A 56,753-nucleotide genomic window follows, 5' to 3' on the forward strand; every position below is an offset into this window, starting at 1 on the left:
TCCGGCGACCTGGAGATCAGCCGCTGGGCGGGCGCACCCGCGGACGCCGTACTGCGGGGCTGACCGCCCCCACCAGGCAGCGGATCCGACCATTCCGCCGTCAGCAGGCCCGACCATTCCGTCATCAGGAGGAGCGCATGCCGCCCACCGTCACCGCCACGCAGCCGCCCCGGTTCGCCACCGCCCACGCCGTCGCCCGGATCGCGGCCGCCTCACGCCGGACGCAGCAGCCGCAGTCCCGGGGCGACCTCGTCTCCCTCGCCATGGGCGAACCCGACTTCGACACCCCGGCCCCGGTGACCGAGGCGGCCCACGCCGCACTGCGCGCCGGCCGCACCCACTACTCGCCCCTGCTCGGCGAGGCGGCCCTGCGCGAGGCACTCGCCGAGAAGCTGACCGGCATCGCCGGAACACCGGCCGACGCCGCGGACATCCTGATCACCCAGGGCGGTACCGCGGGCCTGGCCGCCTCGATCCTCGCCGTCGTCAACCCCGGTGACAGGGTGGTCGTCCCCGACCCCACCTACTCCCTCTACGCCGACCTGGTCAGCATGGCCGGCGGTGTCGTCGTGCCTGTACCGCTCGCGCCCGACCTGCACTGGGACCTCGACCGGCTCGCCGACGCGCTCACCGGCGCCCGGCTGTTCGTCTTCTGCAACCCCGTGAACCCGACCGGCATCGTGCACAGCCGCGAGGAACTCACCACGCTCGCCGCCCTGTTGGACGGCACCGACACGATCGTCATCTCCGACGAGGCGTACTCCGACCTCGACTACACCGGCCGTCCGTTCACCTCGGCGATCTCCCTCGACGGCCTGCGCGAGCGTACGGTCTACTGCCAGACCTTCTCGAAGAGTTACGCGATGACCGGCTGGCGCGTCGGCTACCTCTGGGGGCCCCCGGCCCTCATCCAGGCGTCCGCGCGCATCCACAACACCTTCAACGGTTCCCTGAACACCGCCGTCCAGGACGCCGCGCTCGCCGCTGTGCGGCACTGCGCCGAGGACGTCGCACGCATGCGCGCCGCATACCAGGAGCGCGGCGAGCTCATGCGGAAGGAACTGGCCGCGATCCCGGGTCTCACGCTCAGCGAGCCGGAGGGCGCGTTCTACCAATTCCCGCGCTACGACATCGGCCTGTCCTCCGTGGAGGTCGTCGCGGCACTGCGCACGCACGGCGTCGCGGTCCGCCCCGGAAGCGAGTTCGGAGCCAGGGGCGAAGGACACCTCCGGCTGTCGTACGCTGCCAGCCCGCAGTCCATCACCGAGGGTGTCCGCCGACTGGCCGACGGCCTGGCGGCGCTGCGGTGAAGGCCGTCTCGCAGGCAACGGGGAGCCGACCCATGCGCAGTGACACCGAACGCAACCGCAGGCAGCTCATCAAGGCCGCCGCGCTGCTGTTCGAGAACTCGCCGACACCGGTGAGCCTGGCCGAGATCGCCAAGCACGCCGAGGTGTCCACCGCGACGGCCTACCGCCACTTCTCCTCCGTCGAGGAGATCCTGCACGCCTTCCGGGCCCAGGTCGGCTCCGAACTGCGGGACTTCAGCGCCCGCCAGACCACCCGGGGCATGGCACGGCTGGAGGCCGTCTCGCGGTACTGGGTGTCCCTCGTCCTGGAACACGGCGGCGCGATGGCCCAGATGCGCTCGCACCGCGGCTACCTCGAACGCCTACGCGAGGGCACCGGCTACCTCGCGCCCCAGGCCGAGGCGCTGGCCGAGCCGCTCCGCCAGAGCACCGAGGACCTCGGTCTCGGCGACCTGGGAGACGAGGCACTGTACCTGTGGAACGCCCTGTTCGACCCGCGCGACATCCTCGACCTCATCAAGAGCGGACGCACCGAGGACGAGGCCGCCGCCGGCCTGGTGGCCGCCCTGCGCGGGGCCCTGATCGGCTGGTCCACGGCACGGCGGCGGCAGGAGGGCTGACCGGGGCCGCGTCCCGTTCGGCCCTCGAAGGTCAGGAAGCCGGGGAGCCGGACACACCTCCGCACCCGCCCACCGCTGGCCGATCCCCGTGCGTCGGCGCCGACTTGGTCAAGGGCGGCTGCACCACTAGGGGGTGCTGTGCGGGACTTTCGCACAGCACCCCCTAGCTGGCCCTCCGGCTGTGGATCGCTGATGCGACCTCGGACCGACGGGGCACACGGGTGCGTGCCCATGATCGCGACGACTTCGTCGAGGGGGTCATAGCGGCCCGGTCGTCGGCCCTGGCCTGGATGCGGTCGGCCTCGGAGCACACCAGGCCGCTCCTCCCGACGCTCAGCGCAGGAAGCGCCGGACAGCCGCAGCAATGCTCTTCCCGTCGAGACCGTGAGCCCTGTCGTGGTCCTCCGGCGTCCCGTAGGCGTGGAGTTCGGCATCCCGGCCGACACCGAGTTCGAGCAGTCGGTGCGGAACATGCACCAGCGTCCGGTTGACGTGGTGCGTGGAAGTACCCACGAGGTAGGGCTCGACGAGGACGACGTCGGGGTGGTCGGCGGCCAGGACCGCGGTGCGCAGGGAGACCTCGTCGAAGGGACGTACGGTCGAGGCGTAGAGCACCGTGACGTCGAGTTCGGCCGTGGCGCGCAGTACGGCGTCGAGTGTCGGGCCCACGGTCAGGACGGTGCCCTTCCTGCCCTGTCGGAGGACCTGAAACCCTCCGGTCGGGTGGGCGTCCGCGTTCGCTCGGGCGGAGAGGCGGACGTAGACCCGCTCATCGGTACGCAGGGCGTCCAGCAGGAGTCGCTGTGCCTCGTCCGGATGACCGGGGACATGGATCGTCCAGCCCGGAAGGGTCCCGAAGAGGGCGACGTCCTCGGGGGCGAAGTGGGTGCGGCCTTGCTCGGTGATGTCGTAGGACGCTCCGTACCCGACCAGGACCACCGCCGCGCCCTGGTGGCCGAGGAGCTTGATCTGCTCGTACGGGCGTTGGGTGAGAAAGGAGGCGATGGTGTGCACGACGGGCCGCAGACCGGTCAGTGCTATCCCGCAGGCCGTACCGATCATGAGCTGTTCCCGGATGCCGACGTTCACGACGCGGTCGGGGTGCCGGGCGGCGGCGGCACCGAACTCGGGAGTGGATATGTCGGCCAGGACGACCGCCACACGGGGATCGGCGTCCATGGCCTGGGACACGGTGTCGGTGAAGGCGAACAGCATGTCCGGATAGAAGCGCCGGCCCGCTGCGTCGAGTTCGTCGAGCGAAGTGATCATGCCTGCTTCCCTTCAGCGGTGTTGGACGCGATCCTGGCGACGACGGCCAGCGGCCGGTTCGGGTGCGCGGCTGTCAGCGCGCCGCGCAGCGCCGTGTGATCGCAGCCGTCGACGGTCAGCGCCTCCCACCCCTCGACGGCGAAACGCCGGTCGATACCGCCGGGCCAGCCGTGTGTGGCGGTCGAGTTGTCGATGACCACCGCGGTGAGCTGCTCCAGTCCAAGCCGTCCTGCGAGGGCTATGGCCTCGTGGTTGCTGCCTTCGTCGAGTTCACCGTCGCCGACCAGGACGACCACACGCGGTTGCCGACGCTCTTGCGCGCGCAGCCCCAGCACGGTCCCCACGCCGAGCGGCAGGCCGTGTCCGAGGGAGCCGGCCGACATCTCCACGCCGGGCACGAGCACACGGTCGGGTTCATGACCGAGGGGAGAGTCGAAGCGGGCCCATCCGTCCAGCAGTTCGGGTTCGATGAAGCCCTTGGCGGCGAGGACCGAGTAGTACGCCATCGGACCGTGCCCTTTGGAGAGCAGGAACCTGTCCCGGTCGGGACTATCCGCCGTGTCTGGAGACACGTTCAGCACTTGGTCGTACAAGACCCACAGGACGTCGAGGGTGGAGGAGGACGACGACTCGTGCCGCTCGTCCCCGGTCAGCCGCCCGACCAGAGCGGGCAGGTCGTCATATCCCAGTGCTTCGGAAGCTTTCATGAGCCGGATCCTGCACCGAAGCAGCGCACGACAAAACATCTCCTAGCGAGGTCATGACGCATCTGATCAAACCTTGAATAATTTTAGGGAGCCCTGACCATCATCCTTCTTCCTGCTGGAAGAAAGCCCTTGCGGCGAGCGTATCTTGCTGACAGAGGAGCGAATCGATGGAGGGCCAAGTGCAAGACTCAGACGTTATTCCGGTACACCTCATCGCGGGTCCCACCGGTACCGGGAAAAGCCAGGCAGCCACGAACCTGGCCTTACGTACGGGCTCGACCATCGTCGTGGCGGACCGCCTCCAGTGCTACGCCGAGATAGCCACCACGAGCACCCGCACCGGAGCGGACACCCCGGGAACACACCGCGTCTGGCTCTGTGAACGCACGGTCGCCGACGGCGACTACTCAGCGGAAGAGGCCGTGGACAATCTGGTCGAACAGCTCACCCTCGCGGCTTCGCCGGGCGCCCCGGTCATCGTGGAAGGCGGCTCGATCTCACTCCTGATCCTTCTCGCGGCACACCTCGACCGCCTTCCCTGGGCAGTCACGCCCACGCTGCTGACCCGCCCTTCCGCGCCCGGCCAGTACGTGAAGAACCTGGCGGCGAGAGCTGCCGCAATGCTGCGCCCCACCCCACCGCAGCCGGGCCTGTTGCAGGAACTGGCCCACCTTTGGCGCGATCCCGTAAACCGCTGGTTCGCGGCCTCGGTCAATGGTTTCGAGGCGGCGCTCGAATGGTGTGCCAAATACTCACTCGATCCGCAGGACCCTGCAGCCGAGGCCATACCGAATAGCCTCCTGGATGAACTTTCCACCATGATCGCCGAACGGCACATGGAACACGGAACCTGCCAAGAGAAAATATTTCGCGATTTGTTCTCGGAGTGGAAATCCGATGCTTTCACGGTGCGTTCAGCATGACAGTGACTGATTCCCTCATCACCCGATTCGACGGCATCCTCGACTCGGACCCGGCCGTCCTCGCCGAAGTCGCGGCCGACTTCGGCCACCTCGTCTCGCATGCTCCTCTCGGAGTTCTGCGGCCACGCTCGGCGGCAGACATCGAAGACCTGCTGGCCTTCGCCGGCCCGTCGCGGATGCCGGTGTCCGTGCGCGGGGGCGGGCATTCTCTCTACGGTCAGGGGCAGGCATCCGCAGGGGTCGTCATCGACATGAGATCCCTGAGCTCCGTCGTGTCTGTGGGACACGACCGCGTTGTGGTCGAGGCCGGAGCGCTGTGGCAGGACGTGCTGGCAGCCACCCTGGCTCACGGTCTGACGCCACCCGTCCTCACCGACTACCTCGGAGCCAGCGTGGGTGGAGTGCTCTGCGCGGGCGGCATCGGCGGGGCCAGTCGCCGCCACGGCCTCGTGGCCGATTCCGTCTTGGAACTCGATGTCGTCACCGCCACGGGGGAACACGTCACGTGCTCCCCGGGGCAGACGATCGCCTCTTCCGGTCCGTCCTGGCCGGACTGGGGCAGTACGGCGTCATCACGCGGGCCACTCTGCGACTGGTTCCGGCCCCCGACCAGGTGCGGCGCTACCGCCTCTACTAGGCCGACCTCACCGGCTACCTTGCGGACCACCGCCGCCTCGCCATGGCAGGCCACCTCCTGTACCTCGAAGGACAGGCGCGTCCCCTCGGCGGTCCGGGCTGGCAGTACATGATCGAAGCCGTGGCACCGCACAGTGAAACGGGACCACCTGACGACAGGACGCAGATCGGCGGCCTCTCGCACGACCGGGACACCCAGGAGACAGCCGACCTGGCCTACTTGGAGTTCGCCCGTCGCGTCGCACGGGAAGAGGAAATCCTCCGCCTCACCGGCGAATGGTCGCGTCCCCATCCCTGGCTCAATCTGCTGTTACCCGAATCCTCCGCCGCTGCCATCGTGAGCGACACCCTCGCCGACGAAGATCTCCGGGATCTGCGCACCAGAGGTCTGGTCCTGTTGTACCCCATCCCGTCCCGCCGTTTGCGCGCCCCTCTGCTGCGTCGGCCACCAGGTCAACTTTCCTATCTGTTCTCCCTCTTGCGCACCGCGCCGGCCGACAGTCCGGAGGTGGCGGAGCGCATGGTGGCTGCCAACCGCTCTGTCTATGAACGCGCCTGCGCCCAGGGTGCGGTGGCCTATCCGATCAACGCGTTGCCCATGAGCCGCGAGGACTGGCGAGCTCACTACGGGTCGGCCTGGCGATCGATGGAAGAGGCGAAGCGCCTCTACGATCCCCACGCCATCCTGGCCCAGGGGCACGGACTGTGGCCGTGAACAGCGTTACCGTCTTCCGCGGCGCCTCGGCCGGACGCGACATCACACACCTGCGCATCGCGGCCGAGTTGGGACGGGCCATTGCGGGCGCCGGGCTCCGTCTCGTCTACGGCGGGGCCGCCATCGGCCTGATGGGCGCGGTCGCGGATGCCGCGCTGCACGCCGGGGGCATCGTCATCGGTGTCCTGCCCGCCGGACTGGTGCCGCGCGAGATCGCCCATCGAGGACTCACCGAACTCCGCATCGTTGCGGACATGCACCAGCGCAAAGCCCTCATGTCCGAACTGGGCGACGCCTTCGTCGCTCTTCCCGGAGGGCTCGGAACGGCGGAGGAGCTGTTCGAGGCTCTGACCTGGTCGCAGCTCGGGATCCACCACAAACCATGTGTCCTGCTCGACCACAACGGCTAGTACCAACCGCTCCTGGCCTTCCTCCGGCATGCCGTGGCCGAGGACTTCATCAGCCCCACGGACATCGAGCGCATCGTCGTCTGCCGTCGCCCTGCCGATGTGGTCGACCAACTCACGGCCGGCCTCGGAAGCGGCGGGCTCGCATGGTGAGGTGTGGCGGCTTCAGGCCGGCGTTCACAAGCGGTGCCGCTGTGACTCCAACCCCCGCCGACAGCTTCTGCCAGGCGTGCTTCGGGCCGTGTGCCCGGGCCTGGTGCAGCCGATCATGACCTGTCCCCTCCGGTCCTGGGGCGGACTGGCGGGTCCGGTCAAGGGGCGCCCGGCCGTTTCCGCCGGTTGCGGCGGCGCGAGCCGCAACACGCGGTTCGGCGTCGGCGATCAGGGCCGCGATCTGGATGTTCCGCAGGTCCTGTCCCCGGCCGTGGTGTAGCCGATCATGCCCCGTCGCCTCTGCCCCTGGGTTCGGCAGGCGCCTCCCGTCATGGGGTGCCCGGCAGTTGTCGCCGGTCGCGGCGGCGTGGGCTCCAACGGGCCGTGAGGCAACGGCGATCAGGGTCGTGACCTGGGTGTTCTGCATGCTTGATCGGCCACACCACGTGGCGGGCACGTGGCAGGACACCACCGTGCTTCGGTACCTTCGCGGCCAGGATATCCGCGTGGAAACTTCCTGCGCCTGTAGTGGCCCCCACCACCGCACCGGCTCCAGAACACCCTTCAGTACGCGGCGCCCCTGCAAGGGGACGACCCGGCGGTCCCGCCGTCGAGGAAGTAGGGCGTCAGGTAGTGGCGTTCCCTCGGCGCCCCGCGCACACAATCGCGCCCGATCTCTTGACCACCTGACATGTGAGCGTTAACACTCTCTCTCGCGCCACCGACGCATTGCTGTAACCGCCCCGCAATCGCCGCGCCGCTTGGTGTTGCGTGACAGCCTTACCCGTTCCCCGGATCCTCCCGCCCCCGATTCAGTCGCCCCGACGGAGCGTAGATGTGATCGTTAACATTCCCGCCGCGACCCGCCCCCCGGCGGCCGATCGAGGTCACCCCTCGGCCGAGCCCCCCACGCCCACGGACGGCGAGCGCCACCGCCGTCGGAGCCGGATCCGTACCGCGGTCGAGGCGTACGTGCTGCTGGCTCCGAGCCTGATCGGGTTCGTTCTCTTCCTGCTCGTCCCCATCGTCGGCGTCGTCGTGATCAGTCTCTTCGACTGGAACCTGATGGGCTCCCCGCATTTCGTCGGGCTGGCCAACTACCGCGAGATGGCGGGCGACAGCGAGGTGTGGCGGGCGGTGCGCAACACCGTCTACTACGTCGTGCTGAACATCCCGGCACAGACCGTGCTGGCGCTGCTGCTGACCCTCGCGATGAACCGGAGGATGCGCGGCGGCAAGGTGCTGCGGGTGCTGTTCGTCCTGCCGTGGATGGCCATGCCGGTGGCCCTGGGCATCGTCTGGAACTGGGCGTTCGACCCGCAGAACGGCGTGGTCAACCAGTTCCTGTCGCTGTTCGGCGTCGACGGCCCGGCCTGGCTGTCGTCGACCGCCTGGGCGATGCCGGTGCTGGCCTCGGTGAACATCTGGCAGTACACCGGCTACACCATGCTCTTCCTGCTGGCCGGCCTGCAGGCGATCCCGGAGTCGCTGTACGAGGCGGCCGACCTGGACGGAGCGGGTCCCGTGACGCGGTTCTTCCGGATCACGCTGCCGCTGCTACGCCCGTCGATGTTCTTCGTGCTGGTCACCAACACCATCGGGTCGTTCCAGATGTTCGACACCGTCTACGTGATGACCCAGGGCGGCCCCGGCGGCTCGACGGACACCATGAACTTCCACATCTACCAGCAGGCGTTCCAGCTCTTCCGCACCGGCTACGCCTCGGCGCTCGCGATGCTCCTGTTCGCCCTGATCCTGCTGGTGACGGCGGTCCAGGTCGTGTACTTCCGCAAGCGCACCGTCTACGACTTCAGCTGAGGGCGGCCATCACCATGTCTTCGTCTCCCATACCCGCCGCCGTCCGCAGGGCACCGCTGTACGCTGTCCTGCTCGTCGGAGCGCTGCTGTCCGTCGGCCCGTACCTGCTGACGCTGAACGCCGCGTTCAAACGGCCCTCGGACCTGCTGTCGACCGACGCCTGGGCCCCGGCGCACCCCGCCACGTTCGCGAACTTCGCGGACGTGTGGAACCAGTACGGGATGTCGTCCTTCCTGCTGCACACGCTCGGCGTGGCGGTCATCGTCACCGCCGGACAGGTCGTATTCAGCGCGATGGCGGCGTACGCGCTGGCCCGCCTGGAGTTCCCGGGCCGGGACTGGCTGTTCTGGGGTTACATCGCCACGATGATGGTGCCGCAGATGATCACCCTGGTGCCGCTGTTCCTGATGATGCGCGACCTGGGCCTGGTCGACACCTACGCGGGTCTCGTCCTGCCCACCCTCCTCGGCACCCCGTACGGCGTCTTCCTGGTGCGCCAGCACTTCATGACCATCCCCAGGGACCTGGAGGCCGCCGCCCGCATCGACGGGGCGACCACCTGGGGCATCCTCGTGCGCATCATGCTGCCGCTGAGCCGCCCGATCCTGGCCACGCTCGCCACCATCACCTTCATCAACACCTGGAACAACCTGATCTGGCCGCTGATCATCACCAACAGCGACCGCACCCGGGTGATCACCGTGGGCATCGCCGCCCTCCAGGGTCAGCACGCCTCCGACCTGCCGCACATCGTGCTCGCCGGAGCCGCGATCGCGCTGCTGCCGCTGATCGTCATCTTCCTGCTCTTCCAGCGGCACATCGTCCGCTCCATCGCCCTCACCGGCCTGAAGTGAGCCCCGGGCAACCGTCCGACGGTGCTCACACCGCCGAGATGTTAACGCTCACATAATCAGTCCGCCGGAGCGGTGCTCCCCGCTCCCCCAGACACCCCCGCTCCCCCACACACGCCCGCACCACCGCACCCGAAGGGACACCCCGAACCATGTCCGCATCCACCAGAAGAATCCTGGCCGGCGCCGCCACCGGCGCCCTCCTGCTCGGCCTCACCACCGCCTGCGGCTCCTCCGACTCATCCTCCTCCAACGGCACCGTCACCCTCCGGTACGCCATCTGGGACGCGGTCCAGAAGCCCGCCCTGCAGAAGTCGATCGCCGCGTTCGAGAAGCAGCACCCGAACATCAAGGTCAAGATCGAACTGAACGCCTGGGCCCAGTACTGGAGCAAGCTGCAGACCCAGATCGCCGGCCGCACCGCCCCGGACGTCTTCTGGGACCACGTGGCGTACTTCCCCCAGTTCGCCCAGCAGGGCGTCCTCACCGACCTCACCCCGTACATCAAGGCCGACAAGCTGGACACCTCGGTCTACGACTCCAAGCTGCTGTCCGGCTGGCAGCAGAACGGCAAACAGTACGGCCTGCCGAAGGACTGGGACACCATCGCGCAGGTCTACAACAAGACGATGCTCAAGACGGCCGGGCTGACCCAGGAGCAGCTGAGCGGCCTGTCGTGGAACACCACCGACGGCGGCACCTTCGTCAAGGCGCTCCAGAAGCTGACCATCGACAAGAACGGCAAGCACCCGAACGAGACCGGCTTCGACAGCGAGCACGTCAAGCAGTACGGCCTCGCGCTGTCCTCGCCCAACGGCCAGACCGACTGGTGGAACGCGGCGACGCAGAACGGCTGCAAGCTCCAAGACAAGGCGTGGGGCAAGTGGACGATCAACCAGCCGTCCTGTGTGCAGGCGATCCAGTTCGTACGGGACCTGCGGCTGAAATACCACGTGGCCGTCCCCGCCTCCGTCACCAACACCCCCAACGGTGCCGCGCTTCCGGCGGTCATGGCCCGCAAGCAGGCGGCCGTGGTGTGGGACGGCAGCTGGGACCTCAACGCCTACCAGTCCTCGATGAAGGGCAACTTCGGCGTCGCCGAACTGCCCGCCGGACCGGTCGGCAAGGGCACGGTGTACAACGGCCTCAGCAACGCCCTGTACGCCGGCAGCAGCCACCCCAAGGAGGCGTGGCAGCTGGTGAAGTGGCTCGGGTCCGAGGAGTCCCAGAAGATCATCGTCGCCACGGGATCGGTGTGGCCGGGCATCCCCACCCTCAACAAGGACTTCGTGACCGTCTGGCAGAAGCAGGGCGTGGACGTCAGCGCCTTCTCCAAGGAGGCCGGGGACACCACCATCGGCTACCCGCTGACCACGTCCTCGGCGACGTACAACGTCAAGGTGCAGGACGCCTTCAACCAGGTCTGGCTGGGTCAGCAGTCCGCGCAGAAGGCGGCGGACTCCGTGAACGAGGAGTCGAACGCGGCGGTCAAGTAGCGGCCGCCGACGGGTAGCCTTCGTCACGACCAGCCACGAGGAGTCCACCGACATGCAGGAAGCAACCCCGGCCCGCCGCGACGAGGAGCGGCACCGGGACGGCGCGGACCGGCACCGGTCGGTCAGCATCCTCGACGTCGCCAAGGCGGCCGGGGTCTCCCACCAGACCGTCTCCCGTGTCGTCAACGACAGTCCGAGGGTGCGGAAGGACACCCGGGAGCGCGTGCTGCAGGCCATCGAGGAACTGGGCTACAAGCCCAACCGGCTGGCCCGGGCGCTGGGCGGCGGCACGGTGCGCTCGGTGACCGTGCTCACCTCGGACACCACCCTGCACGGGGCCTCCCTGGCGCTGCGAGGCATCGAGGAGGCGGCGCGCGCGGCGGAGTTCGCCGTGGCGGTCAGCGTCCTGGACGAGAACTCCCCCCTGACCCCGGGCGACGTGGCCGGCCGGCTCGCCCGCCCGGGGGAGCCGGTGCTGGTCATCGCCTTCAACGCACCGGGCGAACGGGCATGGCGGGCGCTGCCCGCCGACTTTCCCGCGGCCGCGGTGGTGGAACGGCCGCAGGAGGGGCACACCGGTGGGCGGCGGCCCGAGGCGTGGCTCGACGACCGGGCCGCGGCGGCACAGGCCACCAGGTATCTGCTCAGCCTCGGTCACCGCACCGTCCACTACATGTCCATCCCGTCCTCCACGGCCCGCGTCGGCCAGCGCGCGGAGGGCTGGCGCGAAGCGCTCGGGCACGCCGGCCGCCCGGCCCCCGACCCCGTCGAAGGCGGCTGGAGCCCGCGATCCGGGTATCTGGCCGCTCGCGCCCTGGTCGCCGATCCGCAGGTCACCGCCGTGCTGTGCGGCAACGACGACCTCGCGCTCGGGGTGCTCCGGGCGGCCCGGGAGGCGGGCCGGCACGTGCCGGGCGACCTGAGCGTCGTCGGCTTCGACGACGCGCCGTACGCGGCGTTCACCCATCCCGCCCTGACCACCGTGCGGCTGGACTTCGAAGGTCTGGGCCGCGGCGCCTTCGGCTTACTGCACCGGCTGCTCGACCCGGAGAACGCCCCGGCTCCGCCGCTGTGGGCGGAACCCGAGCTGATCGTCCGCGAGAGCACCGGCCCGGCGCCCGACCGAGCCGTCTGACCCACCGTCCAGCAGACCCTGTCGTACCGCTCCGTCCGCGGGGGATGTGAGCGCTCACATTCTGGCCTTACGATCCGTCTCCACGAGCCGTCCTCCCGCAACGCGGCGGGAGGGGAAAGCCAGGTTTCCCATGTCTCCAGACACTCGCGCCCCGGGCGCCGCACCACCCGGACGTACCAGAGCGACGCTCACCAGGGCGCTGCTGGCCGCCACCGCTCTGCTCGGCGCGACCCTCGCCGTACCGCAGACCGCCGCGGCGGCCACCCAGACCTACACCGTCGACCTCGGCACGACCACCGGTGCCGTCCTGCGCGGTTCGAACGGGGCGCTCTACGGGCAGAGCGACGACGGCGTCCCCGGTGACAACCTGCTCGCGCCGCTGAAGCTCACCACCGGCTCCCAGAAGCCCCCGGGCGGCGCCCAGCACCCCAACGGCGACATCCTGGACGTGGCCCCCTCGTTCTTCCGCAACGGCGGCGGGACGATGTACACGAACATCCAGGACGAGTACTCGGACTGGCCATACCAGAACAACGGCATCGACGACTACCTCACCAAGGTCGACACCGCCGTGAACGCGGTGAAGGCGACCTCGTACGCGGCCGACGTGGTCTTCGTCCCGTTCAACGAGCCCGACGGCAACTGGTACACCGGCCTTGGCAGTTCGAACTCCACCACCTACGCGTCGGCGCTCAGCAGCTTCGAGTCCGACTGGAGCACGGTCTACGAGCGCATCAAGAGCGACTACCCCGACGCCAGGATAGGCGGGCCCAACACCGCCAACTGGAACAGCAAGTTCTTCGGCGACTTCCTGACCTACGCCAAGGCCAACGACCAACTCCCGGACGTCTTCACCTGGCACGAGCTGAACCCCGGCTCGCTCGCCAACTACCGCGGCCACTACACCGCTTACCGCGCCCTGGAGACCGCCCGCTCCATCAGCCCCATCACGGTCAACATCGACGAGTACGGCAACCGGCGTGACATGTCGGTCCCCGGCCAGCTGGTGCAGTGGGCCGCGATGTTCGAGGACACCAAGGTCTACGCGCAGCAGCCGTACTGGGACATCGCCGGCAACATGGACGGCAACACCGTCCAGACCAACATCCCCAACGGCTCGTGGTGGTTCTGGCACTGGTACGCCGGAATGACCGGGCAGACCGTGCAGACGACCCCGCCGCAGGCCAACGTCCAGGACACGCTGCAGGGCATGGCGTCGCTGGACACCTCCCGCAAGCAGGCCCAGGTGATCGTCGGCGGTTCGGCCACCGACAGCAACGTGGTGATCAACAACATCCCGAGCGCCACCTTCGGCAGCAAGGTCGAGGTCACCGTGCAGGCCCTGGACTGGAGCGGCTACGAGGGCGCCTCCGCGCCCCCGCGGACCATCTCCCGCACCGCGTACACGCCCTCCAGCGGCTCCATCACCGTGCCGCTGACCGGACTGAACGCCATGTCCGCGTACCGCATCACGGTCACCCCGAACGGCGGCGGCACCGCCACCGCGCCCAGCGTCCCGTCGTACTCCTCCTACGAGGCCGAGAACGCCGCCATCACCGACGGCACCGTCGTCACCCAGGCCACCGGCGCCAGCTACTCCACCGCCCAGAAGTACGCCACCTCCGGCACCAAGGACGTCGGCTACCTGACCGCGAGCGACAGCAAGGTCGTATTCACCGTCAACGCCCCGACCACGGGCACGTACAACCTGCGCATCTTCTACGGCAACCAGAACGGCTCGCCGTCCCAGCAGGCCCTGCGGATCGACGACGCCAACCCCCAGTTCGTCACCTACCCCTCGACGCTGAACTGGCAGTACCGCTCCACCGTCACCGTCCCGGTCACCCTGAGCGTCGGCAGCCACACCGTCTCGCTCGCGGTCACGGACCCGACGCTGGGCACCTCCCAGGGCCAGGTCACCCTCGACAAGATCGACCTCACCGCCGTACCGAGCACCCCGGAGACGGCGTACGAGGCGACGTTCGCCGACATCAGCGGCAGCCCGTCGTACTCGTACAGCGATGTCGGCGAGACCGGCACCGGACGGCTCGTCATGACCTCCGGGGACAAGGCCACCTTCGACGCCTACGCCCCCGCCGACGGCTACTACACGGTCAAGACCGACTACGCCTCGGCGGGCGGCAGCACGGCCCTCGCGTTGAACGGCGCGACGGTGGCGACCTACGGCTCCTCCGGCGGCTCGGCCACCACCTCCAGCACGAAGCTGTACCTGTCGGCCGGCATCAACCGGATCGCCGTCAGCCCGAACAGCGGCACCACTCTGACCTTGAGCGACCTCAAGGTGGCCGGGGCAGGCGACACCACCGGCGTGACCAAGTACGAGGCCGAGAGCGCCACCCTGGCGGGCGCGGCCAAGGTCCAGTCCGACACCTGGGCCTCCGGCGGCAAGAACGCCGGCTACATCGGCAACAGCAGCTCCAACACGCTCACCTTCGGCAGCGTGAGCGCGTCCACGGCCGGCCTGTACACGGTCGTCATCCACTACGCCAACAACGACAGGGCCGGCTCGGGCAACTACAACACCAACGTCGAGTCCCGCACCGCGCAGCTGTCGGTGAACGGCGGTACCTCCAGCACGCTGACGTTCCGCAACACCTACAGCTGGCACGACTACTGGTCCCTGCCGACGACCGTCAGCCTCAGCGCCGGCACGAACACCCTGAAGTTCTCCAACGCGTCCTCCTGGGCACCGAACATCGACTACATCGAGGTCGCCCCCGTCAACGGCTGACACAGCCGACGCGGCGGGGACGGCTCCCCGTCCCCGCCGCCCCCCCTCAGCACCGAAAGGCCGCCATGCCGAGCATCGCCCATGACCCCGAGCACCGGCTGTGGGTCCTGTCCGGACCCGGCTCCAGCTACGTGATCCACCTCGACGACGACCACCGGCTGCGCGGCCTGCACTGGGGACCCGCCCTCACCCTCGAACAAGCCGTCTCCCTGCTCAACCGTCCGGCGCCCGGCCGCCGGTCCTTCGAGGACCCGGCGGACGCCACCCTCGATCTCGACCCCGCCGGCGCCATGCGCTACGCCCACGCGGGCGTCCAGGTCCGCTTCCCCGACGGTGTACGCGACCTCGAACTCCGCTTCGCCGGCTCCGCCGAAGAGGACGGGGAACTGGTACTGCGGTTCGCCGACCACCACTACCCGCTCGCCGTGGACGCCCACTACCGTCTGCGGCCCTTCACCGACGTGATCGAGCGGCACCTCGTGCTCCGCCACACCGGCACCGCTGCCGACGGCCCGGTCACCGTCATACGCGCCGACTCCGCCACCTGGGTCCTGCCCCGGCTCGGCGAGTACCGGCTCAGCCAGGTGCGCGGCCAGTGGTCGGCCGAGACCCAGCTGAACCGGACGCCGCTGCCGTACGGGGAGCTGCAGCTCACCAGCCGCCGCGGCACCACCGGCCACCAGGCCAACCCGTGGGCCATGATCGACGACGGACGTACGGACGAGGACCACGGTGCCGTGTGGTCGTGCGCGCTGGCCTGGAGCGGCAGTTGGCGGCTGACCGCCCAGCGGCAGCCCACCGACCGGGTCACGCTGTCGGCGGGCTTCGGCCACGACCCGGTCACCTGGGAACTGACGCCCGGTGAGGGGCTGACGACCCCGGTCTGCGCGGGCGCCTACACGGAGGGCGGTTTCGGCGCCGCGTCCCGCCTGTGGCACCGGCACGTCCTCGACCACGTCCTGCCCTACCCGGACGACCTGCGACCGGTGCTCTACAACTCCTGGGAGGCGACGGAGTTCGCCATCGACGTCACCGGGCAGATCGCGCTGGCGGAGAAGGCCGCGGCGCTCGGCGTCGAACTGTTCGTCATGGACGACGGCTGGTTCGGCTCCCGTACGCACGACGCCGCCGGACTCGGCGACTGGACCCCCAACCCCGCCCGCTTCCCCGACGGCCTCGCACCGCTGGTCGACCGGGTGCACGAGCTGGGCATGGGGTTCGGCCTGTGGGTCGAGCCCGAGATGGTCAACCCGGACAGCGACCTCTACCGCGCCCACCCCGACTGGGTACTCCACCACCCGCACCGCCGCCGCACCGAGCACCGCAATCAGCTGGTGCTCAACCTCGCCCGACCCGACGTCGCCGACTGGCTGCACGAAACGCTCGACGAGCTGGTGACGAAGAACGCGATCGACTGCCTCAAGTGGGACATGAACCGGCCCTTCACCGAGGCCGGCTGGCCGGACGCGGAAGCCGACCCGGACCGGCTGTGGATCGACCACGTACGCAACCTGTACGCCGTCCTCGACCGGTTGCGCGCCGACCACCCCGGTCTGCGCATCGAGGCGTGCAGCAGCGGCGGCGGCCGCCTCGACCTGGGCATCCTCGCCCGCACCGACCAGGTGTGGACCTCGGACAACACCGACGCCCTGGACCGCGTCGAGATCCAGCACGGCTTCTCCCAGCTGTACCCGGCCCGCGTCATGGGCGCCTGGGTCACCGACAGCCCCAACCCCTACACGGGCCGCAGCGCGCCGCTGGACTTCCGCTTCCACACCGCCATGACCGGCGTCCTCGGCATCGGCGGCGACCTGAACCGCTGGAGCGAAGGGGAACTCGCCCGGGCCGCCGAGCTGGTGGCCGCCTACAAGCGCGTACGGCACCTGGTGCAGCTCGGCGCGCAGTACCGGCTGCGCCCCCACGGCGACGGCGAGCTGACCGCCGTGCAGTTCCTGGCGCCCGACGGCAAGGAGTGCGCCGTGATCGCTCTGCGCCGCTCACGGCACTTCGGCCACCGCGACCGCGACCTCCCGCTGCGCGCACTCGATCCCGCGGCCCGCTACCGCGACACCGCCACCGGAGCCGTGCACCACGGAGCCGTCCTGCTCAGCCACGGCCTGCCCCTGGACCTGGCGGCCGACGACTGCGCGTCGGCGCTCGTCCATCTGATCCGGGAGGAGAGCTGATGGCCGACGCCCCCGCCCAGCGACCCCTTTACATTTCTCTTAATGTCCACACATGACCCGTTCATCCGCGGGGGCCAGTGTGCTTGTCTCACGAGACCTGAGGGAGGAGACGGGCCATGCGGCTCCACCGATCCGGATGGTGTGCCGTGCTCGCCCTCTGCCTGACGGGCTGCGGTACGGCGGCCGGCGGTACTCGGGTCGAGGGGCGGGCACCGACGGGGATTCCCTGGTCGGGGCCGGTGTACGTGGAGGACTGGCGGTCCCAGCCCCGCAGCAGGCCGGACATGATGGACCTCACGGAGGTGACCACCCTGGACCGGCTGAAGTGGCGGGACTGGGGCAGGCCCCGGGCGACCGCCACCGGCGTGGTGATCGACCTGGCCTGTCTCTCCGGCTGCGAGAAGGGCGAACCCGGCACCTACCGGGTCCGGGTCGTGCTGGACGGCCTGTCCAAGCGCCAGTACGCGGCCTACTACGGCCACGCCTCCGTCACCGCCCTGGCATCATCGGCGCCCTGGTGGGCGGAAGACGTCGGCAGCGTCCGACTGCACGTGCCCAAGGCGTGACGATCCGGCCCGAGGGCCGCCCCGAGGGGAGCGCATGTACGAAGTTCTGCTGGTCGAGGACGACGAGATGATCCGGGAGGCGACCCGGCTCACCCTGGAGGAGCGCGGTTACCTGGTCCGTACCGCCGCCGACGGTGTGGACGGACTCGCCCTGTTCCGTGAGCGCGCCCCGGACGTGGCCGTGCTGGACATCATGCTGCCCGGACTGAACGGGGTGAGCCTGGCCGGGCGCATCCGCGAGGAGTCGCGGGTGCCGGTGCTGCTGATCTCGGCCCGCAACGACCCGGTGGACGTGGTGATGGGACTGGAGGCGGGCGCGGACGACTACGTCACCAAACCCTTCGACGGCCCGGTGCTGGTGGCCCGCGTCCGTTCCCTGCTGCGACGCGCCGCCCCCGCCGAGAGCAGGCCGGAGAACGCCCCGCTGCGGTTCGGGGACCTGGTCTTCGATCCGGTGTCGCTGGAGGTGTGCCGGGACGGGAAGCCCCTCTGCCTGACCACGACCGAGCTGAAACTGCTGCGGGAGTTCGCCGCCTGCCCCGGCACGGTGCTCACCCGGGACCTGCTGCTGGAGCGGGTCTGGGACTATTCGTGGTCCGGTGACACCCGGGTGGTGGACGCGCACGTGCAGCGGCTGCGCGTCAAGATCGGGCGGGAGCGGATCGAGACGGTGCGCGGCTTCGGCTACAAGCTGCGCTGCGAGGGCTGAGGCCGTGCCGCCCTGGATGTACGGGCTCCGCGGCCGGGTGCCCTCGTGAAGATCCCCCGACCGGGCGCCGTCGCGAGCGTCGTACACCTGCTCGTCGCCCGGCCCGTGCGCCTCGTCCGTACCCTCCGTCGCGGTCATTCGAAGGGCCGGCGCGGCCCGGCCGTGAACGTCGGCACCAAGATCGCCCTGGCCGTCGCCGCCGCGGCCGTCTGCGTCGCGAGCGCGATCGGCGTCCTGGTGCACTCGGTCACCGCCGCCGACCAGCTGGCCACAGCCCGCTCCGACCTGGACCGGCGGCTGATGAGCGCCGCCTACGACTACTCCGTCGGCCGCACGTCCGCGGCCCGCGTCGACCCGCCGGACCTGCCCGCGGCGATGGAACGCGATGTGCGCCGGGGGCTCCGTGTGACCTACCTCCAGGACGACGGGGCGCGTCCGAGGCTGTGGGCGGCGACCCGCGTCTCGGACCGGAACGTGCTCGCCCTGTCGCGCTCGTACGCCCCCGAGGTCCGCTCCCTGGCCGCGCTGGACCGGGCCCTGGCCGCCGTCGGCGGCGCCGCGACCGTGGTGGTGTCCCTGGCCGGACTGCTGCTCGGGGTCCGGATGGGCCGCCGGGCCACGGCCGCGGCCCGCACCGCGGAACGCATCGCCGACGGTGATCTCGATGCCCGGGTCGCCCCCGACGGCCGGGACGAGATCGCCCGGCTCGCGGCCGCCGTCAACGCCATGGCGGACGCGCTGGGCGCGCGGCTGGAGGCCGAGCGCCGGGTGACCGCGGACATCGCCCACGAGCTGCGCACCCCGGTGGCGGGCATGGCGACGGCGGTGGGCCTGCTGCCGCCGAGCCGCGCGACGGACCTGGTGAAGGGGTCCGTGAGCAAGCTGCGCGCTCTGGTCGAGGACGTGCTGGAGGTGGCCCGCATGGACGCGCGGGCGGTGACCCCGGAGACCGAGCGGCGCCAGGTGAGCGCGATGGCCCGGCGGGCGGTGGCCGCGCTGGAGGGCGTGGAGGTCCGGGTCGGCGAGGACACGGTCGTCACGACCGACCCGCGCCGCGTCGAGCGCGTCCTCGCGAACCTGGCCGCCAACGCCCTGCGGCACGGCGCCCCACCGGTGCTGCTGAAGGTCGAGGGCCCCGTCGTCCGCGTCCGCGACCACGGCCCGGGCTTCCCTCCCGACCTGCTGGCGGTCCTGCGCACCTCCGGCCCGCAGCGCTTCCGTACGACCGCCCCCGGCACCGGCACCGGCACCGGCCTGGGCCTGACGATCGCGGTGGGCCAGGCCCGTCTCCTGAGCGCCGACCTCGTCTTCCACAACCGCCCGGAGGGCGGAGCGGAGGCGGTACTGCGGCTCCCCGACGAGTCGGGGACGAACCGTCCCGCCGACCACTGACCGACCTGTTGCGGCGGCGTCCGCCTGAGATGCCGGACGGGCCGGGACGGCCGGGCACCCGGCCGCGCCAGGTGCGGGGTTCCCTGCGGAGTCCGACACTTCTCCCGCGGGCCCCGCACACGACGCCCCCGTCGAGGGCTCATGCGGCCGCGGGCGTCTTCCGGCGCGCGCCGGCGGGGGCGGGACTCGTGGTGGTCGCCGTGGTGGGGCGCAGGCTCTTCAGGGCAACCGTGGCCGCGGCGGTGACGAGGACGCCGGCGGTGACGGCGAGGGCGAAGAGCAGCGGCTTGCCGACCTGGCCGATGGCGAGGAGGCCGCCGTAGGGGACGGTGATCGTCGTGCCGAAGACCATGACCAGGGCGCCGGAGACCGCTCCGCCGGCCAGGCCCGCCGGGATCACGCGCAGGGGGGTCGGCCACGGCGAAGGGGATGGCGCCCTCGGGTATGAAGGCCGCGCCGAACAGCCAGGCCGCCTTGCCGTAGTCCCGTTCGGCCTCGGTGAAGAGCCGGCGGCGTACCAGGGTGGCGAGGGTCATGGCGAGCGGAGGGACCGTGCCGGCCGCCACCACGGCGGCCATCATGGTCATGTTGGCCGGGCTGAACTTGGCCGGGTCGTCACCGCTGACGCCCACCGTTCCGAAGGCGACGGCCGTCTTGCTAATCGCGCCCCCGAGGTCGGAGCAGACCATCAGGCCGAGGATCACACCGACCAGGACGGTGTTGTGGAACTCCAGCCAGACCAGTTCCTGGTGCAGCCACGCGGTCAGGTCGCCCAGCTGCGCCCCGACGAACGCGATGATCACGGCCGCGGTGACCAGGGCCGCCAGCAGGGGGACCAGCACGGTCGAGGCGAGGCCGCGCAGTGCCGGCGGGACCGGAATCCGCTGGAGCGCCAGGGTCGCCGCACCGGCGATCAGACCGGCGGACAGACCGGCGAGAACGCCGCCCTGGACGCCCATGGCGGCCATGCCGCCCAGGAGGCCGGGGATCAGCGCCGGCCTGCCGGCCATGCCGTAAGCCAGGTAGCCGGCCACGGCCACGGGAAGGAAGCCCAGTCCGCTGGCGCCGATCTTGAGCAGCAGCGCGGCCCAGGTGAGCGGCTGGTTCCAGTCGGCGACGCCCAGGACCTCGTTCGCCGTGTCGGTGATGCCCGGGCCGCCGATGGCGAGGGCGAGCAGGCTCATCGCGCCCGCGATCGCGACGAAGGGGCCGAACCAGGGAACGCTCGCCGCCGTCCAGCGGCCGATCCCGGCTCCGGCGTGGTGCGGTTCGTGTGGGTCGTCCTGCTTGATGCGGGCGGGCGGGTTGGGGACGCGGTTGCGGGAGGTGCGGGGGTGCTTCATGTGGACTCCGGGTGTGCGGCGCCGCCCGCTGGGCGGCTGGGGCGGCACGTCGTGCCTTCGGTCGTCGGGGGGGCTCCGGGCGGGTGCCGGCTGCCCGGGGAGGCAGCCGGCACCGCTGTGCTCCGGAGGTGTGCGCCGGGCTGGTGCCAGGCGGTCACCTGGTGAGGACGCTGACTCCCAGGTTGTTGACGATGGCGTATTCGCTCACGCCGACCATGTGCGGCACCGAACAACTGCAGGCGCCGCTGCTCGTGTAGATGAGGCCCGAATGCCCGCCGACGATCCAGGCCGCCGAGTCCGTGTCGTCGGTGGTGTAGATGGGGGCGCCGGAGTCACCGCCCTGGGTGAGCTTCCCGTTGTTGTAGGTCGGGTAGGTCCCGCCCCGGTCGTAGAGGAATCCCTGGCCGTTCTTGATGCAGTCGATACCGCCCGAGTAGCAGATGGAGTAGCTGGTGTTGGAGATCGGGTGTCCGCAGTGGTTGAACGACACGGAGCCGCTCACGCACACCTTCCTGCTGACAGAGGGACTCTCTGTTCCGTGGACGAAGTGCGTGGCCCCGCTCGAAGCGAGACCGCCGGTGAAGATGAAGCTGTCGTAGCCCGCCGACGTCAGGGTGTTCTGGATCAGCTCGGTGTCGATGTCCCGGTTGCGCCGGGTGACCTGTCCGACCCAGTTGCCCCAGCCGTTGTTCTGCCCGCGGCTGTACACGTGCGTGTTGAGGCCGTAGCAGTGGCCCGCGGTCGTCATGTAGAGGTGGCCGGTGGCCTTCTGCTTGACGGCGAACCCGGCCGTGCAGCTGGCGGCGCCGGAGCCCTCGGACCCGATCAGCGCGTCTCCGCCCCAGAACGGCTGGGCGTCTCCGAACCGCGTCCGCTGGGATTCGAGGCGCGCCTGCCGCACTTCGAGGGCGCCCGGGTACTTCTCGGCCAGCGCCCGTGTGACGGACGCCGGAGCGTCCGTGTTGATGATCACCTTGTCGGTCGTGGCGTCGTAGGTGGTGGCCAGGCCGTACTTGTCCGCGTCGCTGTTCCAGTCGCGCGCCGTCGCCGTCTTCTGGATCCGGTCCAGCTGGCTCTGGCTGAACCTGCTGGTCCGGACGACGGTGTGCGCGTCCGCCGGAAGCTGCGCCTCGACCTTGGCCTTCTCGCCGGCCGAGGCGCCGGCGGGCAGGCGCAGGACCGCGCCGGTGTCCGCGATGCCGAGCACGGAGTGCTGTGCCTGGATCTTGCCGAGCTGGGTCCAGTCGTGCTGGCTGAGCTCCGTCGACGCCGACGCCTGGGTCGCGGAAGAGCCCGCCCACGCCGGAGTGGACACCGTCAGGGTCGCCCTAGCCACGGCGAGGGTTCCGACGAGCGCCAACGCGAGGCGTTTGGACCGCCTTGCTGATCTCATTGCCCATCCTTCTGCTTGAGGGGAGGTAGCAGGGCTTGGTGGCAGGCCCGGCGGACCGGGTGTCCGCCCGACCAGCGCCCCGCGGTGCCTCATCGAACGGCGTGAATGTCCGATCGGTGTTACAGCCGCCCGGCGACCGGCACACAGCGCACCGGAGGCCGATCCGCCGGTCGCCGCCTCGCACCCCGTCCGGAGAGTTGCTCGGCCCGGTTTGTGCGACGGCCCGGTTACGGGCGGGCGAACGAAATCCGCAGATGCTGGTCAGGCAATTGATCGGCCCGGGGCACGGGTAGCCGCTCAACTTCCCGGCGGTAAGTCTCGGTGTCTGACGTCGACCGCACTCTGCCGGCGTCCGACCAGGAGAACGTCCACGAATTGGCTCAAGCGCTTGTGGGTTGAGACTTCGAACACCTCCCCCAACGGCACGGGAGCCTCGCGCGTTGCGCGCATCGATCCCGTCACTCGATGATGGCGTCCCATCGAGGACACCGTTGGCGAATTCGGTGATCGTCTATTGAGGCCGGAGGCGGCGGAAGCGTGATGTCCTGGTCTTGGCGAGGGGGGTTTCGGTGAGCCAGGCGTCGGTGCGGAGGAGGTTCAGGGCGGCGGCGGTCAGCACGTGCTGGAAGCGCGTCTTGTCCACGCCGCGATAGCGGCTCCTTCGTAGCCCACAGAGTCGAAGCCCTTGCCCGAAGGCTGCTTCGACTCCGGCTCGTGCCGCGTATCGCTGCTTCCAGGTGTCTGTCTGCTGGTCCCGGCGGGCGCGTCGGATGGCCTCGTGTTCCTCGCGTGGGCCGAGGGTGACCTTGCGTTCTCCGGTCTTGGAGCCGGTGCACTGGCTGCGGACCGGGCAGGGAAGGCAGTACTTCGGCGAGAAGAACACGTCCGACTCAGGGTGCCCGTATCGGCCGAGATGCGGTTTCCAGCGGACGCTGCGGTGTCCTTGGGGGCAGGTCGCCTGCTGGTTGTCCCAGTCGATGGCGAAGCTGTCGACGTCGAAGCCCTGGCCGGCGCGGCCCTGCCAGGTGACGTCCTCGCGGATCGGGCCGATCAGTTCGACGCCGTGAGCGGCTTGGCTGTTGGCCAGCAGCGCGGCACTGACATAGCCACGGTCAACCAGGTGCTCGCCGGCCAGCAGGCCGTGGGTGTCGAGATCGGAGTGGATCTCCTCGGTGACCTCCACGTCGGTGACGGTGGCCACCGTCGTAGTCACGTGGGTGATCAGGTGCGGGACATCGCTGTCGCAGACCTCGGTTAAGTGGATCTTGTAGCCGCTCCATTCGCAGCCGCGCTTGATGCTGTAGCGGGCGTCGGGATCGTAGGGAGATTCGAGCCGTTCGTGCGAGGGCGGCATCTCCTTCGGCGTGCGCGCCCGCAGCCTCCCGCCGTCCATGACGTATTGCTGGTCCCAACAGCTCTGCAGACCCCTCACCTGCGGCAGCTCTCGGAGCCAGGGCGCAGAGCCAGGACCGTGAACAGCATCGAGCAGGAGCACGCCGTCCTGACCGGTCTGCTCGAAGTAGGCGGTGCGCTCCTGCTCTGCGCGCGGCAGGCGGTAGTTCTCGATCCGGCGCCCGTAGCGGTCGAACCAGTCCACGGGCACCGTAGCGGCCAGCCACTCGGGTGCCACGGTGGCCAAGGCGTTCAGCGCGGCCCGCAGATGCTCCGCCGTCAGCTCGAGACGGTTCAGCCGGCGCACGGCCGCCAGGACGTGGGTGGAGTCGGTGCGCTGTTGGCCGGGGCGTTTGAGCAAGCCCGCCTTGCGCATCCGGTCAAGGAGCAGGTCCAGCAGGCGTTCCGGATCCCGGCCCTTGATATTGCGGTCGCGGAATTCGCTGAGCAGCGAGTGATCAAACCCGGCGTCCGTCAACTCGAGGCCCAGGAGAAACTTCCAGTCGATGCGGGCGCGGACGGCGGCTGCGGCCTGGCGGTCGGACAGCCCCTCGGTGAACTGCAGGATGGACACCAGGGCCAACTGGGCAGGCGACCAGCCGGGCTTCCCACGCACCGGATACAGACCCGCGAAGTCCTCGTCCCTGAACACCGGCCCCAGCACCTCACGGAGCCGCATGCACAAACAGCCCTTGGGAAAGGCCAGATACGCCACTTCAGCAGTCTGCGCAGGCACCTCACCCGGATCACGAGGAGGCAGCGACATCTCCGTCACCTCACGGTTGCGCCCCCACGCCAGCCGATCCCATCATCTCGCGACCGCGAGATCTCCTGGGTCGGGCTACCGAATTCGCCAACAGTGTCCTTCAAGGGACACCATCGGGGTGCGGCGCGGCGAAGCCGGCATGGGCGGGCGGGGGGTGATCAGGATCCTCTTCTGCGCCCTCGACGGAACCCGCATACGTGCGGGCAACCGGGTCCTCGACGAGGACATCGCCATGCTGCGCGAGGCGACCGCATGCGGAGTGCGTCTGGTCTTCGTCACGGGGCGCCCCTCGCGCTGTCTCGCCGACCTGCCGTCGGCCGTCACCGAACTGTCCGGTGAAGTCGTCACGTCCAACGGAGCCTGTGAAATCGTCGGGGGCGGAACACGCCTCCTCGCTCCCTTGGCCGGGCGATGGGTCAGGGAATTCGCCGAGGCACTCCGCGCGGCCGATCCGAAGGTCGGCTTCGCGACGGAGTTCGAATGGGCCTTCGGCTTCGAGCCCGGGTACGCCTGGTGGCCGGCAACGGACACGGGAGCGGACTCGGTGTGCGCGGACATGCCACACCTGACCGGTGGCAGCCTCTCCATCACGAAACTGCTCTGCCGTAGCACTGACCTCGACGCCGGACGACTGGCCCGGACCGCCGAAGCGCTGGGCTTCGACGCGACCGTCACCTGCTCCTGCCGACCAGAGGAGGGCGGACCGGTCGAAGTACTGTCGCCCCGCGCCTCCAAGGGGAACGCGCTGCGCTGGAACCTCGACGAGGCGGGCATCGCGCCGGCCGCCGCGGTGGCCTTCGGGGACCGGTTCAACGACATTCCGATGCTCGCGTCCGTCGGCGCTAGCGTCGTCATAGGGACTGCCTCCGAACCTCGCCTCGCGGTATTCGAGTCGGCGGCATCGGTGGGGACATGGCTCGCGGCACATCAGGATCGCTGGCGAGGACGCCTTGGCACATAGAGGAGTGATGTGAAGCTCGCCCGTTTCGCCCGACCCGAACGTGCGGACGGTCCGCCCAGGTCGCGCCCGTTCAGCCGGACGGCGACGTCACTGGGCGTCGCCGCGGGGTGCTACGCCGTGGCGATGTCGGTGTTCGGCACCACCACCAGCCTGTTCCTCGCGGACGCGGTCCATGCGGGGCCGGGACTGATCGGCCTGTACTTCACCGGCTGCGCCGTGGCCGCCGTCGGCATCAGCCTGGTCACGGGATGGCTGTCCGACCGGGTGACCGACAGAAGGGCTGCCCTGGCCGCGACCGCGCTGGCCGGGGTCGCCGGTGCGCTGGCGTTCACCGCCGTACGCGACTACGCGCTGGTGTTCGCCACCGGGGCGGTGCTGCTCAGCCTCAATGACGCGTACATCTCCCAGCTGTTCGCGTATGTCAAAGAGTTCGCCGAGTCCACCCGCAGGGAGGTGACCCCGTTCAGCTCCGCGGTCCGGTCCGTCTTCTCCGCCGGGTGGGTGGTCGGCCCGCCGGCCGGTCTCTTCCTGCTGGCCCACACGGGTTTCGGGCTCCTGTACACGAGCGTCGCGTGTCTGCTCCTGCTGGCCGCGCTGCTCGGCCGCTGGCTCTTGCCGGCTGTGCCCGCGCCGCCCGGACCGGTGGTCGACGACGCCGGTGAGCGGGGCGAACGCCGGCTGTCGGGGATGCGTCGAGCCCTCGCCGTCGTACCGCGCCGCACCCGGCTGCTGCTCGGCGCCGTCACGGCGGTCAATGTGGCGGATCAGATGTACCTCATCGCCATCGCCCTGTACGTCACCGAGGACCTGCACTTGTCGGCGGCTCTGGTCGGCGTGATGGCCGGGGTCTGCGCGGCACTGGAGATCCCCCTGATGATCGCGGTGGGCCGGGTGGCCGACCGCATCGGAAAGCTGCGCCTCGTGGCCGCTGCCGTGGTCCTCGCCGTGGTCTTCTTCTGCCTGCTGCCGGTGGCCGGCTCGGCGCCGGTCCTGATCGCCCTCCAGCTGCCGAACGCCATGTGGACCGCGGTGGTGACCAGCATCCCGATGGTGGTGGTGCAGCAGGAGGTGCCCGGTGGCACCGGCTCCGTGTCAGCGCTCTACTCGTCCACCTTCCCCCTCGCCCAACTGCTGGCGGGAGCTCTCACCGGGGTCGTCGCCGCGCAGGCCGGATACCGCGACGTGTTCTGGATCTGCGCCGGACTCTGCGGGCTCGCCGCCGTGCTCCTGCTGTGCCGCCGGGCTGCGCGCGGCGCGGACGACGGACCGACACGCGCCCCGGGAGCTTCGCTTCGGTACGCCCCATCGACAGACGGTATCGAGAGCCGTACAGAGGAAGACGGGAGAGACCTGACGTGACGATTCGCTTCGTGTCGGTCGTCGGCGTCGACACCGGTCTGCTGGCTGCCGCCATCACTCACTATCGCGACCTCGGGGGCGAGTCCTTCCACATCGCCCGGCACATCAAGTCGTTCGACGACCCGGACTTCCAGCGGTCGCAAGAGGTCGTGGCTCAGCACGGGTTCTCCTTCGCCGCCGTGCACCAGGGCCCCTGGGACGAGGATTTGAACGCGTATCTGATCCGGGCCCGGATGCGGCGGCACCCGGCCGACGTCATCGCCGCCTGCGAGGCGGGCGGGTACGACCATGTCAAGGGTGCCCTGCTGGACCGGGTGGCCGCCGATGGGAATCTGCCGGCGCTGCAGCCGGACGTGTCGATCTGGGAGCAGTACCCGCTGGCCGGACTGCTGACCCTGCGCGTGCCAGGAGCGGGATCGTCGAAAGGACGCCCGCCCGCGGCAGCGTGCCCCTGCACCTGGGCCGGCACGGGACGGACGCAGGGCGGCCCTTGCCCGCGGAGGAGGCATTCCCGCAGGTGCACCACTTCGAGTGGAACGACTCGGTCCTGCCACGGCTCATCCAGCGAGAGAAGGCGTACTCGTCCGGCGACTGGCACCTCACCTATCCGGACACCGTCGACGAGTCACGCCGGATGCTCCGCCACCTCGAGGCCAACGGCGGTCGCATCGACGTCACCGCCGAGGAACTCGCGCTGCATCCCTGCGGCAGTGACTACGCGGACTACAAGCCGTGGCCGGACCTCATTCCCCTGCTGAAGAACCGCAGATGACGAACACCCCGGCGGTGGCTCGCCGGCCGATCTCCCGGTCCGGCCGAACCGCCGCCCGCGCGCTTTGACAACGCCGCGGGCAGTCGGCACGACACGGGAGGCACCTGCTGTTCGGTCCGGTGATTCGTGTTTGGTCCCGCGTCAGGTTCCGCGCCAGTCCGGGGTGGCTTCGCCGGTGGGTCTGCGGGCCATGAGGTCGATCACCGCGGGGCGGATCATGGCTTCGGAGCGGTGCGGGTGGCGTTCGCGGTGGGGTCGTGGAAGGCGGCTTCACCTGGCCAACCCCACGGCACCGGCCTGGACATCTTCCGTCACGTGGTCGAGCGCACGATCGCCTGGCTGCACGGCTTCCGCCGCCTGCGCATCCGCTGGGAACGAGGCTCCCCGCGCTCGGACCTGCCGCAGAGGTCCGAGCAAGGGATTCGTAGGGTCATCGGGTGAACTGGCCGATCGGGCCCGCCGGGGCCGCGGACGTCCAGACCCAGTCCCCGGAAAACAGGCGTGCGCTCTACGGCGAGTTCCTCACCGCTCTCAACCTCGCCCAGGAATCGCTGTACGCGGTCGCCTACGGCCGCCACCCGGCCGAGCTGACACGGGATCTCGCCGCACGCGTCGCCTTCGGCAACCACCAGGTCTATGTGGTCAGGGAACGAACTCGGCGAACCCCGCCTGGAGACCGAGGTCTGCAAGTGACACCTGCACCCGTCCAAGCGGCCTCGGCCGGGGCCGCCGCAGACCGGAAGCCGGAGCCACTTCACACCGGAACTCTCAACCAGTCGGACCAGTTCGAACCGTTATGGCCAGGTCGCGCAAGGCGCGTGCAACACGGTCGTCGGGGCTGGGCACTCATCGCCGACCCCCTTCATCGAGCCCGGGCTGGTCTGCTCGTCGATCAGCTGGGCGGCCATGCGCGGGGCCTTGGGCCTGATCACCCAACGAGCTTGCTACGGCCGGATTTGCGGAGGGTCACTGAGGCAGGACCAGCTTGGGGAGTGGTTCCGCTGATGCCAGCTGTGCAGGCATCAATTCCCGATAGCCGCCCCAAGCTCATTGCGTAAGTGACCGTAGCTGTTTACGAGTTGCCGGAGCATGGCTGCCGCCGCTTGCCTCTCACCCGCAACAAGGTTGTATTGCACGCTTCCCAGCAGCCGGGCCTGGAAACCGGCTGTCTCAGCGGCATTACGCGCACCCGCCTGGCCCAGCCACAGTGACGCATCGGAAAGACGACGGGTGCCGACCCGGACAGCGAAGCCAGCCAGATGATCATGAGTACGGTCATCCAACCCAGCCAGTATCTGGGAAGCGAGACGTTCCACCGCGGCACCTTGGCCCAGGACATCCGGCTGGGTCTGGCATTCGTCTTGTCGGCCACCAGCAAGCCATCGTTGCGCTGCCGGGAGCGAATTCCGCAGCGCGGCAAGGACATCAACCTGACGCACGCGCCGGAAATCGCTGCGCATAGTGAAGGGGCCCGCACACTCCATCAGCCGGCTGTTCCACGCAGCAGCAAAGGCGCCAATGGGCAACGTGGCGAAAGGAAAGCCGTCGGGATCGTGGAAGAGCACCTGCTCATCGTCCACGGCGAGCACCACGACCCAGTGGTCACTGCCATTGGCCTCCCCCGCGGACCATGGCTGATGCAGGAGCAACCCGCTATCGACAGGGCCAGCCAGCACTGGCCCCGACCTGCTGGCTTGCCGCAGACGGTCGATGGCCTCCGTCGCCTCGCCGCCGCTCGTGCGCCGACATGTCCAGCCGAGCAGATCGAGGGCTTGGTCCAGCCCGAGGTCAGGATCCCACCCGAACGGATCGAAGTGGGGCAGTCCGCCCTCGGTGAACTGAGCACCGAACGGAGATCCGGTCAATACCTCAATTGCCGAAGGCGCAGGCGCGTCGGTCCCCAGGACCATCGCCAGCGAGTTGGAATAGCAGTAAGGGGACGAACCGCTGAATGCAAGTGTCATGCACGGACCCTTGCATTTTCAATTTTCCATGGCAAGACAGTGCCCTGCAGAAGCAGTCGTCCCGGAGTGACATCAGAAACTCGATTTGACACTTGGAGGAGCGGTCACGCATAGCTACTGAAGCAGGATCAACTTGTGGAGTAGCTCGAATCCGGCTCGTCCGTAGAGTTGCCTTTTGATCTTCTTGATGCGGTTCACGGCGCCTTCCGTGCCGCCGGAGCTCCAGTGCAGAGTGAGGCCGGCGGTCACCGCGTCGAGGTCTCGGAGCAGGTGGAGAGCAAAGCCTGTGAGGCCGGGCAGCTGGCTGGCGTCGACGGCGTCGATCCAGGCGGGGAGCGTGGAGCCGAGCCGGTGGGTGAGGATCTCGCCGAAGTCACGGACGTGTGCGGCAGCGGCTTCCAGTTCGGGGCAGCGGGCCAGTACGTCCTTCAGCGCGGCGTGCTCGTCTTCGCTCAGGGTCGCGGGGTGGCGGGTGAGCCAGCCGGTAACCCGCCGCACGGTCGGTGGAGGAGGCGGCGCCTGCGGCGGTGCGGCGCGCAGGGTGGCGATGTAGGCGCGGACCATCTGGTAGGTGACGGGGGCGTTCTCGGCGGTGAGTTCGCGGTGCAGGCGGGTGACGTTCGTGCAGCCTGCGGCGAACCGCCGCTCCAGGTACGGCTTGTAGGGGTCCAGCCGGCTGGGTCGGGGGCGGTTCTCTCGAAGGGGGTCCTGCCAGTTGGCGGCGCGTGCGTAGCGCAGCACGGTGTTGAGGCTCCAGCCCAGATGCCGGGTGGTCGCCCTGCGCGAGTAGCCCTGGGCGAGCAGTTCGTGGACCATGGCGTGCGCGGCCTTCTTGCGCTGGGCCCGTCGGCCGTCAGGGGCCGGTTCGATGCGCTCCGAATTGCCGTTCGACGTTTCAACGCCCTCTTGTGGAGGCGGCGGTGGTGCACTCAGGTCCTCGCGGTGGGCGGCGACGCAGGTCTCCACGGCCCGGCCGATGCCCTGCCACAAATGAAACCGGTCGGCGACCTGGATCGCGGTGGGAGCGCCGAGCCGTGCGCCTTCGGCATAGGCGCCCGCCCGGTCCCGGCAGATGATCTCTACGCCCGGGTGAGTGGCCAGCCATGCGGCCAGCGGACCGGAGTCGCGCGTCGGGAGCACGTCGACCACACGGTGGGTCTCTCCGCAGGTCAAGACGGTGGAGTAGGTCTGCCCGCGGCGGGTCGCGAAGTCGTCCACGCCCAGCACGCGCGGTGTGCTGGGCCGCGGGTCAGGCAACCCCATGACCCTGCGCAGCAAGGTCATCCGTCCGACTGGGAAAGCCAGTTGGGCGGACAGCCTGGCGCCGGCTCGTCCAGCGAGTGCGAGCCCGACGTGCTCCAGAACGTGACCGAGCCGCGTGGTGAAGCGTGCATACGGGGCGGTCAGCCGTGCGAACGGTTCGGCGAACGTCCGGCGCGGGCAGTCGGCTGTGCCGCAGATGAAACGACGGACCGTCAGACGGATCACAACGCTCTGCCCGGCGAGCGGCAGATCCTTGAGTCCGCGTGGTAGGAGTCGTGCACCCGATCCGAGAACCGGCCGCAGTCCGGACACACCGCGCGGGCCGCCCGGCCTCTGGCCGCGATGTCGACCGTGCCGAAGGCCGCGGTCACCTTTTCGACGTCCACGTCGTCGATACCGTCGAACACCAGCGAGTCCCAGAACGATGTGTCGGCCTGCATGACCAGCACCGTCCCCGACCACGGTCAGTTCCGGCGGGGACAGCAGCAAACCTGATGGAGCGTCACACCCGTCCGCCGGGCGGCGGGGCGTACGCGGTCTCACCCGAACCCGCACCCCGCGCGGCTACTCTCCGCAACCGCTCCCCAAGATCTGTGCCAGAGCCCGGTTCTCGTGGACATAGCCAGGCACCGGACGCGGAATCATCCGCCCACTGCGCGCGGGCCGCCCCCGACCTCCCCCACCGCGCTCATCCTGCACGCCACCATCGTGCCCGCCCCGCCCCCGCAACGCTCTCGAACTCACCGGTCAACGCGCACAGTTCGCCCTCTCCCGCCGCCCGCAACAGCCACGATCCTCGCCCTGCGCCGGACGACCCCCGGCCGGCGAGCCGGCAGACCTCCCCGGCGAACAGCCAGTCGACCACAGTGCGCATCAGCCCGCTCACCCCGCCGCTGACCACCGACGGCCACCACTCGCTCGCCCCGAACCGGCAACACCGCCGCGTCTTCACACTTCTGCTGCGCATAGTTGACGTCCTGACCTCGTATCGGATGGGACAGCCGGCCGGCCTGTCACCCACGCTCGCCCCCGCCGGCGCCGCCCCGCAGAAAAGCGACAGCCGCCTGGGCGCACGCGCACAACGGCCAGCTCACCAGGCCTGTGCCGCCATCAACCAACACACCCACGCGACGAGTTGCGACCCCACACCACCCCGCACCAGGCGCCGCAGGCAAAAGGTGGTGCAGGGAGAACGCCGGAGGCAGACGCCGCCTGTGCACACATCACGGTGCTCACAGTGGCAGCCACGGTCTGAACCCCTGGCCACCGCGACAGGACCACCGGCCGCATGAGCGTCAGGCCGTGACGGTCACCGCATAGTTACCGGTTGCGGGCAGTGGCAGCCCCTGTCGCTGGGCCTGATCGCGGACCTCGCGCAGGGACAGGCACCGGCCGTCGCCGGTGACGACATGCCCGAAGGCCATGCCGGTGCAGCGGCGGGTGCCGCACACGGTCTTTCCGGCTTCGTCGGCACTGTCGAAGGGGTCTCCACCGGGCAGGGTGATCACTTCGTCGGCGTCCACCGTGGCGGTATGGCGGCGGCCACCTTGGCCGGCCTCGAGCGGAGGGCCCGGGGCCAGGCCCCGGCCACGTCGAGGACCAGAAACCATCCACCGAGCGACTCGCCTCACGTGATCACGTCCGTGGTCGGACCGACCTTGTGACGGGGCCTCACTTACGGGACACATCAGAGCAGTTGAGACGTCCCGGAAAGCGCCCGGATGATACGTGTATGCCGCATCTCGTGAGCCGCGCTCTAGGGTGAAGTACGGGCTCGCGCGCCCAGGGAGGGTCCGGGCACCGTACGGGGGAAGTGCCATGGACCCGATCGTGCTCTCGGCAGGAACGGCTCTCGTGGGAGCCATCGCCACCGACACCTGGGACCACGCCCGCGCCGCCGTCGTGGCCCTGTGGCGCCGGGCCCGCCCGGACCAGGCCGACGTCATCGACGAGGAACTCGCCGCATCCCGGCGCCGGCTGCTCGCCGCGCGCGATGAGGGCACCACGGAGGCCGCGGCGGAGGCCGAGGAGTAGTTGGTGTCGGACTGGCGGATCAGGCTGCAGTCGCTGCTGCGCCACGACCCGTCAGCCGCGGGAGAGTTGCGCGCACTGCTCGCCGCCGCACTCGCCCGGCCCGACGAAGGCTCCGACAACGTCGGCACGCAGACGCTGCGGGCCGAAGCGTCCGGAAGCGCCCGTATCTACCAGGCAGGCCGCGACCAGCACATCACCGGCGGCTGACCATGGCCGAGGCCCACCGGACGGCAAGACCCTGGCCGCCGCAAGCCGGGGCGAGGAACTGCACCTCTGGGACATGACCAACCCCGCGCACCCCGATCCGCTCGGCAAACCGACCGTGTGGGGCGAATCCGTAGCCACGCTCGCATTCAGCCCCGACAGCAAAACCCTCGCCACTGCCGGGACGACCGGCACCGTGACGTTGCTCGACCTGGACAACCGCTCCCACCCCAAGGCGCTCGGCGATCCACTGACCGGGCACACCGGCGCAATCACAAGCCTGGCGTTCAGCCGTGACGGCGAAACCCTGGCGGCCGGGTCGGCCGACTGCGCCGTACGACGCTGGCGTGTGGGCATCCCGGACACGGCGACCCCGCTCGGACTACCCCTGGCCGGGCGCGCCTCGCCCGTCGAGGCAGTGGCGTTCAGCCCCGACGGGCGAACGATCGCCAGCGGACACGACGACAGCACGATCCTCCTGTGGAGCTTCCCCGACACCGTGATCGACGACGACGAAGGGGCGTTCTCGCTCACGTTCACCCCCCGCGGTGACCGGCTCCTGGCCGCAACAATCGGCCAGTACCTGACCGCGTGGCGGTCACGAACCCCGCACACCCCGAGCCGATCACCCCACGCGACGGCGACCAGGCCCGTACGGGTGCGGTCATCGCGCTCTCGCCGGACGGCCGGACCCTGGCAGCCGGGGGCCTGGACCGCGTTGGGCAGCTGTGGGACGTCACCGACCTCGCACGCCCCGTTCCGCTCGGCCGACCGCTCACCGGCCACACCGAGGCCATCCAAGCCGTCCGGTTCAGCCCCGACCGCCGCACACTCGCAAGCCTTGACGACGCCGGCACCGTGCGGCTGTGGGACGTCCACGACCGCCGACGGGCGAAGCCCATGGGCACACCGCTCACCGACAACGTTCAAGGCAGTGCAGCGTTGGCGTTCAGCCCAAGCGGCCGCACGCTCGCCACGGCCGGCCGACCACGCAGCGTCCTTCTATGGCACGTGGCCGACCCCGCCCACCCACCTCTCCTTGTCGAGCTGAACGGCCACAACGGTTCCGTGCAATCAGTTGCGTTCACCCCTGACGGCCGGACACTGGCCAGCGCAGCGTCCGACGGAGCCGTACGCCTGTGGGAACTGGCCCCCGGCCAGTGGTCCAAACCCTTGGGGCAACCCCTGACGGGCCATGCCGGCACCGTAAAGGCCCTGGCGATCAGCCACGACGGCCGTCTCCTCGCCACCGGCGGCTACGACCAGCAAATCCATCTGTGGGACATCACTCACCCCACACGCCCCACAGTGACCGAACGCCCCCTCGCCACCCTCCCCGAGCGCGTCTGGACCCTGGCCTTCAGCCCCGACGACAGCGTGCAGACCATCTGCGCCGCCATCGCCCGGGCCCTCACACCAGACACCTGGAACCGTCACCTCAGCGGTCTGGAATTCGACCCACCATGCCACTGACGACTGCCACGTACGCCGGGTCTACCCAGGAGTAGGAACCCAGCGAGTTCGTCCGCGCGGGGTGCCGCTTGGAGTCGTCGAGGACGTCCCGTAGGGCCGCCACGCGGGCGCTCCTCTGGGCCCATTTCACGAGCGCTCAGTGTCGCGTGGAACCCATCGCGCGAAACCGCCGGACAGCGTCCCTGGATCGTACGACCCACAGGGCGAACGGTGACTCCGAACCGGAGACCGGCATCACCGTTGCGGGATTGCGGGACAGTCCGGGAACTCCAGGAAACGGCGTGCAGCTCACCCCGTTCCGTTGAAGGGGGATATGACAGTTGCCGTAGAACGCCTCACCGGCACGCCGCGGACGGTCGCATCCTGCCTCTGCGGCCGGGCGTGAGTCCGGCCGTGGCCGGGGCCGCCGGGCCCCACGACATTAATGGGATACGACGGTTTGCTACGCCGGTGTGTGTGCACCAGTATGTGGCGGCGAGCGTCGGGGAATGGGTTTGTTGGCGCGGATGAAAACCCAGGTGACCCCCTCGGTGAGGGGACGCCCACGACGGGGCCGCCAGTGGGGGAACGATGACACCATCTGGGACAGGCTCGGCGTGTGGTCGGGGCTCATTTCGAGCTCGAAGGTGACCAGGTAGGGCAGTTCCTCGAGGATCTCCAGAAAGGTCGCCACATGGTTAAAGCGGGCGTCCCAAGCCCGCTTGATACGCAGCCAAGACAATGCCGGAAGCCGATCCGCGATGGCCGACGGCGCAGTGTCGATCACGTCGCGCTCCGCGGTCAGTGTTCGAATGCCCCTACGCGCCTCGTCGGGCCACTGCTCCAGCATCCGCCACGGAGTGATCTGGCAGTCGGGGCAGGGAGCGGTGCCGAAGGAGAGCTCTTCAAGGCGGCCCTGAGCGAGGCCTAGGAACGCCTTGTGTTCCACTGCGCCCTCCACAACCAGTGTCCGCAGTGACGGTGGCATGAGCAGGTGTGGCAGTGATGGTGCGGGCTGGTCGATAGCAAGGTATCGCAGCTCCGCCAAGCGGCCGAGAGCGGCGTAATTATCCGCAGGTCCGGACACCTGCAGCTCTTTGAGATGAGCCAGATGCCCTACATGTGCCAGGAATGTCGCCCCCACCTGGAGCCGTTCCTCCCAGCGTAGTGGGGACAGCACGACGCGGGCGAACTCGGTCGGGTCGAACTCAGGCCACATCGTCCGCAGCTGCCGCTCCACGGCGAGTGTGGCGTTTGGAGTGAACCGGGCCAGGGTCCGCATCGCCGAAGGGCCGCCGACCAGTCGGCAGGTATGCAAGATCGCGTTTACCACGTCGGGGCGCAGCCCGGTCTCGGGCCCGGGCATCAGGTCCAGCGTGACCTCCCCAAGGCCAGCCAGCGCGGTGGCCTGCTCCAGGTCCTGAGGAGGGATCAGCTGGGCGGCCCGGAGCCGTGCCTCACGATGTACGTCGGGGTCGAGGGAGCTAGCGCCGGTGACGCAATCGACGGCGAGGATCGTCAGTCGCAGGTGGTAGCGAGGCTCCGCGCGGGCGCGTTCCAGTAATGCTCTGATCAGCTCGTTCCGTTCCTGATCACGGGCGCGGCCGGAGGTCATCACGACGACTTCCTGCCACTGGTCCTCATGGGCGTGGCTGACCAGGAAATCGAGATCCCGCTCGTCGAGGAGTTGTTCGGCTGCCAAGTACTCCTGGAAGGTGCGGTGCACGAAGTCCACCCGGCCCGTTGCCGGGGATCTCAGCAGGCCCGTGCGCACCAGAAGCTGCCTGGCTACCAGTTCCGCGTCCGGCGGTTGGTGGACCGACGTCTTCAGATAGCCCCGGACAAGGTCGACGAGTTCCTGCACGGACAGCTCTGCCCGGTCGTTACGGATCATCCAATAGGCCAGTTTGCGCAGCAGCATCTCGCGCACCCCCGTGCGCAAGGGAGGTCCCCCATCATCGATCTGCCGGTGCTGATCGCGGCGGACCAACAGCATTTCGAGCGCCGCCTCGTAGAGCTTGATCCGGTCGTCGGGCAGATGCATGGCTCGATCCCAATGCAAGGCACACAACAAGGCGCACAACAAGGGGTTGCTCGCGAGCCTGCGCAACTCACGGCGCTGGGCCAAGCAGTGGATCAGCGCATGCTCGTGTGCAGTGAGACGCTGCTGCTGGTCTTCGCTCGCTGCCGCCTCCCGCATGGTGCCGTGCCAGTGCCGGATGAATTGGTTCTGGTCACCCAGGCTCATCAGAGCCAGCTCGAAAGAGTCGAAATCCTCGTGCCGCAGCCACAGTTCATCAACGGCGGCCTGCCGCGAAGTGATCACGTAGTGGCAGTTGTGGTAGATCCCGGTCAGCTGACGCAGCCAGGTGCGAACCTCGTCCCGGCGGTCGGCGTGCAGTTCGTCCACCCCATCGATCAACACAAGCGCGCGTCCGCTGTCCATGACCTTGTGTACGAAGTCGGGTGGGGCCTGGTCGACAATCATGCCTCCTGCGTAGGTCATGAACTTGCTGGGACCAGGCAGGTCGCCTTCCGTGAACCGGCGCAGCGGGAGGAAGAAGGGCACCAGTCCCTGCCAGGCGGCCATAGCTCCCGGCAGCGTCCGTCGTATCGAGGCGACCGCCAGCCACTTGAGTAGCGTGGTCTTCCCTGATCCCGCGTCGCCTCGCAGCAAGACACGTGTGGAGGTGCCGATGGCGTCCTCGACGCGCTGCGGTCCCTCCCCGACACGGCCACCAGATCCTCTCTCTTCCACGGTGAGGCTGATGTAGGAGGTACTCATCCGGTACTGGAAGTCAGGCCGACTGAGGGTGACGCCGAACAACTCCATCGTGTCGAGCAATGGCACGACGCTTCGCTGATACCGGGTGATGAACTCAAGGTCTTTGGGGACGAACGACACTGCCTTGCTCGCCGCTTCCAAGAGCCTGACCTCATCGGCCGCCTTGGCCTGCTTCCAGCGCTGCCGGCAATCCCGCTGCACCTCGACCACACGTGCCGCGTCCCAGCCCGCATACCGCGCACAGGCTCCGGCGACGGCCACGGCGACGTCGAGCGACGGGAAGCGGAGCCCCTGGAACACCGTGCCCATCGTCGACTTGGACACCTGGTACGGGTGCGGAACGTGCACCGTCTCTTCCGACAGGGCCTTCAAGGAAGGCTGGCCTGCGCTGGCCCTCAACTGCACAAGCCACACGCCGAATTGCACCGCCGGGTTGTCCTGCTGCTGCATGCAGACCCGTTCCCCCGTCCACGTCCGTCCACGTCCGTCCAGCATTTTCCACCGCGCTGGAGTCCGTGTCCCGACAAGACGTCAATTGTGTGCAGGCCGTCAAACCCAGGACATTCCAGGGACGGCAGAGGGCGGCGAGGAGTGAGAAACGGTGCAGACCCTAGACGCGTTGGCAGCGATCATGACCGGGCTTTCAGCGCTGATCAACACCAGCCTGACGGTGTACCAGGCGATGACGGCCCGCCGCCGCAACCAGCCTGACCCTCACTGACCATGCACGCCAGGCAGGTAGGCGACACTGAACAGCCGGGCTGCCGACCTGCCACGAGCCGGCACCAGACGACGGCCGTGGCTCAGCCGGCCGGGATCACGCGCTCCACCCAGAGCGGGAAAGGCTCGCAGAAGACAGGTCACGGCGATAACGGCATACCGCGACGGCTCATGCCGCGGCGGCGGCCAACTCGGGAAAGCGCTGCTCCCAGCAGATGCGTACGGGCTTGCCCAGGGCGATGCGCAGCCGTGGCCAATACCTCACGAGCAGGTCGGCGTTGAGGTAACCGGTCAAGTCGTCACGCAGGCCGTTCGTGAGCACGATGCGGTACAGGCCCAGCAGCAGCTTCTCGTCGCTCACCTCGAAGCGCCTCAACCCCGACCACGCCAGATGCAGAGGCAGCTCCACCGTCCCGGTCGCGGGGCCGGACAGCTCCTCAAGATGCGAGGGCAGACGCTCGGCCACATGGGCCCAGCGGGAAGCGGTGGCGTGGTCCACGGTCACAGCTTCAGTATGACTCCTGGTGGCGGGACTCATCGCCCGTCGGCGGACGTGCACCCGCTGCCGGATGTCCGGCCGGCACCGGCCCCAGCCGCCCGACAGTAGCCTGGAGGCAGCCCAGCGCACCGGCACCGTCGACCCTGTACGACTGCTGTGCGACGGCAGGGGCCCCTTCCTCGAAACCCTGGCCCCGCCGTCCGCGCCGACACCGAACAGGCCCTGGCTGAGGCCCGGGCCCGGCTGGCCGGCCATGTCAGCGAGATCGCTGTGCAGCAGCTCGGTGATGCTTCGGTTCCGCACCCGGCAGCTGGCATGCCGGGGGCGGAACCGTTCGTCGATGGGGCGGGTTATCCGAGCCAGACGGATGTCGATGACGTACAGGCATCCGGCCGGGCGGTTGATCCAGTAGACGGCGGTGAGGCCGCCGACCGAGCAGGAGCGGGCGGGCGATGCAGGCCCCCTACCCGAGGCTGCGGGCCCTGCTCGGTCGGGGATGCCCCGTACGGGGCGGACGAGGCCGGGGACGTGCGGTTTTGCCTGCCCGATGAGGATGGCCGGGAGCGGTCGCTGCGGCTGGACGAGATCCCGCTGCCGCCGACCACCCCGGCCGCCTGGCCGCGCCCGTAGGCGTGCCGTTCGCGGCGGGCCAATGGGCTGCAACGCCCAAGGACCCCGGCGGTGGCTGACCGCCGGGGTCCTCGGCGGCGTGCCGGTCAGACGTCGATGTCGACGAGCGGCGGGAGTTCGCGCAGGGCGGTGGGCAGGTCGGTGATGCCGCGCTGGAGGTACCAGCCGCGGGCCCAGCGCAGGACAGCGGCGCGGCCGAGGCGCACCTCGTCGCAGAACTGCGAGAGCACGTTGGCGCAGAAGTCCTCGCGGAGCGCGACGAGTGCGTCGTTCTGGCGTCTCCACCCTGCCGGAGCCGGGCGCCGACCGACAGGGCGCCACCGGTCAGCCCTTGGGCGCGAACCGTTCGAGAAGGCGTTCGCGCTGCTGGATACCCAGGCCGCGCACCCGGCGGCTGTCGGAGATCCCCATCTCGGCGAGGAGCTTGCCGGCCCGGACCTTGCCGATGTCGGGAGCGATTCGAGCAGGGCGGACCGGCATCTTGCGGACGGCCTCGGAGTCGCTGGCCAGCACCTCGGCGAGCGACAGCGTGCCGTGCTTGAGGGCGCCCTTCACATCGGCCCGCTCCTTGCCCGTGGCGGCGGCCTTGTCGGGCGCGGCCCGGCGCTGTTCGGGACTGAGCGGGGGCAGAGCCATGAGGGGAATCCTCTCGTCGTGCGAAACGTGAGCGGGCCCATCATGGCTCCGCACACGGGCCGTTGACCGGCAGGTTTACGGGGTTTACACGGTCAGTCCGCATCCTCGGCAGCTGCTTGGAGGGCCTGCCGGAGCTGGCCGGTGCCGGGTGCCCCGGCGATTCCGGTGGGGGTGCGGTAGATCCGGCAGGCGACGGACGCGGGGGCGCCGGGCTCGGCGAAGGGGTCGCGGCCGTTGATGAGGATGGTCGGGGAGCCGGTGAACCCAGCCTGTTCGGCCTCGGCCTGGTCGGCGATCACGCGGGTGGTGACGGCCGTGGCGCTCAGCCCGGCATCGGCCAGGGCCTCGCGCAGCCGTTGCTCGGCAAGCTGCTGGTTGGGGCAGTCGGGCACGACCAGGACCTCGATCTCCATGCCTCCAGGGTCGCGCGTCCCGGTGTCGTACGGGCCGAACGGCCCGACCTGGCCGGGCAGGGCGCCGAGCTGGGGCGAGTCGCCCTTGGTGCGGTGCGGTCCGGGGATCACGTGTTACTCCCTGGGGTGTGGGCGCGTTCGGTCGGACGTGGCCGCGGGATGCCGTCGGCGGCGATCAGGGCGGTGAAGTCGGCGTGCGCCGCCTCGACGGCTGCGGGGTACGCCTCGCGCTTGGCGTGCTCGGCGAGCGCCCGGTAGACGCTGGCGACGGAAGGGCTCTGTCCCTTGCGTTTGCCGGTGGGGATGATCAGGTCGGGCTGGATCTCCTCGACGGACTCGCCGTTCGCGCGGCGCCGGAGCACGGTGTGGAGCATGTCGTCGGTGATGACCGGGGGCCGGCCGCCGTGCTTGCCCTTGCGGGCCGTGGTGTCGAGCCCCTCCAGTGTCGACTCCCGGATGTTCTCCCGCTCCGTCTCCGCCATCGCCGCGAACAATGCGAACAGCAGCTTGCCGGGGCCGGTGGGGTCTTAAATGCCGGGCAGGGGTCCGGCGAGCATCTCCAGGACCAGGCCGTGGGCGGTGAGGTGGTCGGCCAGCGCGGTGAGTTCGGCGGCGTCGCGGCCGAGCCGCTTCATCTCGTACACGGTGAAGATGACCCGGCAGTGCGGGGCGTGCGCCTTGACCTCCCGCGCGGTCCTCAGCGCCTCTTCGAACCGGGGGCGGACCCGTACCCGGGTGCTGATCTTCTCGCTGAAGATCTTCTCCCTCGGGATGCCGTGCTTGCTGAGCGCGTCGAGCTGCGAGTCGAGTTCCTGCCCGAGAGTCGAGCACCTCGCGTAGCCGATACGGATGTCCGCGCTCGGCAGGTCCGGATCGATGGGCGCCGGCGGCGGGGTGCCCAGCCGCCACGGCCGGCCCGGGCCGCGGTCGGCCGGGGTCGGCACCCGCAGCGCCTTCTCCAGCCGGGGCACCATCGTGAAGCGGCGGGTGTGGTAGGCGGAGGCGACCGCGCCGCCGCGCGAGCGGCACGGCGAGCCGGGCTGCGCGTCACACTTCGGACAGGCGTGCTGTTCGACGTCGTCCGCGTCCGACCGGTCGGTTGGTGTGACTGAGCGCTTCAGTTGGCCGCTTTGAGTGTCACAGTTGGCCACGTCCCGTGCCCTCAGCCAGAAGGAGTGTCCTAGTGAACTCGATCGTGCAACCGGACGGAGTTGCAGGCGAGTGGCCGGATCGAGTGGCCGCCGTTCGCCGCGAGCTCGCCGAGCACGGGCCGCCGCGGAGTCCCGATGGGAGCCCGGACTTCGCCACCGTCACGCTGCCGGAGCGCGACTGTGATCAGGTACGTGACCTCCTGGTGGACGAACGGGTCGGCACGGTCATCGAGATCGGACTCGCTTATGCCAGTTCGGCGCTGGCGATCGGCGAGGCGCTGCTGCGCGCCGGTTCACGGAACCCGCGGCATGTGGTGATCGATCCGTTCCAGTTCACGGCGTACGACGGTGTCGGGTGGGAGCTGCTGCGCGGTGCGGGCCTGGACGACATCGCCGAGCTGGTGATCGAGCCATCGCAGCGGTTCCTTGCCCGGTTGGCCGACGCGGGCTTCGCCGCGGACGCGGCGTTCGTCGACGGCAGCCACCACTTCCACAACGTGTTCGTCGACCTCCACTTCCTGGGGGAGATCGTCCGACCTGGCGGCGTCGTGCTGCTCGACGATGTTTGGTGGCCATCGGTCAGCGCTGCCGTGGCGTACTTCGAGACCAATCTGGGGTGGCGTCCGATACCGGGCGCTCTGGCCGACGGCACCGCCGCCCCGGCCAGCAGTCGGCCGCGGACCGGCGCCTACCGGCTGCCCGATCCGCGCCCGACGCCGGACTTCAAGGAGTTCCGAACGTTCTGCTGATTCCGGTTGGGTTCGCGAGGCCCCCACCCGAATCGGGCGACCGCGCATCAGTCACAGCGATGGCACCGCGTTGAGCTTGGAATGTCCAACTGGAGTGCTCACTGGCCAACTGAAGCGCTCAGTCACAGTTGGGGAAGGCTGCTGAGGGTCCGTCATGGGCCCGGATTTTCGCACAATGCAAGTCTGAGAAGGGGGTCCGACCCACTTTTGAGCGAGAACAGGTTCTGCGAACCGATCGGGGTCTTGGCGATCTCCAACGGACTGTAATTGATCTTGCTCGGGCAAAGGGCCCGTTTGTGAGAACTGCGCCCGCGGCGGTGCGAGCGCGTCAGATGCCGATCGGTGCCTGCGGGTGAGCTGAGCCCCCTGACCTCTGCTCCGAGCGGCCTGGCTGGGACACTCCTGCGGTGACCACGATGGACGACACCGCCCGCAAGATCCTGCTCCGCCGGGGCTTCGCCCTGGAGTACACGACGCTGTTGTGGAACGTGGTCGGCATCGTGGTGCTGGCCATCGCCGCCTTCTCGGCACGGTCGGTGGCTCTGGCCGGGTTCGGCCTGGACTCTCTGATCGAGATCGGCGCGTCGACCGTGGTGGTCTGGGAGCTGTCCGGCACGGGTGAAGCCCGCCAGCGCAGGGCGATGCAGCTGATCGGCTTCGCGTTCGCCATGCTGGCGCTCTATCTGCTGGTGCAGTCCTCCGTGGTGCTGGCCACCGGCCACCACGCGCACCACTCGCCGCTGGGTATCGCCTGGACCGCGGTCACCGCTGCGGTGATGTTCGCGCTGGCCGCAGGTAAGGCCCGTACCGGGAAGGCGCTGGACAATCAGGTGCTCAGGACGGAGGGCCGGGTCACCCTGATCGACGGGCTCCTTGCCGCGGCCGTCCTGCTCGGCCTGGTCCTCAACGCCGCGCTGGGCTGGTGGTGGGCCGACCCGCTGGCGGGCTACGTGCTCGTCTACTACGCCGCGCGCGAGGTACGGGAAATCTTCTCCAGCAACCGCTGACGCCCGCGCGGCGGCCAGGAAGACAGACCGGGGCGGGGCCGTCACGGGGCCTTTGCCTCCCGCCCCGGAGATCCGTTCGGCGGCTGACGCCTACTGCTCGTACGCCCAGGCCCGGCCGGTCTGCCTGTACTCCTCGACGGGCAGGGGCTCGACGCCGGGCCGCATCCGGTTGAGATACAGCAGGCCGTCGAGGTGGTCGATCTCGTGGGCGATGAGCCGGGCGAGGCCGCGCTCGTAGACCGTGGTCACGGTGGTACCGTCGAGCGCGGTGGTCTCGACGGGCATCCTCGACCTCGTCCCCTCCACCGTGGCCTCCCCCATGCCCGAGGAGGAGGGCGCCTGGGTCCGCGCGGACGCCTGGACCAAGGCACTGCGAAAGATCGACGACGCCTACCCCCACGGCTTCCGCCGCTGGTGCTCGTGCGAGGCCAGCCTCTGCCACTCCTGCCGCACCCGCCACCACGACCAGTGCATCAGCGCAGCCAGCCCCCGCGTCGACGAGCACGCTGGCACCATGACGGACCGCGGCGGCTTCGTCGTCGCCGTGATCCGCTACGGCCCCGACCAGCAGCCCTGCCGCTGGATCTGCCCGTGCACACACGAAACGCACACCACAGCAGACAAGGCCGCCGCCGACGTCCCCGAGACACACGAGGTGCCGACCACCCACCGGTCGACGGCGCCTTGCCCGGCGTCCGCACCCGTGTCCGCACCGGACGGACAGCTCTCCCTGTTTACCGGCGTCGTTGCGCCGGAGGAGTCCACGGGCGGGGATACGCCATGACGTTCCCCGCCCAGGAGACGCTCCCGTCTCCGCAGGGTGAGTTCGCCGAGGTGGTAGGAGATCATGCGGCCGGTGGGGCGGACGCGGCGGTTGTCGGGGGAGAGTGTGGGCGGCCACCAAAGATGGTTCTGATCCACTTCTTGTGGGGCGGTTGCGGAGGGTGATGGCCTTCAGTCGGCAAGGAGTATCTGCAGGCGGAGGAGATCGAATCCGGCGCGACCGTATCCGTCCCTCTTGATTCGCTTCGCCCGATTCACGTTGCCCTCGACCTTGCCCGAGTTCCATTCCAAGGTGAGGCCGGCGGCGACGGCATCGAAGTCCTGACGGAGGCCGCACCCCCTTGTGCCGGTGAATCCTTCGCCGACGCTCCCTCCAGTCCCGCTTGCGGGTGACGGGGCGTCAGTGCTGCTCCCTACCGTCCACACGTGACGACTCCGAAGCGCCTCGATGGCGCTCGCTTCATGCGCACCGTGGGCAAGGAACTCGCCGACCGGCTCAAGGAGACCGTGCCGAGCCTGCAGCTCGATGACCGCGACCTGCCCATAGACGGCGGCCAGGACGAAGAGGAGGACCTGGCCCGCCTGCTGATCGCCGCGGCCTGGTACCAGGTCAACTACCGCACCCCGATCGGGTTCGCCTACACCCCGCTGTCCATCACCGCACGCGAGGACCCCGGCACCTTCACCTTCGAACGGCTGTTCCAGCTGCCGCACTGCACCATGGTGGCCGACATCGTCGCCCCTCCACAAGGCCGCCGCAGGCCCGCTGCAGGCCGTGCGCGCCCGTTCCCGGAGGACTCCACGCCCGGACCCACGTTCTCCACCCACCACCTCACCGCGGACGCCGACCTCGCCGTCGACGGGCTGCTGCTCCGGTAGACCGAAGCGTGGCAGCTGGCCGACTACCTGCTGCTCGATGCCGAAGACCGCTACCGGATCGACACCGTCGGCCTGTACCGCTACCGACGAAATGCGGTTCGCGAGGTGACAGAATGCCTCATCGGCCGCTGACGCCCTGCGGCCACGACCTCCGCGCCGCCAGGAGCACCAGTGCGCCGCCCGCCACCAGCAGGACGGCGGTGCCCGCCCGCAGCAGGACTCCGTCCGCACCCGTGGCGGCGAGCCCGCGGCCAGTCGTCGTCCCGCTGCTGGTTCCCGCTCCGGAGCCGGACGGGTTCGTGGTGGCCGTGGCCGACGGGGACGCGGAGGCGCTGGGCGGCGGGCTGGATGTCGCCGAGCCGGTGGCCTTCACCGTGATCGCCGCGGTGTCGTTCGCCGCGTCGTTGTCACGATTGGGGTACTCGGGGTTCTCCACCGCCCGCAGGCTGCCCCGCGCGCCGGGCACGACCCGGTCGATCCGCACCGTGAAATCCTGGGTCACCAAGTCGCCCGGCCGGAAGTCCGTGCTGCCGATGTCGCAGGTGTAGCTCTTCGCGCCGGCCTTGCCCGGTGTGCAGTTCCACAGCGGCCCGGGGTCGCCCTGCTCGCCCGGGCCGGGGGCGCCGGTGATGGTGGTCCCGGCGGGCGGGGTCACCACGTATGTGCCGGAGTTGTCGGCGTCCGTCCAGCGGAAGCCCATCCGGCCCGGCCCGTTGTTCCGCACGCCCACGGTGATGCTCACCGTCTCGCCGACGTTGCCCTCGACCGTGTCACCGAGCGCCTGGTAGTCGGCGTGCTGGGTGGTGGCAAAGGTGCCGTACCCGGAGCCGGTGAATCCGGAGCCGGAGGCGACGGACTTCAGACCGAGCGGCGCGCCGGTGCCGGTCGCGGGGAAGTCGGACGGGTCGAAGGAGTCGGGCGCGGTGCCGCCCACCGGCCACACGACGTAGGTGTTGTAGCCGTACATCGTGTCCTTGGAGGCGGTGTAGCGCAGCGGCGCGTCCGTCTCGTAGGCCGCGCCGGGCGCGACGGGGGTGTCGAACCGGCACCAGGCGCCGACGTCGGGCCCGTCCGAGTAGTGGCAGTTGGAGTGGTCACGGGCGAGAAAGACGCCTTCTGATTCCTGCACCAGCAGCATGACGCCCTTGTCGGCCGAGGCTGTGCCGGTGTTGGCGAAGGCCGGGGTGCGCTCGAAGACGGCGCCGGGCGCGATGCCGTTCAGCGCCGGGTAGGGCCGACGGACGAGTTTCGGCCCGCCGACCAGGACGTCCGTCTTCCCCGTCACGGTGGCCGCGTCGGAGGCGGTGGCGGTGTAGGTGACGGCACCGGTGTCGCCCGCCTTGACGGCCGCGGTGGGCTTCAGGAAGAACGGGTCGATCGACGCCCTGCCCGACAGCGGGCCCACGTCGCACCTCACCTTCAGGGTGCCGGTGCTCACGCAGTCCCCCGTGACCACCATCGTCGCCTTCCCGGCGAGGGACGACGCGTCGACCGCGACCGAGACGTCATGGGCGTCCCCGCCCGAGGCGGTAATGCCGAGGTCCAGGTTCGGGCCCTCGCCCACGGTGGGGAGGTAGTAGTGCTCCTGGGCGTCCAGGACGAGCGTCGTTCCGGCGGCCTGTGCGGTCGGGGTCGCGACCGCCATAGCGGCGGTCGCGAAAGCGGCGGCCGCCGCTGTCCGCCAGGTTCTGCGTATCGTCAGCACACTACGTGGACACGCCAGAACACCGGAAGGTTGCGCCCGAGCGTCCGTCAGCTGACGGACGGGTGCCGCTCTGCCGGCTCCTCGCCGGACGATGCGAGGCATGCGGGCGCGTCGATGAGGTGGAAGTCCGCCACGTCGCCAAACTCGCTGACCTCGGCCGACTGGGAAACCGACCACCGGGGGCACATCTCATGGCCGCGCGGCACCGCAAAACCCTTGTGGTCTGCGGAAGTTGTCACGCGGACATCCACGGAAGATCCGTCGCAGCACTCACGGAGCAGTCACTGGAGAGCGACGTGCGGTGACAAGTCGCATGCGTCGTTCGGGCTGGGGGTCGTGGGAAAAGGACCTGCTCAGCAGGCACCTCGCCGACGGCCCACCAGTACCGTCTGGCACAACCGAACCCGCCCCCGGCACGGCGCCCCAGGTGATGCACCCGCCCGCATCGCGCGTGGGCCGGCTGGCCGTCCGGGTCAAGCAGCATCACGCGGCCGTGCACGCCCTCCTCGGTGAGGGTTCGACGACCCAGCGGCGGCCCCACGAACACCGGCCGCCCCGCCCGCCGTGTGTCCGGCATGGGTGTTTCGGCCGTCGGGTCAGGGGCTACCCGGCCGTGTGATGGGCCAGACAGACACGCCGGTCCTGCGGATCGCGTACGACGACAGCGGCCCGGCGGACGGCCGGCTTCTGGTGGCCATGCACGGCCGGCCTGACGACATCCGTAGCCGGGAGGTGTCCCCGAACGGTTCGACGGCCCGTACGAGCGTGGCTTGCTGCCCGGTGGCGGTCATTTCCCCACCCCCCGAGAGGCGTCAGCGGCAACCGCCCAGGCGATCCTCCGCCTGATCGAGGAAACGGCTGCTGTCCGCCGTTGAACCGCAGGTGCCATACCGAGAGGAGACACCATGCTCATCGAGCACCGGGGCCGCAGGCCCGTCGTACCGGATTCGGCCTATGTCGCGGCCTCCGCCACGGTGTGCGGGGCCGTTGTGCTCGGTGAGGGTGTGCGGGTGCTGCACGGGGCGGTGCTGACCGCGGAGGACGGCGAGGTGACGGTCGGGGCCAGCACCGTGGTGATGGAGAACGCCCTGGTCCGCGGCCGCAGGGCGCATCCGGCGGTGATCGGGGACGCCGTGCTGATCGGACCGCACGCCCACGTCAACGGCGCCCGCGTCGAGAACGAGGTGTTCCTCGCCACCGGCGTCTCGGTGTTCCCGGGTTCGGTCGTGGGCGCCGCTGCCGAGGTACGGATCAACGGTGTGGTGCACGCCAATTCCCGGCTGGAGCCGGAGGCCGTCGTACCCATCGGATGGATCGCCGTGGGCGATCCGGCCCAGTTCTTCTCGCCCGAGCGGCACGAGGACATCTGGGCCGTACAACGGGAGCTGGACTTCCCCGGCACGGTGTACGGGGTCCCGCGCGGCACCTCGATGCGCGAGATCATGGCCCGGCAGAGCGAGTTCTACGGCTTCCATCGTCAGGACGTGATCCTCGGTCACGAAGGACGTGAATCCACGCATGATCACAGATGAGGCCGACCGCGTCCGGTCCGCACTGCTGGGCGCATGGCGTCTGGTGACCTGGCAGTCCGTCGACACGGCCGGGAGCGTGTCCTACCCCTTGGGAGAAGACGCGGTGGGGCAGCTGATGTACACCGCCACCGGCCACGTGTCGGCCCAGTTGGTCCGGGCGCGCATGCCGCGATTCGCGAGTGACGACTGGCGGAGGGCGACAGCCGAGGAGAGGGCCGCCGCGTGGCCGGGCTACTTCGGCTATTTCGGCACCTTCACCCTCGACACCGATGCCGATACGGTCATCCACCACATCGAGTCCAGCTGGTTCCCCAACCTCGTGGGCACCCGGCAGGTGCGCCATTACCGCTTCGAGGACGGCAGGCTGGTCCTGGACGCCGACACGTCGTGGGGACAGGTCCGTATCATCTGGGAGAAGCTTCCGCGGACGTCCCGTGGAGTGCCTTGAGGACGTCCTCGTCCGTCAGTTGCTCGAAGTCCTCGTACCACTGTCCCACGGCCCTGAACGTGTCCGGCCGGTGCAGGCAGACCACTTCGTCGGCTTCGCCTCGCAGCAGCTCGGCGGCCTGCGGCGAGCACACCGGCACCGCCGGGACCACGTGCGCGGGGGCTTGGCGGCGGACATGGTGCAGCGCGGCGCGCCCGATGGATCCGGTGGCCACGCCGTCACCGACGACGATCGCGGTACGTCCCCTGACATCCGCGGCCGGACGACCGTGCCGGTAGCGTTCTTCCCTGCGGTGGGCCTCCGCCCGCTCGCGCTCCACCACGTCTGACAAGGCCCTCTCGCGCAGGCCCATCCGATCCAGGGCCTGCTCGTCGAAGAGCAGCGGATCGTCCCCGGCCGGCGCGCCGACGCCGAACCCCGCCTGCAACGGCACGCCGATCTTGCGGACGACCAGCACGTCCAGCGGCGCTTCGAGGGCTTCGGCCACCTCGCGGACCACCGACACGCCGCCGCGGGGCAGGGCCAGGGCGACCGGATGAGCCAGTACGCCCTTTCTCCTGCTGGAGGCGCAACCGCGCGGCGAGCTCCCGCCCTGCATGCCTGCGGTCACGGAACTGCATGCGCCCGGGACCCCTTCCACGACGGTCATCGGACAGCCGACGTCCAGGCTCCGGGCACGACCTGGACCTTGGAACCCGCTCGCGCAGTCGCGCAAACCATCCCGTCCTGCCCCGCCTCCTTCGCCACCGCTGGGCACCCGCGCGGGGCCGTACACACACCAGGTGGAAGCAGCAGCTGTCGCGCTTCTTCGGCGGGGAGCAGCAGTTCGTCCGGGCCACCCGCGTTCACGGACAGGGCCACGGTCCGATTCGGCCACCGCTCGATCAGTTGACGCAGTGTCACAGGCCGGCAGCACGGAACACCCGCGTGTCTTCAGGAGAAAGGCGTGGTTCACGTGACTACGGGCAGTCCGCTGCGGGAGTGCGCGCCGCCGGCTGTCTTTGCAGGGGCCGGGTCAGCCTTGGGCGAGGGCGGCGATCGTCCCGCCGGAGAGCACGGTGTGTCGGCGGCCGTCGGACAGGCGGTGGCGGACCTCGTACGCCTCGTCCTTGGTGGTGTTGTGCAGGCGCAGGCGGGGTTCGGCTCCGGGGGCCAGGGCGGTGTGGAGGTTCTCCAGCCACAGCCGGTCGCCGGCGTCGACGCGGTCGTAGTCGGCCGGATCGGCGAACTCCAGTGGCAGGACGCCGAAGTTGGTCAGGTTCTGCCAGTGAATGCGGGCGTAGGACTTGGCCACGACGGCGCGCAGCCCGAGGTGGCGTGGGGTGATGGCGGCGTGCTCACGGGAGGAGCCCTGGCCGTAGTTCTCCCCGCCGACGACGAAGTGACGGCCCGGCCCGCCGTCGGTGGACAGGTCGGCGGCGCGGTGGGGGTAGTCGGGGTCGATCCGGGTGAAGGTGAACTCGGCGAGCTTGGGGATGTTGGAGCGGAACGGCAGTGCCTTCGCCCCGGCCGGTGAGATCTCGTCGGTGGAGACGTTGTCCCCGCACTTGAGCAGGACCGGGCCCTCCAGCGTGTCGGGCAGCGGGTCGAGGTCGGGCAGGCCGGAGATGTTGGGGCCGCGTTCCAGCGTGATCCGGGCGGTCTGCTCGGGCGGCAGCGGCGGCTCCAGCATCGCGCGGTTGACCGACGCCTGCTCGGGCAGGCGCAGGCGCGGGTACGGCACGGCTTCCCTGGCGGCCCAGTCACGGGGGTCGGTGATCTCGCCGGTGAGGGCGGCGACGGCGGCCGTCTCCGGGGAGCACAGCCAGACGACGTCCTGTTCGGTGCCGGAGCGTCCGGGGAAGTTGCGCGGGAAGGTGCGCAGGCTGTTGCGCCCGGGCGCCGGGGCCTGCCCCATGCCGATGCAGCCCAGGCAGCCCGCCTGGTGGATGCGGGCCCCGGCGGCGATCAGGTCGAAGGTGGCGCCCGTCTTGGTGAGGTCGGCGAGGATCTCCCGGGAGGTCGGGTTGACGTCGAAGCTCACGCCGGGATCCGTCTGGCGGCCGGCGACGATCGCGGCGGCGACGGCGAAGTCCCGCAGTCCGGGGTTGGCGGAGGAGCCGATGACCGCCTGTCCGACGGGCTCGCCCGCGACCTCGCGCACCGGTACGACGTTGCCGGGCGAGGTGGGGCGGGCGATGAGCGGCTCCAGCGAGCCGAGGTCGATCTCCTCGGTCCAGTCGTAGGCGGCGTCCGGATCGGCGGCCAGCTCACGGAAGGCGTCCTCGCGCTCCTCGGCGCGCAGGAAGTCGCGCACCGCGGCGTCGGCGGGGAACACGGAGGCGGTCGCGCCCAGTTCGGCGCCCATGTTGGCGATGACGTGCCGGTCCATGGCGGTCAGCTGCCGAAGTCCCGGGCCGTGGTACTCCAGGATCCGGTTGACCGCGCCCTTCACGCCGTGCCGTCGCAGCAGCTCCAGCACCACGTCCTTGGCGCTGACCCACTCCGGCAGGCGGCCGGTCAGGCGGATCCCCCAGATCTCCGGCATGGTCACGTACAGGGGCCGCCCGGCCATGGCGAGCGCGACCTCCAGGCCGCCCGTCCCCACGGCGAGCATGCCGAGTGATCCGGCGGCGCAGGTGTGCGAGTCCGACCCGGCCAGCGTCCGGCCGGGCACGCCGAAACGCTGCATGTGGGTGGGGTGGGAGACGCCGTTGCCGGGTTTGGAGTACCAGATCCCGAAACGGCGGCAGGCCGAGCGCAGGAAGGCGTGGTCCTCGGCGTTGCGCTCGTCCGCCTGGAGGAGGTTGTGGTCGACGTACTGGACGCTGACCTCGGTACGGACCCGGTCCAGGCCGAGCGCCTCCAGCTCCTGCATCACCAGCGTGCCGGTCGCGTCCTGGGTGAGCGTCTGGTCGATCCGCAGCCCGATCTCCTCGCCGGGTTCCATCCGGCCCTCGACGAGATGGCCGGCGATCAGCCGGTGCGCCAGCGTGCCGTGGGAACGCATCACGTCCTCCGGGTCTCGTCCGGCGTCGCGGGCCCCAGGAGAGACATCCCGGCAGAACGCCGGTCCGTTTCCTCGGGCACGGGCAACGGCTGGCGCCAACGCGTGGACGAATCGACCTCCGGCGCACTCCGACGGAGCCTGTCGGCCAGGTCCCTGCCCTCCGCCTCGTCCCGGGCGGCGACGGCGAGAAGCCGGAAGGGAGCGGAGGGCCACAGTTCCAGACACACCACGGGCCGGCCCGGCCGCACCGCGACGAAGTCCGTCCCGCCCTGGTGACGGCGCGTGCCGAGGCACAGGGCACCGGGGACGCACCTGCCCTGCTCCTGGATGCCGCGCAGGGCCCGCCACCAGTCCGGTTCGACGGTCACCCGGCGCACCGCCGCCAGCGGCACACGCACGTCACGGCGACGCACGGCCGCCTTCTCCCACCAGGCCAGCCGTACGACCAGGTCGTCGCCCTTGACGAGCATGCGCGCCATCGTCGTGCGCCTCCCCGAACAGGACTGGGGTCGACTGGCGGTTTCGAGAGCACGAGTGGCCCCATCGGAAGTGCGCAAACACCAGGCAGCGCATCCTGTCACCTCGGCGCCGATGCCGCGGCTGCCGCCGGTGACAACGACCAGCCCCGCTTCCGTCGTGTTCTGCGTCCCGGTCATCGCCGGTCCTCCCGCGCACCGCTCGACGGCCGGCCAGCGGGCCCGTTCCCTGTCGCCCGTGTACAGGCACTCGCTGACGGTCCCGCTGCGCTCCAGCAGACCGACGTCCACCCGGTGATAAGGGTCGCGCGGACCGGCGTACAGCGGCTCGTCCTCCTCGAACCAACGGTCCATCGCGGCGAAGTCGATCACTATGTGGTCCTGGAGCGGCGGTGCGTCCGGGTGCGAGGCGGGCGGGCCGGTGACCGCCTCCGGCGCGGTGCGGCAGCCCACGACCACGCTCCAGGACTCCGGGCCCTCGTCTGTGCGCTCGGCGTCGGCCGGGAAGAGCAGGTCGGTGTGCACGTCGGCCGGCGGGAACCAGTGCCCCGGCGGCTGTCGGGCACGTTCCGGCTGGCCAGCGCCCGCATGTGCCGGGGCCACTCCTCCACGTACCACCAGTTCTCGGGCGGCGGGCCGGAGCCGAACTCTGCGCCGCCGGGTCCGGGCGGACCGCTGCCAGGCGTCAAAGTCATCATCGCCTCCCGATACGGACAGGCCGGAAAGGAACGAGCGCCGTCCGCGGCGCGTGCGTTCCGCATCCTGTGCGCGGTACGCGTGAGAACCGGCCCCGCACCACCCCCGACGTCGATTCGGGGTCGTGCTGCGAGACCGGCAGAGGGCAGCAGCGAAACTGCCTGAAACGGCTCATCCGGGGGAAGGCGAGGCGTATCGACGACCGCCCCACTACGGCAGGAAGGACGGACGACGTGAAGGCCCTGATGGTGGGGGCCACCGGCCGGAACGCCGGCGCGGTGCTGCCCGAGCTGGTTGCCAGGGGTGTCACCGCACGCGCGCTGGTGCGTGACGCGGCGCGTGCCGACGTCGCGCTGCGGCGCGGGGCGGCCGAGACCGTGGTCGGCGACCTCGCCGACCCGGACAGCCTGCCGCCCGCGGTGGACGGCGTCGACGGGGTGTTCCACATCGGTCCCGCGTTCGCCCCGGACGAGGCCGCGATGGGGGTGGCGATGGTCGAGGCCGCCCGCACCGCCGGCGTCCGAAAGTTCGTGTTCTCCGGTGTCATCCACCCGTCGATCTCCGCGCTGGGCAACCACACCACGAAGCTGGCCGTCGAGGAGGCGCTGTACGACTCCGGCATGGACTTCACCGTGCTGCAGCCCGCGAGGTTCATGCAGAACTGGGCACCGGCCTGGCGGGAGGTGGTCGAGCGCGGCCGACTGCCGATGCCCTACCCGGTGACCGCCCGGTTCTGCTGGGTCGACTACCGGGACGTCGCCGAGGCCGCGGCGCTGGCCATGACCGGTGACGAGCTGCGCAACGGCACCTTCGAACTGTGCGCACCCGGCATGCCCGACGGCCGGGAGACCGCCGCCGTCGCAGGGGAGGTGCTGGACCGGCACATCGAGGCGGAGCAGGTCTCCGCGACGCGGTTCGCGGCGCAGCTCCCCGCCGGGCCCGAGCACGACGGCCTCGTACGTATGCTGACCCACTACGCCGGACACGGACTGGCCGGCGGGAACCCGCTCGTGCTGCGCGCCGTTCTGGGCCGCGAGCCGCGGTCGCTGCGGCAGTACTTCAGCGAGCTGTCACGGCATGCTCCCTCGGACGGGCCGCGCTAGCCCACGGGGACGACGGCGACAGGGCAGCGCGCATGATGCAGGACGGCGTGCACCACCGTGCCCAGCGGCAGCCCGAACCTGCTCTCGACCGGATGGCGCGGCAGCACCACCAGCCCGGCCCCGTCCGACACCTTCACCAGAGCCGCGGCGGCCGAGTCGACGGTCAGCTCGGCGTCCACGTGAACCGCCGGGTGTTCGATGACGGAACGCGCGGCGTGGTGCAGCAGCTGGGTGTGCGCGTCGCGCTCCTGCTCGATATGACTGACCTGCGACGTCACGAGGCCGGTGTGGGCGAGCGGCGTCCAGGAGTGGACCAGCCGCACATCGGCCCGGTGCAGTTCGGCCTCGACGAGCGCGAACCGTACCGCTGCCTCGTCCCGCTCGTCGTGTACGCCCGCCACGATGCCGTTGCCGACGGGCTGCACGGCGTCCCCGCGGACCACCACGACCGGCCGGTCGGCATGGGCGGTCACCTTCCGGCTCACCGAACCCAGCAGCAGCTCGGCGAAACCGCCGCGCCCTCGCGTGCCCACCACGATCAGACCGGCGTCCTGCGCCGCGCTCATCAGCGCCCCGGCCGGATCCTCCCGCGCGGCCTCGGTCTCGACGAGCACGCCCGGATGACCGGCCGTGAGCCGCGCCCGGGCGTCGTCGAGCACGCCGACGGCCGCCTGCATGGCCCGCTCCGTGAGACCCAGCTCCAGCGGCTCACCGTACCCGGCGTCCACTTCCCGACCGACGGCGTGGACGATCCTCAGCCCGCAGCCGCGCCGCTCCGCCTCCGCAGCGGCCCAGTCCACCGCGAGCCAGGAGTACGACCCCTCGTCGACGCCGACGACCACGACGCCACGCTCAGCGCCGGTCATCGCGAGTCCCGGGGCTCGGTGTGGACGCGCCAGGAGGCGGGGAGGGCCGCCCCTCCGGATCGGTGACCGGAACGCTCTCCACTCCAGCCCGCGTCCTACGCGTCATCAGCCCGCCGAGAGGCTCACCGGCGAGCACGGTCGTCGGACCCGGCCGGATGGCGTCCTCGACGGTCCCCTCGGCTCGTGACGGCGTCCTCGGCGAGCCTGAACACATCCTGCCGGTCCATCAGTCGCGTCGGCATCGCCTCAGCTCCTCCCGAGGTCTTCGCGCCTTCCAGGCTCGCTGCCAGTCGGTGGCGTTCTGCCGCACCGATCGGGTACCCGACGGTCCGGCGGCGACACGTTGGCACTCATGGATCCAGGGCCCGAAGAGACAGGCCAACCATGCCGTTTCCACTGGTGGAACAGGCTGCCCAACGGTTGGAACGACCGACCAGGGCATGAAGGAATTCAGACAGGCTCCGGACGAGGCCCGAGGCGCTTGATCACGCGCTCACGGAGCAGGACTGGGATCACGACATCCCCTCGCCCCGTCCCATACGGTCGGCCCCCTCGGGCCACAGCACCTCGAAGTCCACGCCGCTGCCGCGGGCGAACGCCACGAGATGAGCCGTGGCGTCCCGGCCGTCAGCAGGAGAGCCGTCCCACACCGCCAGCAGGAGGGCGCATGAGCGCAGCAGATTCTCGTCGGCGCCGCGGCAGGCGCCGGGGTCGGACGGGTCGTACTCCAGCAGCCGCACCTGCTCGGAGAGCAGCAGCAGTTCACCGGCGGCCCTGCGATCGTAGGGCTCCAGGACCTCGGGCACGCCGTTGCGCGAAGGCAGGGCCGTCACCAGCTTCAGTCCCGCGGCGCGGGCGGCCCTGCCGAAGGCGACCGGCAGTCCCTGCCCGGCCCGCACCAGCCCCGCCTTGCCCACCCGCGCGAACTCGGCCAGCCGCCAGTAGAACTCCTCCTCCAGCATTGCCAGCGTGGGCGCGGTGAGATCAGGGTGTCCCACAACAGCGATCACTTCAGGCCGTTCCTCTCTGCGCACCGAACCCGTCCCGGTACGGTCTGGCAGGTTCGGGTCGATCGTCTTCACCGGCCGGGTACGCGGGTCACTTGTGTGCGTGCTCGCCCAGGTAGAAGAGCAGCCACACGAACCCGGCGAACAGGTGAGTGCCGAAGATGTAGAAGCCGGCCCGCATGGCGACACCGCGCTCGATCCGCCACTCCCGGTCCTTGGTGACCTTGGCCTTCCCCACGGGCCGCTTGCCGGGGGCGCCGACGGGCTGTTCGGGCGCCTCATCGCTCACGGCTTTGCCTCCTTGCCTTTCGTGATGTCCATGTCTGATGTCCGCGCCTCTACGACGGAACGCTGAACCGTACGAGGACGACCTTGCCGTCGTGGTCGACGGCGGGTTCCGCGCTGACGTCGTCGTCGTAGTCGGCGGCCAGCTCGGCCACCATCCGCAGCCCCGCGCCCATGCCTGCCTCGCTGAGATCCGGCAATCTTGGCTCCGCGTCCGCGACGCTGACGACCAGCTGCCCGGCCGCGCCCGTCATCCCCACGTCCATCACCGGCGACCGAGGCGCATGCCGCAGTACGTTCACCACCAGCTCGCTGACCACCAGCAGCACCGCGTCCGCGAACGCGGAGCCCGGCGCGACACCAACGGCGGGCAGACGCTCGGCCACCGTCTCCCGGGCCCGGCGCACCGCCTCGGGCCCGGGCCGGAACGAGGCGATGTGCCGCTGCACCGCGGGCAGCACGTGCTCGACGGCCGCTGTCGGCCGACCGCGCCGCCACGGCGGCCGGAATCCTCCCACTCCGCTCACCGCCGCCCCGCCCCCGCCGCGCGCAGCTCGTCCAGCAAGTCCTGCCGGCCGGTCAGCAAGGTGGCCAGGATCCGCCGGGCGGCGGCGAGCAGTTCGGCCACATCGCCGCCGGACAGCTCGTAGACGACCGTCGAACCGGTGCGGGTGGCGGTGACGATCCCGGAGCGGCGCAGCACCGCCAGCTGCTGCGACAGGTTCGACGGCTCGACCTCGATCGCCGCCAGCAGGTCGCGCACCGGCTTCGGGCCGTCCTGCAGCAGCTCCAGCACCCTGATCCGCACAGGATGGCCGAGCATCCGGAAGAACTCGGCCTTCGCCT

54 protein-coding genes and 6 pseudogenes (2 of these 60 only partly in view) are annotated in these 56,753 nt (G+C 70.0%); 33 read left to right on the forward strand and 27 right to left on the reverse strand.

Annotated elements, in window-relative coordinates; all coding sequences use genetic code 11:
- From MQP27_RS20545 to MQP27_RS20555, 3 genes are all read left to right on the forward strand, one after another.
- Positions 1–63, forward strand: the 3' portion of a protein-coding gene (locus tag MQP27_RS20545) for an SDR family oxidoreductase (protein ID WP_242766751.1). It extends 735 nt beyond the left edge of the window; 63 of the gene's 798 nt are visible here — the last part of the coding sequence; its start codon lies off the left edge, out of view; it ends in the stop codon at positions 61–63.
- Positions 64–137: 74 nt separating this feature from the next.
- Entirely contained in the window at positions 138–1,310 is a 1,173-nt protein-coding gene (locus tag MQP27_RS20550) for a pyridoxal phosphate-dependent aminotransferase (RefSeq protein ID WP_242766752.1), read from the forward strand.
- Between the two features lie 32 nt (positions 1,311–1,342).
- A complete protein-coding gene (locus tag MQP27_RS20555) occupies positions 1,343–1,930 on the forward strand; it encodes a TetR/AcrR family transcriptional regulator (protein ID WP_242766753.1) in 588 nt (195 codons plus the stop codon).
- 333 nt (positions 1,931–2,263) lie between these two features.
- On the opposite strand, the gene MQP27_RS20560 is transcribed toward MQP27_RS20555, so the two are convergent.
- The gene (locus MQP27_RS20560) at positions 2,264–3,145 is read right to left on the reverse strand and encodes a transketolase family protein (protein ID WP_242767139.1); all 882 of its coding nucleotides are present in this window, start codon (positions 3,143–3,145) and stop codon (positions 2,264–2,266) included.
- Positions 3,146–3,195: 50 nt separating this feature from the next.
- On the reverse strand, positions 3,196–3,906 hold the full coding sequence (locus MQP27_RS20565) for a thiamine pyrophosphate-binding protein (RefSeq protein ID WP_242766754.1): 711 nt from the start codon (positions 3,904–3,906) through the stop codon (positions 3,196–3,198).
- Between the two features lie 167 nt (positions 3,907–4,073).
- Here MQP27_RS20565 and MQP27_RS20570 point away from each other — a divergent pair, with 167 nt between their 5' ends.
- The 14 genes and pseudogenes from MQP27_RS20570 to MQP27_RS20625 all read left to right on the forward strand — a co-directional run bounded on the left by MQP27_RS20570 (position 4,074) and on the right by MQP27_RS20625 (position 19,645).
- A complete protein-coding gene (locus tag MQP27_RS20570; RefSeq protein WP_242766755.1) occupies positions 4,074–4,829 on the forward strand; it encodes an isopentenyl transferase family protein in 756 nt (251 codons plus the stop codon).
- Positions 4,826–5,281, forward strand: a pseudogene (locus tag MQP27_RS51680) (FAD-binding protein); the annotation flags it as partial. The gene MQP27_RS20570 and the pseudogene MQP27_RS51680, both read left to right, overlap by 4 nt.
- 53 nt (positions 5,282–5,334) lie before the next feature.
- Positions 5,335–5,466: a hypothetical protein gene (locus MQP27_RS51010; protein ID WP_278196331.1), complete on the forward strand. Its 132-nt coding sequence runs from the start codon at positions 5,335–5,337 to the stop codon at positions 5,464–5,466.
- A 42-nt stretch (positions 5,467–5,508) separates the two neighbouring features.
- Entirely contained in the window at positions 5,509–6,180 is a 672-nt protein-coding gene (locus MQP27_RS20575; RefSeq protein WP_242766756.1) for a hypothetical protein, read from the forward strand.
- Positions 6,177–6,590: an LOG family protein gene (locus MQP27_RS51415; RefSeq protein WP_308289960.1), complete on the forward strand. Its 414-nt coding sequence runs from the start codon at positions 6,177–6,179 to the stop codon at positions 6,588–6,590. Before MQP27_RS20575 ends, MQP27_RS51415 begins: the two co-directional genes overlap by 4 nt.
- A gap of 987 nt (positions 6,591–7,577) precedes the next feature.
- Complete coding sequence (locus MQP27_RS20585; RefSeq protein ID WP_242766757.1) at positions 7,578–8,558, forward strand: carbohydrate ABC transporter permease; 981 nt, start codon at positions 7,578–7,580, stop codon at positions 8,556–8,558.
- 14 nt (positions 8,559–8,572) lie between these two features.
- Positions 8,573–9,412 carry a carbohydrate ABC transporter permease gene (locus MQP27_RS20590; protein WP_242766758.1) on the forward strand — a complete coding sequence of 280 codons (840 nt, stop codon included), beginning with the start codon at positions 8,573–8,575 and terminating at the stop codon, positions 9,410–9,412.
- 149 nt (positions 9,413–9,561) lie between these two features.
- Complete coding sequence (locus MQP27_RS20595) at positions 9,562–10,905, forward strand: ABC transporter substrate-binding protein (RefSeq protein ID WP_242766759.1); 1,344 nt, start codon at positions 9,562–9,564, stop codon at positions 10,903–10,905.
- Positions 10,906–10,957: 52 nt separating this feature from the next.
- Positions 10,958–12,040, forward strand: a complete 1,083-nt coding sequence (locus MQP27_RS20600; RefSeq protein ID WP_242766760.1) for a LacI family DNA-binding transcriptional regulator — start codon at positions 10,958–10,960, stop codon at positions 12,038–12,040.
- A 130-nt stretch (positions 12,041–12,170) separates the two neighbouring features.
- A complete protein-coding gene (locus tag MQP27_RS20605) occupies positions 12,171–14,792 on the forward strand; it encodes a carbohydrate-binding protein (protein WP_242766761.1) in 2,622 nt (873 codons plus the stop codon).
- 65 nt (positions 14,793–14,857) lie between these two features.
- A complete protein-coding gene (locus tag MQP27_RS20610) occupies positions 14,858–16,978 on the forward strand; it encodes an alpha-galactosidase (protein ID WP_242766762.1) in 2,121 nt (706 codons plus the stop codon).
- A 116-nt stretch (positions 16,979–17,094) separates the two neighbouring features.
- Positions 17,095–17,544 (forward strand): hypothetical protein, encoded by a 450-nt coding sequence (locus tag MQP27_RS20615; protein ID WP_242766763.1) that lies wholly within the window; start codon positions 17,095–17,097, stop codon positions 17,542–17,544.
- A gap of 34 nt (positions 17,545–17,578) precedes the next feature.
- Positions 17,579–18,253: a two-component system response regulator CseB gene (gene cseB / locus MQP27_RS20620; protein ID WP_242766764.1), complete on the forward strand. Its 675-nt coding sequence runs from the start codon at positions 17,579–17,581 to the stop codon at positions 18,251–18,253.
- Between the two features lie 45 nt (positions 18,254–18,298).
- Positions 18,299–19,645 (forward strand): ATP-binding protein, encoded by a 1,347-nt coding sequence (locus tag MQP27_RS20625; RefSeq protein WP_308289961.1) that lies wholly within the window; start codon positions 18,299–18,301, stop codon positions 19,643–19,645.
- Positions 19,646–19,784: 139 nt separating this feature from the next.
- On the opposite strand, the gene MQP27_RS20630 is transcribed toward MQP27_RS20625, so the two are convergent.
- The 4 genes and pseudogenes from MQP27_RS20630 to MQP27_RS20645 all read right to left on the reverse strand — a co-directional run bounded on the left by MQP27_RS20630 (position 19,785) and on the right by MQP27_RS20645 (position 24,539).
- Positions 19,785–20,045: a hypothetical protein gene (locus tag MQP27_RS20630; protein WP_242766765.1), complete on the reverse strand. Its 261-nt coding sequence runs from the start codon at positions 20,043–20,045 to the stop codon at positions 19,785–19,787.
- A gap of 67 nt (positions 20,046–20,112) precedes the next feature.
- A pseudogene (locus MQP27_RS51685) lies at positions 20,113–20,988 on the reverse strand (PTS transporter subunit EIIC); the annotation flags it as partial.
- A gap of 154 nt (positions 20,989–21,142) precedes the next feature.
- Positions 21,143–22,381, reverse strand: a complete 1,239-nt coding sequence (locus MQP27_RS20640; RefSeq protein ID WP_242766767.1) for a chymotrypsin family serine protease — start codon at positions 22,379–22,381, stop codon at positions 21,143–21,145.
- Between the two features lie 511 nt (positions 22,382–22,892).
- Positions 22,893–24,539 (reverse strand): IS1182 family transposase, encoded by a 1,647-nt coding sequence (locus tag MQP27_RS20645; protein WP_242766768.1) that lies wholly within the window; start codon positions 24,537–24,539, stop codon positions 22,893–22,895.
- Between the two features lie 139 nt (positions 24,540–24,678).
- Between MQP27_RS20645 and MQP27_RS20650 the strand changes: the two genes are divergently transcribed.
- The 4 genes from MQP27_RS20650 to MQP27_RS51015 all read left to right on the forward strand — a co-directional run bounded on the left by MQP27_RS20650 (position 24,679) and on the right by MQP27_RS51015 (position 28,072).
- On the forward strand, positions 24,679–25,500 hold the full coding sequence (locus tag MQP27_RS20650) for an HAD hydrolase family protein (protein ID WP_242767141.1): 822 nt from the start codon (positions 24,679–24,681) through the stop codon (positions 25,498–25,500).
- 9 nt (positions 25,501–25,509) lie between these two features.
- A complete protein-coding gene (locus MQP27_RS20655) occupies positions 25,510–26,859 on the forward strand; it encodes a sugar efflux transporter (RefSeq protein WP_242766769.1) in 1,350 nt (449 codons plus the stop codon).
- 517 nt (positions 26,860–27,376) lie between these two features.
- The gene (locus MQP27_RS20660) at positions 27,377–27,631 is read left to right on the forward strand and encodes a hypothetical protein (RefSeq protein ID WP_242766770.1); all 255 of its coding nucleotides are present in this window, start codon (positions 27,377–27,379) and stop codon (positions 27,629–27,631) included.
- Between the two features lie 315 nt (positions 27,632–27,946).
- Entirely contained in the window at positions 27,947–28,072 is a 126-nt protein-coding gene (locus tag MQP27_RS51015) for a hypothetical protein (protein WP_278196450.1), read from the forward strand.
- A gap of 581 nt (positions 28,073–28,653) precedes the next feature.
- On the opposite strand, the gene MQP27_RS20670 is transcribed toward MQP27_RS51015, so the two are convergent.
- From MQP27_RS20670 to MQP27_RS20685, 4 genes are all read right to left on the reverse strand, one after another.
- A complete protein-coding gene (locus MQP27_RS20670; RefSeq protein ID WP_242766771.1) occupies positions 28,654–29,595 on the reverse strand; it encodes a YobF C-terminal domain-containing protein in 942 nt (313 codons plus the stop codon).
- A 114-nt stretch (positions 29,596–29,709) separates the two neighbouring features.
- Positions 29,710–31,170, reverse strand: a complete 1,461-nt coding sequence (locus MQP27_RS20675; protein ID WP_308289962.1) for an ISL3 family transposase — start codon at positions 31,168–31,170, stop codon at positions 29,710–29,712.
- Complete coding sequence (locus MQP27_RS20680; RefSeq protein WP_242766773.1) at positions 31,080–31,298, reverse strand: hypothetical protein; 219 nt, start codon at positions 31,296–31,298, stop codon at positions 31,080–31,082. The genes MQP27_RS20675 and MQP27_RS20680 overlap by 91 nt, the downstream gene beginning before the upstream one ends.
- An 855-nt stretch (positions 31,299–32,153) precedes the next feature.
- A complete protein-coding gene (locus MQP27_RS20685; protein WP_242766774.1) occupies positions 32,154–32,381 on the reverse strand; it encodes a hypothetical protein in 228 nt (75 codons plus the stop codon).
- A 295-nt stretch (positions 32,382–32,676) separates the two neighbouring features.
- On the opposite strand from MQP27_RS20685, the gene MQP27_RS20690 reads away from it, so the two are divergent.
- The 4 genes and pseudogenes from MQP27_RS20690 (at position 32,677) to MQP27_RS20700 (ending at position 34,569) form a co-directional block, all read left to right on the forward strand.
- Entirely contained in the window at positions 32,677–32,892 is a 216-nt protein-coding gene (locus MQP27_RS20690; protein WP_242766775.1) for a hypothetical protein, read from the forward strand.
- A gap of 3 nt (positions 32,893–32,895) precedes the next feature.
- Positions 32,896–33,099, forward strand: a complete 204-nt coding sequence (locus tag MQP27_RS20695; RefSeq protein WP_242766776.1) for a hypothetical protein — start codon at positions 32,896–32,898, stop codon at positions 33,097–33,099.
- A gap of 73 nt (positions 33,100–33,172) precedes the next feature.
- Positions 33,173–33,571 (forward strand): annotated as a pseudogene (locus MQP27_RS51690) (WD40 repeat domain-containing protein); the annotation flags it as partial.
- 116 nt (positions 33,572–33,687) lie between these two features.
- The gene (locus MQP27_RS20700; RefSeq protein WP_242766777.1) at positions 33,688–34,569 is read left to right on the forward strand and encodes a WD40 repeat domain-containing protein; all 882 of its coding nucleotides are present in this window, start codon (positions 33,688–33,690) and stop codon (positions 34,567–34,569) included.
- A 442-nt stretch (positions 34,570–35,011) separates the two neighbouring features.
- On the opposite strand, the gene MQP27_RS20705 is transcribed toward MQP27_RS20700, so the two are convergent.
- The 6 genes and pseudogenes from MQP27_RS20705 to MQP27_RS20730 all read right to left on the reverse strand — a co-directional run bounded on the left by MQP27_RS20705 (position 35,012) and on the right by MQP27_RS20730 (position 41,382).
- Positions 35,012–37,783 carry an NACHT domain-containing protein gene (locus MQP27_RS20705; protein ID WP_242766778.1) on the reverse strand — a complete coding sequence of 924 codons (2,772 nt, stop codon included), beginning with the start codon at positions 37,781–37,783 and terminating at the stop codon, positions 35,012–35,014.
- Positions 37,784–38,222: 439 nt separating this feature from the next.
- Entirely contained in the window at positions 38,223–38,558 is a 336-nt protein-coding gene (locus MQP27_RS20710; protein WP_242766779.1) for a hypothetical protein, read from the reverse strand.
- A 710-nt stretch (positions 38,559–39,268) separates the two neighbouring features.
- Positions 39,269–39,412, reverse strand: coding sequence for a hypothetical protein (locus MQP27_RS20715; protein WP_242766780.1), 144 nt, complete (start codon positions 39,410–39,412; stop codon positions 39,269–39,271).
- A gap of 94 nt (positions 39,413–39,506) precedes the next feature.
- A complete protein-coding gene (gene mihF / locus MQP27_RS20720; protein ID WP_242766781.1) occupies positions 39,507–39,818 on the reverse strand; it encodes an integration host factor, actinobacterial type in 312 nt (103 codons plus the stop codon).
- Positions 39,819–39,910: 92 nt separating this feature from the next.
- Positions 39,911–40,342: a thioredoxin domain-containing protein gene (locus MQP27_RS20725; RefSeq protein WP_242766782.1), complete on the reverse strand. Its 432-nt coding sequence runs from the start codon at positions 40,340–40,342 to the stop codon at positions 39,911–39,913.
- Positions 40,339–41,382 (reverse strand): annotated as a pseudogene (locus MQP27_RS20730) (recombinase family protein). The gene MQP27_RS20725 and the pseudogene MQP27_RS20730 overlap by 4 nt, the downstream one beginning before the upstream one ends.
- A 32-nt stretch (positions 41,383–41,414) precedes the next feature.
- Between MQP27_RS20730 and MQP27_RS20735 the strand changes: the two are divergent.
- On the forward strand, positions 41,415–42,131 hold the full coding sequence (locus MQP27_RS20735) for a class I SAM-dependent methyltransferase (RefSeq protein WP_242766783.1): 717 nt from the start codon (positions 41,415–41,417) through the stop codon (positions 42,129–42,131).
- Positions 42,132–42,547: 416 nt separating this feature from the next.
- Positions 42,548–43,138: a cation efflux transmembrane domain-containing protein gene (locus MQP27_RS20740; protein ID WP_242767142.1), complete on the forward strand. Its 591-nt coding sequence runs from the start codon at positions 42,548–42,550 to the stop codon at positions 43,136–43,138.
- 90 nt (positions 43,139–43,228) lie between these two features.
- Here the strand turns inward: MQP27_RS20740 and MQP27_RS20745 are convergent, their stop codons facing one another.
- Entirely contained in the window at positions 43,229–43,423 is a 195-nt protein-coding gene (locus MQP27_RS20745) for a peptide deformylase (protein ID WP_242766784.1), read from the reverse strand.
- Between MQP27_RS20745 and MQP27_RS20750 the strand changes: the two genes are divergently transcribed.
- A complete protein-coding gene (locus MQP27_RS20750) occupies positions 43,407–43,922 on the forward strand; it encodes a DUF6248 family natural product biosynthesis protein (protein ID WP_242766785.1) in 516 nt (171 codons plus the stop codon). The genes MQP27_RS20745 and MQP27_RS20750 overlap by 17 nt on opposite strands.
- Before the next feature lie 170 nt (positions 43,923–44,092).
- Here MQP27_RS20750 and MQP27_RS51910 read toward each other — a convergent pair.
- Positions 44,093–44,254: pseudogene (locus tag MQP27_RS51910) on the reverse strand (ISL3-like element ISMdi2 family transposase); the annotation flags it as partial.
- 93 nt (positions 44,255–44,347) lie between these two features.
- Between MQP27_RS51910 and MQP27_RS20760 the strand changes: the two are divergent.
- Positions 44,348–44,800, forward strand: coding sequence for a hypothetical protein (locus MQP27_RS20760; RefSeq protein WP_242766786.1), 453 nt, complete (start codon positions 44,348–44,350; stop codon positions 44,798–44,800).
- Between the two features lie 118 nt (positions 44,801–44,918).
- Here the strand turns inward: MQP27_RS20760 and MQP27_RS20765 are convergent, their stop codons facing one another.
- A complete protein-coding gene (locus MQP27_RS20765) occupies positions 44,919–46,445 on the reverse strand; it encodes a hypothetical protein (protein ID WP_242766787.1) in 1,527 nt (508 codons plus the stop codon).
- Between the two features lie 122 nt (positions 46,446–46,567).
- On the opposite strand from MQP27_RS20765, the gene MQP27_RS51695 reads away from it, so the two are divergent.
- The 3 genes from MQP27_RS51695 (at position 46,568) to MQP27_RS20775 (ending at position 48,485) form a co-directional block, all read left to right on the forward strand.
- Positions 46,568–46,810: an HNH endonuclease gene (locus MQP27_RS51695; protein WP_372511278.1), complete on the forward strand. Its 243-nt coding sequence runs from the start codon at positions 46,568–46,570 to the stop codon at positions 46,808–46,810.
- Between the two features lie 600 nt (positions 46,811–47,410).
- The gene (locus MQP27_RS20770; RefSeq protein ID WP_242766788.1) at positions 47,411–48,037 is read left to right on the forward strand and encodes a gamma carbonic anhydrase family protein; all 627 of its coding nucleotides are present in this window, start codon (positions 47,411–47,413) and stop codon (positions 48,035–48,037) included.
- Entirely contained in the window at positions 48,024–48,485 is a 462-nt protein-coding gene (locus MQP27_RS20775) for a lipocalin-like domain-containing protein (protein ID WP_242766789.1), read from the forward strand. Before MQP27_RS20770 ends, MQP27_RS20775 begins: the two co-directional genes overlap by 14 nt.
- Here MQP27_RS20775 and MQP27_RS20780 read toward each other — a convergent pair.
- From MQP27_RS20780 to MQP27_RS20790, 3 genes and pseudogenes are all read right to left on the reverse strand, one after another.
- Positions 48,442–49,105 (reverse strand): annotated as a pseudogene (locus tag MQP27_RS20780) (phosphoribosyltransferase). The gene MQP27_RS20775 and the pseudogene MQP27_RS20780 sit on opposite strands and share 44 nt — an antisense overlap.
- 395 nt (positions 49,106–49,500) lie before the next feature.
- Positions 49,501–51,474: an aconitate hydratase gene (locus MQP27_RS20785; protein ID WP_242766790.1), complete on the reverse strand. Its 1,974-nt coding sequence runs from the start codon at positions 51,472–51,474 to the stop codon at positions 49,501–49,503.
- Positions 51,474–52,475 (reverse strand): hypothetical protein, encoded by a 1,002-nt coding sequence (locus tag MQP27_RS20790; protein WP_242766791.1) that lies wholly within the window; start codon positions 52,473–52,475, stop codon positions 51,474–51,476. Before MQP27_RS20790 ends, MQP27_RS20785 begins: the two co-directional genes overlap by 1 nt.
- A 404-nt stretch (positions 52,476–52,879) precedes the next feature.
- Between MQP27_RS20790 and MQP27_RS20795 the strand changes: the two genes are divergently transcribed.
- Complete coding sequence (locus MQP27_RS20795; RefSeq protein WP_242766792.1) at positions 52,880–53,749, forward strand: SDR family oxidoreductase; 870 nt, start codon at positions 52,880–52,882, stop codon at positions 53,747–53,749.
- On the opposite strand, the gene MQP27_RS20800 is transcribed toward MQP27_RS20795, so the two are convergent.
- From MQP27_RS20800 to MQP27_RS20820, 5 genes are all read right to left on the reverse strand, one after another.
- Positions 53,746–54,615: a universal stress protein gene (locus MQP27_RS20800; protein WP_242766793.1), complete on the reverse strand. Its 870-nt coding sequence runs from the start codon at positions 54,613–54,615 to the stop codon at positions 53,746–53,748. The two genes, MQP27_RS20795 and MQP27_RS20800, sit on opposite strands and share 4 nt — an antisense overlap.
- Before the next feature lie 512 nt (positions 54,616–55,127).
- The gene (locus MQP27_RS20805; protein ID WP_372511261.1) at positions 55,128–55,625 is read right to left on the reverse strand and encodes a hypothetical protein; all 498 of its coding nucleotides are present in this window, start codon (positions 55,623–55,625) and stop codon (positions 55,128–55,130) included.
- Between the two features lie 88 nt (positions 55,626–55,713).
- A complete protein-coding gene (locus MQP27_RS20810; protein ID WP_242767144.1) occupies positions 55,714–55,860 on the reverse strand; it encodes a DUF6126 family protein in 147 nt (48 codons plus the stop codon).
- 100 nt (positions 55,861–55,960) lie between these two features.
- Positions 55,961–56,434 (reverse strand): ATP-binding protein, encoded by a 474-nt coding sequence (locus MQP27_RS20815; RefSeq protein ID WP_242766794.1) that lies wholly within the window; start codon positions 56,432–56,434, stop codon positions 55,961–55,963.
- Positions 56,431–56,753, reverse strand: partial view of an ArsR/SmtB family transcription factor gene (locus MQP27_RS20820; RefSeq protein ID WP_242766795.1) — the 3' portion only. 19 nt of this gene lie beyond the right edge of the window; 323 of the gene's 342 nt are visible here — the last part of the coding sequence; the start codon falls outside the window, past its right edge; the stop codon is at positions 56,431–56,433. Before MQP27_RS20820 ends, MQP27_RS20815 begins: the two co-directional genes overlap by 4 nt.

It is taken from the genome of Streptomyces cylindrosporus (genome assembly GCF_022698165.1).
GTDB lineage: Bacteria > Actinomycetota > Actinomycetes > Streptomycetales > Streptomycetaceae > Streptomyces > Streptomyces cylindrosporus.

Excerpts from the sequence above, each read along its gene's own strand:
- MQP27_RS20550 (WP_242766752.1), top strand. The coding sequence starts at position 138 with ATGCCGCCCACCGTCACCGCCACGCAGCCGCCCCGGTTCGCCACCGCC.
- MQP27_RS20555 (WP_242766753.1), top strand. The coding sequence starts at position 1,343 with ATGCGCAGTGACACCGAACGCAACCGCAGGCAGCTCATCAAGGCCGCC.
- MQP27_RS20560 (WP_242767139.1), bottom strand. The coding sequence starts at position 3,145 with ATGCTGTTCGCCTTCACCGACACCGTGTCCCAGGCCATGGACGCCGAT.
- MQP27_RS20565 (WP_242766754.1), bottom strand. The coding sequence starts at position 3,906 with ATGAAAGCTTCCGAAGCACTGGGATATGACGACCTGCCCGCTCTGGTC.
- MQP27_RS20570 (WP_242766755.1), top strand. The coding sequence starts at position 4,074 with ATGGAGGGCCAAGTGCAAGACTCAGACGTTATTCCGGTACACCTCATC.
- MQP27_RS20575 (WP_242766756.1), top strand. The coding sequence starts at position 5,509 with ATGGCAGGCCACCTCCTGTACCTCGAAGGACAGGCGCGTCCCCTCGGC.
- MQP27_RS20590 (WP_242766758.1), top strand. The coding sequence starts at position 8,573 with ATGTCTTCGTCTCCCATACCCGCCGCCGTCCGCAGGGCACCGCTGTAC.
- MQP27_RS20595 (WP_242766759.1), top strand. The coding sequence starts at position 9,562 with ATGTCCGCATCCACCAGAAGAATCCTGGCCGGCGCCGCCACCGGCGCC.
- MQP27_RS20600 (WP_242766760.1), top strand. The coding sequence starts at position 10,958 with ATGCAGGAAGCAACCCCGGCCCGCCGCGACGAGGAGCGGCACCGGGAC.
- MQP27_RS20605 (WP_242766761.1), top strand. The coding sequence starts at position 12,171 with ATGTCTCCAGACACTCGCGCCCCGGGCGCCGCACCACCCGGACGTACC.
- MQP27_RS20610 (WP_242766762.1), top strand. The coding sequence starts at position 14,858 with ATGCCGAGCATCGCCCATGACCCCGAGCACCGGCTGTGGGTCCTGTCC.
- MQP27_RS20615 (WP_242766763.1), top strand. The coding sequence starts at position 17,095 with ATGCGGCTCCACCGATCCGGATGGTGTGCCGTGCTCGCCCTCTGCCTG.
- cseB (WP_242766764.1), top strand. The coding sequence starts at position 17,579 with ATGTACGAAGTTCTGCTGGTCGAGGACGACGAGATGATCCGGGAGGCG.
- MQP27_RS20640 (WP_242766767.1), bottom strand. The coding sequence starts at position 22,381 with ATGAGATCAGCAAGGCGGTCCAAACGCCTCGCGTTGGCGCTCGTCGGA.
- MQP27_RS20645 (WP_242766768.1), bottom strand. The coding sequence starts at position 24,539 with ATGTCGCTGCCTCCTCGTGATCCGGGTGAGGTGCCTGCGCAGACTGCT.
- MQP27_RS20650 (WP_242767141.1), top strand. The coding sequence starts at position 24,679 with ATGGGCGGGCGGGGGGTGATCAGGATCCTCTTCTGCGCCCTCGACGGA.
- MQP27_RS20670 (WP_242766771.1), bottom strand. The coding sequence starts at position 29,595 with ATGACACTTGCATTCAGCGGTTCGTCCCCTTACTGCTATTCCAACTCG.
- MQP27_RS20680 (WP_242766773.1), bottom strand. The coding sequence starts at position 31,298 with ATGCAGGCCGACACATCGTTCTGGGACTCGCTGGTGTTCGACGGTATC.
- MQP27_RS20690 (WP_242766775.1), top strand. The coding sequence starts at position 32,677 with ATGGACCCGATCGTGCTCTCGGCAGGAACGGCTCTCGTGGGAGCCATC.
- MQP27_RS20705 (WP_242766778.1), bottom strand. The coding sequence starts at position 37,783 with ATGCAGCAGCAGGACAACCCGGCGGTGCAATTCGGCGTGTGGCTTGTG.
- mihF (WP_242766781.1), bottom strand. The coding sequence starts at position 39,818 with ATGGCTCTGCCCCCGCTCAGTCCCGAACAGCGCCGGGCCGCGCCCGAC.
- MQP27_RS20740 (WP_242767142.1), top strand. The coding sequence starts at position 42,548 with ATGGACGACACCGCCCGCAAGATCCTGCTCCGCCGGGGCTTCGCCCTG.
- MQP27_RS20745 (WP_242766784.1), bottom strand. The coding sequence starts at position 43,423 with ATGCCCGTCGAGACCACCGCGCTCGACGGTACCACCGTGACCACGGTC.
- MQP27_RS20765 (WP_242766787.1), bottom strand. The coding sequence starts at position 46,445 with ATGGCGGTCGCGACCCCGACCGCACAGGCCGCCGGAACGACGCTCGTC.
- MQP27_RS20770 (WP_242766788.1), top strand. The coding sequence starts at position 47,411 with ATGCTCATCGAGCACCGGGGCCGCAGGCCCGTCGTACCGGATTCGGCC.
- MQP27_RS20775 (WP_242766789.1), top strand. The coding sequence starts at position 48,024 with ATGATCACAGATGAGGCCGACCGCGTCCGGTCCGCACTGCTGGGCGCA.
- MQP27_RS20785 (WP_242766790.1), bottom strand. The coding sequence starts at position 51,474 with ATGCGTTCCCACGGCACGCTGGCGCACCGGCTGATCGCCGGCCATCTC.
- MQP27_RS20800 (WP_242766793.1), bottom strand. The coding sequence starts at position 54,615 with ATGACCGGCGCTGAGCGTGGCGTCGTGGTCGTCGGCGTCGACGAGGGG.